At 32.3% G+C, this 57,671-nt stretch carries 52 protein-coding genes and 1 riboswitch (2 of these 53 running past the window's edge); of the genes, 41 read left to right on the top strand and 11 right to left on the bottom strand.

Features of this window, described 5'->3' with window-relative positions; translation table 11 throughout:
• The 10 genes from ACFCYN_RS04160 to ACFCYN_RS04205 form a co-directional block, all read left to right on the top strand.
• Positions 1–1,163, top strand: partial view of a S8 family serine peptidase gene (locus ACFCYN_RS04160; RefSeq protein ID WP_375947720.1) — the 3' end only. 3,010 nt of this gene lie to the left of the window's left edge; 1,163 of the gene's 4,173 nt are visible here — the last part of the coding sequence; its start codon lies off the left edge, out of view; it ends in the stop codon at positions 1,161–1,163.
• A gap of 267 nt (positions 1,164–1,430) precedes the next feature.
• Entirely contained in the window at positions 1,431–2,501 is a 1,071-nt protein-coding gene (locus ACFCYN_RS04165; protein WP_375947722.1) for a GerAB/ArcD/ProY family transporter, read from the top strand.
• Positions 2,498–3,955 (top strand): spore germination protein, encoded by a 1,458-nt coding sequence (locus ACFCYN_RS04170; protein WP_172445952.1) that lies wholly within the window; start codon positions 2,498–2,500, stop codon positions 3,953–3,955. The genes ACFCYN_RS04165 and ACFCYN_RS04170 overlap by 4 nt, the downstream gene beginning before the upstream one ends.
• 8 nt (positions 3,956–3,963) lie before the next feature.
• Positions 3,964–5,079: a Ger(x)C family spore germination protein gene (locus ACFCYN_RS04175; protein ID WP_172445951.1), complete on the top strand. Its 1,116-nt coding sequence runs from the start codon at positions 3,964–3,966 to the stop codon at positions 5,077–5,079.
• A gap of 146 nt (positions 5,080–5,225) precedes the next feature.
• The gene (cobU, locus tag ACFCYN_RS04180; RefSeq protein ID WP_375947833.1) at positions 5,226–5,783 is read left to right on the top strand and encodes a bifunctional adenosylcobinamide kinase/adenosylcobinamide-phosphate guanylyltransferase; all 558 of its coding nucleotides are present in this window, start codon (positions 5,226–5,228) and stop codon (positions 5,781–5,783) included.
• A gap of 10 nt (positions 5,784–5,793) precedes the next feature.
• Positions 5,794–6,534 (top strand): adenosylcobinamide-GDP ribazoletransferase, encoded by a 741-nt coding sequence (gene cobS, locus ACFCYN_RS04185; protein WP_375947725.1) that lies wholly within the window; start codon positions 5,794–5,796, stop codon positions 6,532–6,534.
• Positions 6,531–7,130 carry a histidine phosphatase family protein gene (locus tag ACFCYN_RS04190; RefSeq protein WP_375947727.1) on the top strand — a complete coding sequence of 200 codons (600 nt, stop codon included), beginning with the start codon at positions 6,531–6,533 and terminating at the stop codon, positions 7,128–7,130. Before cobS ends, ACFCYN_RS04190 begins: the two co-directional genes overlap by 4 nt.
• Before the next feature lie 13 nt (positions 7,131–7,143).
• The gene (locus ACFCYN_RS04195; RefSeq protein ID WP_375947728.1) at positions 7,144–7,641 is read left to right on the top strand and encodes an ECF transporter S component; all 498 of its coding nucleotides are present in this window, start codon (positions 7,144–7,146) and stop codon (positions 7,639–7,641) included.
• Entirely contained in the window at positions 7,622–8,392 is a 771-nt protein-coding gene (locus ACFCYN_RS04200) for a hypothetical protein (protein ID WP_375947730.1), read from the top strand. The genes ACFCYN_RS04195 and ACFCYN_RS04200 overlap by 20 nt, the downstream gene beginning before the upstream one ends.
• 18 nt (positions 8,393–8,410) lie before the next feature.
• Positions 8,411–9,499: a DNA alkylation repair protein gene (locus ACFCYN_RS04205; protein WP_375947732.1), complete on the top strand. Its 1,089-nt coding sequence runs from the start codon at positions 8,411–8,413 to the stop codon at positions 9,497–9,499.
• 271 nt (positions 9,500–9,770) lie between these two features.
• On the opposite strand, the gene ACFCYN_RS04210 is transcribed toward ACFCYN_RS04205, so the two are convergent.
• From ACFCYN_RS04210 to ACFCYN_RS04220, 3 genes are all read right to left on the bottom strand, one after another.
• Positions 9,771–10,637 (bottom strand): hypothetical protein, encoded by an 867-nt coding sequence (locus tag ACFCYN_RS04210; RefSeq protein WP_375947733.1) that lies wholly within the window; start codon positions 10,635–10,637, stop codon positions 9,771–9,773.
• A 678-nt stretch (positions 10,638–11,315) separates the two neighbouring features.
• Positions 11,316–12,377 carry a Surface layer protein gene (locus ACFCYN_RS04215; protein WP_375947735.1) on the bottom strand — a complete coding sequence of 354 codons (1,062 nt, stop codon included), beginning with the start codon at positions 12,375–12,377 and terminating at the stop codon, positions 11,316–11,318.
• A gap of 318 nt (positions 12,378–12,695) precedes the next feature.
• On the bottom strand, positions 12,696–13,196 hold the full coding sequence (locus ACFCYN_RS04220) for a HugZ family pyridoxamine 5'-phosphate oxidase (protein WP_172445942.1): 501 nt from the start codon (positions 13,194–13,196) through the stop codon (positions 12,696–12,698).
• A 363-nt stretch (positions 13,197–13,559) separates the two neighbouring features.
• Here ACFCYN_RS04220 and ACFCYN_RS04225 point away from each other — a divergent pair, with 363 nt between their 5' ends.
• From ACFCYN_RS04225 to ACFCYN_RS04240, 4 genes are all read left to right on the top strand, one after another.
• A complete protein-coding gene (locus tag ACFCYN_RS04225) occupies positions 13,560–14,492 on the top strand; it encodes an ABC transporter substrate-binding protein (protein WP_375947738.1) in 933 nt (310 codons plus the stop codon).
• Positions 14,493–14,573: 81 nt separating this feature from the next.
• Positions 14,574–15,641 carry a FecCD family ABC transporter permease gene (locus tag ACFCYN_RS04230; protein ID WP_375947739.1) on the top strand — a complete coding sequence of 356 codons (1,068 nt, stop codon included), beginning with the start codon at positions 14,574–14,576 and terminating at the stop codon, positions 15,639–15,641.
• The gene (locus ACFCYN_RS04235) at positions 15,628–16,440 is read left to right on the top strand and encodes an ABC transporter ATP-binding protein (protein ID WP_375947741.1); all 813 of its coding nucleotides are present in this window, start codon (positions 15,628–15,630) and stop codon (positions 16,438–16,440) included. Before ACFCYN_RS04230 ends, ACFCYN_RS04235 begins: the two co-directional genes overlap by 14 nt.
• Positions 16,441–16,516: 76 nt before the next feature.
• On the top strand, positions 16,517–16,852 hold the full coding sequence (locus ACFCYN_RS04240) for an antibiotic biosynthesis monooxygenase (RefSeq protein WP_172445938.1): 336 nt from the start codon (positions 16,517–16,519) through the stop codon (positions 16,850–16,852).
• A 208-nt stretch (positions 16,853–17,060) separates the two neighbouring features.
• Here ACFCYN_RS04240 and ACFCYN_RS04245 read toward each other — a convergent pair whose 3' ends face one another.
• A complete protein-coding gene (locus tag ACFCYN_RS04245) occupies positions 17,061–18,311 on the bottom strand; it encodes an MFS transporter (RefSeq protein ID WP_172445937.1) in 1,251 nt (416 codons plus the stop codon).
• Positions 18,312–18,864: 553 nt separating this feature from the next.
• Between ACFCYN_RS04245 and ACFCYN_RS04250 the strand changes: the two genes are divergently transcribed.
• The 6 genes from ACFCYN_RS04250 to ACFCYN_RS04275 all read left to right on the top strand — a co-directional run bounded on the left by ACFCYN_RS04250 (position 18,865) and on the right by ACFCYN_RS04275 (position 25,791).
• On the top strand, positions 18,865–19,239 hold the full coding sequence (locus ACFCYN_RS04250) for a hypothetical protein (protein WP_098120197.1): 375 nt from the start codon (positions 18,865–18,867) through the stop codon (positions 19,237–19,239).
• Between the two features lie 262 nt (positions 19,240–19,501).
• Complete coding sequence (locus tag ACFCYN_RS04255; protein WP_098120196.1) at positions 19,502–19,771, top strand: hypothetical protein; 270 nt, start codon at positions 19,502–19,504, stop codon at positions 19,769–19,771.
• A gap of 400 nt (positions 19,772–20,171) precedes the next feature.
• Positions 20,172–20,843, top strand: coding sequence for a response regulator transcription factor (locus tag ACFCYN_RS04260; protein WP_375947744.1), 672 nt, complete (start codon positions 20,172–20,174; stop codon positions 20,841–20,843).
• 8 nt (positions 20,844–20,851) lie between these two features.
• Positions 20,852–22,084: a sensor histidine kinase gene (locus tag ACFCYN_RS04265; protein ID WP_375947746.1), complete on the top strand. Its 1,233-nt coding sequence runs from the start codon at positions 20,852–20,854 to the stop codon at positions 22,082–22,084.
• Positions 22,085–22,511: 427 nt separating this feature from the next.
• On the top strand, positions 22,512–24,002 hold the full coding sequence (glpK, locus tag ACFCYN_RS04270; RefSeq protein WP_375947748.1) for a glycerol kinase GlpK: 1,491 nt from the start codon (positions 22,512–22,514) through the stop codon (positions 24,000–24,002).
• Between the two features lie 142 nt (positions 24,003–24,144).
• Complete coding sequence (locus tag ACFCYN_RS04275; protein WP_375947750.1) at positions 24,145–25,791, top strand: glycerol-3-phosphate dehydrogenase/oxidase; 1,647 nt, start codon at positions 24,145–24,147, stop codon at positions 25,789–25,791.
• 74 nt (positions 25,792–25,865) lie between these two features.
• On the opposite strand, the gene ACFCYN_RS04280 is transcribed toward ACFCYN_RS04275, so the two are convergent.
• A complete protein-coding gene (locus ACFCYN_RS04280) occupies positions 25,866–26,447 on the bottom strand; it encodes a DNA-3-methyladenine glycosylase (protein WP_172445932.1) in 582 nt (193 codons plus the stop codon).
• Positions 26,448–26,668: 221 nt separating this feature from the next.
• Here ACFCYN_RS04280 and ACFCYN_RS04285 point away from each other — a divergent pair, with 221 nt between their 5' ends.
• From ACFCYN_RS04285 to ACFCYN_RS04315, 7 genes are all read left to right on the top strand, one after another.
• Positions 26,669–29,059: an immune inhibitor A domain-containing protein gene (locus ACFCYN_RS04285; protein WP_375947752.1), complete on the top strand. Its 2,391-nt coding sequence runs from the start codon at positions 26,669–26,671 to the stop codon at positions 29,057–29,059.
• A 225-nt stretch (positions 29,060–29,284) separates the two neighbouring features.
• Positions 29,285–30,295: a Bug family tripartite tricarboxylate transporter substrate binding protein gene (locus ACFCYN_RS04290; RefSeq protein WP_172445930.1), complete on the top strand. Its 1,011-nt coding sequence runs from the start codon at positions 29,285–29,287 to the stop codon at positions 30,293–30,295.
• Between the two features lie 66 nt (positions 30,296–30,361).
• Positions 30,362–30,811, top strand: a complete 450-nt coding sequence (locus tag ACFCYN_RS04295; RefSeq protein ID WP_172445929.1) for a tripartite tricarboxylate transporter TctB family protein — start codon at positions 30,362–30,364, stop codon at positions 30,809–30,811.
• 24 nt (positions 30,812–30,835) lie between these two features.
• Positions 30,836–32,362 carry a tripartite tricarboxylate transporter permease gene (locus tag ACFCYN_RS04300; protein WP_375947755.1) on the top strand — a complete coding sequence of 509 codons (1,527 nt, stop codon included), beginning with the start codon at positions 30,836–30,838 and terminating at the stop codon, positions 32,360–32,362.
• 68 nt (positions 32,363–32,430) lie between these two features.
• Positions 32,431–34,065 carry an ATP-binding protein gene (locus ACFCYN_RS04305; RefSeq protein ID WP_172445927.1) on the top strand — a complete coding sequence of 545 codons (1,635 nt, stop codon included), beginning with the start codon at positions 32,431–32,433 and terminating at the stop codon, positions 34,063–34,065.
• Positions 34,031–34,732, top strand: coding sequence for a response regulator (locus ACFCYN_RS04310; RefSeq protein WP_172447701.1), 702 nt, complete (start codon positions 34,031–34,033; stop codon positions 34,730–34,732). The genes ACFCYN_RS04305 and ACFCYN_RS04310 overlap by 35 nt, the downstream gene beginning before the upstream one ends.
• A gap of 222 nt (positions 34,733–34,954) precedes the next feature.
• Positions 34,955–35,473 (top strand): GNAT family N-acetyltransferase, encoded by a 519-nt coding sequence (locus tag ACFCYN_RS04315; protein ID WP_172445926.1) that lies wholly within the window; start codon positions 34,955–34,957, stop codon positions 35,471–35,473.
• Positions 35,474–35,723: 250 nt separating this feature from the next.
• On the opposite strand, the gene ACFCYN_RS04320 is transcribed toward ACFCYN_RS04315, so the two are convergent.
• The gene (locus ACFCYN_RS04320) at positions 35,724–36,683 is read right to left on the bottom strand and encodes an ABC transporter substrate-binding protein (protein ID WP_172445925.1); all 960 of its coding nucleotides are present in this window, start codon (positions 36,681–36,683) and stop codon (positions 35,724–35,726) included.
• 167 nt (positions 36,684–36,850) lie between these two features.
• On the opposite strand from ACFCYN_RS04320, the gene ACFCYN_RS04325 reads away from it, so the two are divergent.
• The 5 genes from ACFCYN_RS04325 to ACFCYN_RS04345 all read left to right on the top strand — a co-directional run bounded on the left by ACFCYN_RS04325 (position 36,851) and on the right by ACFCYN_RS04345 (position 41,291).
• Positions 36,851–37,855: a FecCD family ABC transporter permease gene (locus ACFCYN_RS04325; RefSeq protein ID WP_375947835.1), complete on the top strand. Its 1,005-nt coding sequence runs from the start codon at positions 36,851–36,853 to the stop codon at positions 37,853–37,855.
• Positions 37,852–38,904 (top strand): FecCD family ABC transporter permease, encoded by a 1,053-nt coding sequence (locus tag ACFCYN_RS04330; RefSeq protein WP_172445923.1) that lies wholly within the window; start codon positions 37,852–37,854, stop codon positions 38,902–38,904. Before ACFCYN_RS04325 ends, ACFCYN_RS04330 begins: the two co-directional genes overlap by 4 nt.
• A 4-nt stretch (positions 38,905–38,908) precedes the next feature.
• Positions 38,909–39,709 carry an ABC transporter ATP-binding protein gene (locus tag ACFCYN_RS04335; protein ID WP_172445922.1) on the top strand — a complete coding sequence of 267 codons (801 nt, stop codon included), beginning with the start codon at positions 38,909–38,911 and terminating at the stop codon, positions 39,707–39,709.
• Between the two features lie 69 nt (positions 39,710–39,778).
• The gene (locus ACFCYN_RS04340) at positions 39,779–40,501 is read left to right on the top strand and encodes a phosphate ABC transporter ATP-binding protein (RefSeq protein ID WP_172445921.1); all 723 of its coding nucleotides are present in this window, start codon (positions 39,779–39,781) and stop codon (positions 40,499–40,501) included.
• 13 nt (positions 40,502–40,514) lie between these two features.
• Positions 40,515–41,291 (top strand): ABC transporter permease, encoded by a 777-nt coding sequence (locus tag ACFCYN_RS04345; protein WP_172445920.1) that lies wholly within the window; start codon positions 40,515–40,517, stop codon positions 41,289–41,291.
• 57 nt (positions 41,292–41,348) lie between these two features.
• Here ACFCYN_RS04345 and ACFCYN_RS04350 read toward each other — a convergent pair whose 3' ends face one another.
• From ACFCYN_RS04350 to mprF, 3 genes are all read right to left on the bottom strand, one after another.
• The gene (locus tag ACFCYN_RS04350) at positions 41,349–41,768 is read right to left on the bottom strand and encodes an organic hydroperoxide resistance protein (RefSeq protein ID WP_172445919.1); all 420 of its coding nucleotides are present in this window, start codon (positions 41,766–41,768) and stop codon (positions 41,349–41,351) included.
• A gap of 26 nt (positions 41,769–41,794) precedes the next feature.
• Positions 41,795–42,241 (bottom strand): MarR family winged helix-turn-helix transcriptional regulator, encoded by a 447-nt coding sequence (locus tag ACFCYN_RS04355; protein ID WP_172445918.1) that lies wholly within the window; start codon positions 42,239–42,241, stop codon positions 41,795–41,797.
• A 343-nt stretch (positions 42,242–42,584) separates the two neighbouring features.
• Complete coding sequence (gene mprF, locus ACFCYN_RS04360; RefSeq protein ID WP_375947760.1) at positions 42,585–45,107, bottom strand: bifunctional lysylphosphatidylglycerol flippase/synthetase MprF; 2,523 nt, start codon at positions 45,105–45,107, stop codon at positions 42,585–42,587.
• A gap of 529 nt (positions 45,108–45,636) precedes the next feature.
• Positions 45,637–45,778: riboswitch (cyclic di-AMP (ydaO/yuaA leader) on the top strand.
• An 89-nt stretch (positions 45,779–45,867) separates the two neighbouring features.
• Between mprF and ACFCYN_RS04365 the strand changes: the two genes are divergently transcribed.
• From ACFCYN_RS04365 to ACFCYN_RS04380, 4 genes are all read left to right on the top strand, one after another.
• Entirely contained in the window at positions 45,868–46,041 is a 174-nt protein-coding gene (locus ACFCYN_RS04365) for a hypothetical protein (RefSeq protein ID WP_172445915.1), read from the top strand.
• Between the two features lie 196 nt (positions 46,042–46,237).
• Positions 46,238–46,921: a response regulator transcription factor gene (locus ACFCYN_RS04370; protein WP_375947762.1), complete on the top strand. Its 684-nt coding sequence runs from the start codon at positions 46,238–46,240 to the stop codon at positions 46,919–46,921.
• Positions 46,918–48,249, top strand: a complete 1,332-nt coding sequence (locus ACFCYN_RS04375) for a sensor histidine kinase (RefSeq protein ID WP_375947764.1) — start codon at positions 46,918–46,920, stop codon at positions 48,247–48,249. The genes ACFCYN_RS04370 and ACFCYN_RS04375 overlap by 4 nt, the downstream gene beginning before the upstream one ends.
• Positions 48,250–48,388: 139 nt before the next feature.
• A complete protein-coding gene (locus ACFCYN_RS04380) occupies positions 48,389–51,490 on the top strand; it encodes an efflux RND transporter permease subunit (RefSeq protein WP_375947766.1) in 3,102 nt (1,033 codons plus the stop codon).
• Positions 51,491–51,574: 84 nt separating this feature from the next.
• Here the strand turns inward: ACFCYN_RS04380 and ACFCYN_RS04385 are convergent, their stop codons facing one another.
• Both ACFCYN_RS04385 and ACFCYN_RS04390 read right to left on the bottom strand, forming a co-directional pair.
• Positions 51,575–51,865, bottom strand: a complete 291-nt coding sequence (locus tag ACFCYN_RS04385) for a HesB/YadR/YfhF family protein (RefSeq protein ID WP_172445911.1) — start codon at positions 51,863–51,865, stop codon at positions 51,575–51,577.
• Between the two features lie 144 nt (positions 51,866–52,009).
• Complete coding sequence (locus ACFCYN_RS04390) at positions 52,010–52,708, bottom strand: FTR1 family protein (protein WP_375947768.1); 699 nt, start codon at positions 52,706–52,708, stop codon at positions 52,010–52,012.
• A gap of 139 nt (positions 52,709–52,847) precedes the next feature.
• On the opposite strand from ACFCYN_RS04390, the gene ACFCYN_RS04395 reads away from it, so the two are divergent.
• From ACFCYN_RS04395 to ACFCYN_RS04415, 5 genes are all read left to right on the top strand, one after another.
• A complete protein-coding gene (locus ACFCYN_RS04395; RefSeq protein ID WP_172445909.1) occupies positions 52,848–53,183 on the top strand; it encodes an MGMT family protein in 336 nt (111 codons plus the stop codon).
• Between the two features lie 227 nt (positions 53,184–53,410).
• Complete coding sequence (locus ACFCYN_RS04400; RefSeq protein WP_172445908.1) at positions 53,411–54,028, top strand: DUF4004 family protein; 618 nt, start codon at positions 53,411–53,413, stop codon at positions 54,026–54,028.
• Positions 54,029–54,045: 17 nt separating this feature from the next.
• The gene (locus tag ACFCYN_RS04405; RefSeq protein ID WP_375947837.1) at positions 54,046–54,861 is read left to right on the top strand and encodes a polymer-forming cytoskeletal protein; all 816 of its coding nucleotides are present in this window, start codon (positions 54,046–54,048) and stop codon (positions 54,859–54,861) included.
• Between the two features lie 215 nt (positions 54,862–55,076).
• Positions 55,077–56,753 (top strand): glycoside hydrolase family 13 protein, encoded by a 1,677-nt coding sequence (locus ACFCYN_RS04410; protein WP_375947770.1) that lies wholly within the window; start codon positions 55,077–55,079, stop codon positions 56,751–56,753.
• Positions 56,754–57,417: 664 nt separating this feature from the next.
• On the top strand, positions 57,418–57,671 hold the 5' portion of the coding sequence (locus tag ACFCYN_RS04415) for a C40 family peptidase (RefSeq protein ID WP_172445905.1). Its footprint extends 205 nt past the window's final position; only the first 254 of its 459 coding nucleotides appear in the window; it begins with the start codon at positions 57,418–57,420; its stop codon lies beyond the right edge, outside the window.

Consider the following 57,671-nt stretch of genomic DNA (forward strand, 5'->3'; position numbering starts at 1 on the left):
CGTTACCAATCAATGTAGATAAAAATGGGGACTATAAGGATCAAATATTAGTTGATAGCCAATATCCAGTACTACCTCTAACATTCTATGGTATGGATGCAGCGTTAAATCCAACTGCTCAAATTAGAATCGCTTTCGTAAAAAATACAACTCCGTATTATTACTTAAAAGCGAATAAGCAAAACATTGTACCTGGTGATACTGTAAATTACTCTGTAAAAGCAAATAATATCAGTAATTTAAAAACAACTAAATTAACAATTCAACTGAACAATAGTCAAGGCACAATTGATAATATTAAAGTGAATGATGAAGTTAAAAAATATGGCGACGCACAAGTTACAGTAAAAACATCTCCTACAACTTGGGACTATATTACGCAATACGACTTTACTTTTACTTACTCAGGTTCAGCTAAGCTACCTGAAGATACTCAATTGTTTAATTTTGATATTAAAACACTTGATAAATCATTTACAACAGGTTCTGCAATAAACTTCTCTGGTAATGGTGCATCAACAGTTGATACATCAAATGTAGAAACGAAAAATGTATACACTTATATTGAAGGCTACAATGTTAAACCAACTGTTTCAAAACTAACAGGAACACTTCAAGTAGAAGGTGCAAAAGACCCTGAAACAGGTGAAACAAACTATGCGATTGATCAAAGTAAATTAGGTGCAAAAATTACACTAAATTCTTATGATGGTAAAACAGTATTACAAGCACCAATTACATCAAAACAAGGTGACTATGCGTTTGATGGTGTTAAACTAGACAGCAAACCTTATACTTTATCAGTAGATGTACCAGGTCACTTTACTATGAATCAAAAAATGGATACATTATTTGATAAAATCCGCGGTGATTTAATCGGTAAACAATTACGCTACTTATTAGATGTTGCACCAGCTGGAGATGCAAATAAAGACGATGTAATCGACGTTTTAGACGCATTAGCCGTACAAACATACTGGGGCACAAACAAAGCATCAGCTGACTTTAACTTTGATAAAGTAGTTGATGCAAAAGATATGGATTATGTAATTAAGAATTTCGGATTACAAAATTCAACTGTTCCAAATCCGCCTAAAGCTAAAAAATCATATAAAGGTGCTACATTAGATAGTATCTTAGCAGAATTAGGATTGAATAATTAAGGGCCGGAAAAAAACAGGAAAACAAGAAGTACTGGAAATTCAAAGGCAGCCTTCTCCCGATGATTTTTGGGAGAAGGCTTTTTAATTGAAAAAGTGACTAATAAATCTTCTAGTCTTTTAGTGTCTGTATAAGAAAATCAACATTCCCCCAAACAGATTTCACATCTTCTTTCAACGTCTATTCTTCCAAAACCTTACTCTATACACATAAAGAGATTCAAATCGGGTTAACTTAAAGGAATAAAGGATGTTTAGGGAGACTTTTTCATGAATAAGAAGTTTATTTATTCAGCTCATATTTATATTTTAGTTATTATGTCTACCGGTTTTATGTTACATGTTTTTATTGTTCCAAGTGTTTTGACATCAACTCATCGAGATTCGTGGATTACGGTTGTTGCTAGCATTCTTCCTTTTGTGATTTGGACATTGTTAGTTTTTTATATTTATAAAAAACTGAAGAATGAAGATATTTTATCTTTAATGTTCAAAGTTTTTTATAAACCAATCGCTTACGTTTTATCAGCTATTTTGGTAGCTTATTTTTTATTAGCAGCATTCGTTACTTTTCGATTTACATTTATATGGGCAAATATAAATTATACGCAGGATATTCCAGATTTTATTGTTGTGTTATTAATTGTATTTATTTGCTTTTATGCAGTTTACAAAGGGATTCATACAATCAGTACGGTTGCATTTTTAATTTTACCGCCGGTCGTTTTTTTTGGATTTTTAGTAGGCGTTGGCAATGTTAAAAACAAAGACTATGGATTACTATTTCCTGTATTTGAAAATGGGTATCATGATTTTTTCCATGGGTTTATTTATACTTGTTCTGGATTTTTTGAGTTGATTTTTATATTATTTTTAAATTCATTTTTAAAAGATAAAGTAAAAATAAAATGGCTTATTATAGTAAGTTTTATATTATTAATGTTAATTTTGGGACCATTGACAGGGGCAATAATGGAATTTGGACCTGTTGAAGCAGAGAAAATGAGAAATCCAGTTTATGAGCAATGGAAACTTTTAACGCTAGGACAGAATATTACTAGATTGGATTTTTTATCAATTTATCAATGGTTGTCAGGCGCTTTTATTCGGATTAGTTTAAACTTGTTTATCGCAAATTACATTATCAATTATGGCGGACGAAAGAAATGGAGTTTACCAGTATTATCAATTTCACTATTAGTGGCAGTTATGGTTCCTTGGAATGCGTCGTCTTTTTATAACTTTTTACAGTACTATTACTTTCCAATCAATTTATGTTTTTTAATATGTTTAATGGTAATCTTTTTATTTATCTCAAAATTAAAAGGTGATTCAGCATGACAAAAGAACCGAGAACTCTAAACTTACTAGAATTTATGGAGTCATTTAATCACTCGTCAGATATCGATTTTAGAACGAAATCATATCAAGAAGGTGAAGACTCGCATTTTGTGATCATTATGTTTTGTCCAAACTTAATTGATATGCAATTTAGTAATCAAATTATCAATGACATTTTTAATATAGTCCAAAAAGAAGAGAAATTTAATTTTGAGTTATTAAGAAATATAGTGGAAGTTAAAAGATTGAAGAAAGAATCTAATCTTAAAAAAGAAGTTGAAGAAAATTTATTTTCGGGGGATTTAGTCATATTTAGTTCCTACTTAAATGATGTCTTCTTTATTTCAGTTGCCAATCCTCCTAAACGAAGTCCTGAAGAGTCTAATTTAGAAAATTCTATTCGTGGGCCAAGAGATGGATTCGTTGAAAATATTTCAGATAATATGGCATTAATTCGTCAAAGACTTAAGACATCAACATTAAAAAGTGTCGAGTATACAATCGGTGAACGAAGTCGAACGAAGGTTTTATTAGTTTACATTGAGGATATTATTAATCCTTCAATTCTTTCAGATGTGAAACAACGTCTAAGTTTAATTAAAAAAGATGTGGTATTAAGTAGCTATGAAATTGAGGAAGCTTTATATGATAAACCTTTCTCAATATTTCCTCTTCTAGATAATATAGGTAGGCCAGATTTCATTGTACAGTCATTGAATCAAGGGAGATTTGCGGTAATTGTTGATGGAAATCCTACTTGTCTAATTGGTCCAACAAATTTAAATCAGCTCGTATATTCTCCAGAGGATATACATGCCAGTTTTTATTATGTGAATGTCGTAAGGTACTTAAGAATAATGGCAATCATCACAACGATTTTTCTACCTGGTTTTTATATTGCATTGATAACGTATCATTTAGATCAAGTACCATATCCATTCCTTGCGACAATTGGTATGTCAAGAAATGGGTTGCCATTTTCAGCACCACTAGAGGCGACTTTAATGTTAGGTTTTTTTGAATTATTCAAAGAAGCGGGGATTCGTTTACCAAAAGCAGTAGGACAAACTGTAGCTGTTTTAGGAGGGCTATTTATTGGTGATGCTGCTATACGAGCAGGTTTAACCTCACCATCTATGCTTGTTGTAGTAGCTGTAACTGTTATTTCAGGCTATACATTAATTAATCAGAATATCTCAGGAAATATTGTCATTCTCCGCTTTTTAGTTTTATTTTTATCATCTGGTCTAGGTTTAATTGGATTTTTTACTGGCTTTTTTCTATTAGGAACAATGGTCGTTTCATTAGAAAGCTTCGGTCAACCTTATATATCATTATTATCAGTTCCAAGTAAATCAGACTTTTTAAATGTTGTTATAAAGTTGCCACAAAGATTTAAAGTGAAAAGAAATCAATCACTCCATCCTGTTGATGAAGACCGTCAGAAGGAGTGAGAAATTAGATGAAAAAATTACTAATTATTACGTTGATGGTATTTCAATTATTCGTTTTAACCGGTTGTTGGGGAGAGCGAACGATTATTGATCAAACATTAGTCACAAGTTTTGGAATTGATTTTAAAGACGATCAGTTTGTTGTAACGATTCAAGCTCTTAATTTTTCGAATATCGCTAAACAAGAGAGCGGTGCATTACAAATACCTGCTCCACCGTTAATTGGTCAAGCAAAAGGTAAAAGTATACAGGAGGCGTTTACTAAATTAGAATCAAATTCACCAATTCCTTTATATTACGGACATATAAACAGTGTCATTTTGAGTAAATCAGTCATCGAAAGTAAATTAAAGGAAGTTAATTCATTTATAAGCGGAAGACCATTATTAAGATATACAATGTGGATTTATGGTACGGATCGGGATATCAAAGAAATCCTATTGAGTCAAAGTTTCTTTAATTTACCTTTTTTATATACAGTAGTAACGAATCCTAATGATAAAAGTAGAGGGGACTTAATCGTTTTAAGCATGCAATTCCATCAATATATTTCGAGATACAGCCAACCTGTTGGGACTTTGTTAATTCCTTCATTAGGGATCGAAGATAAGAAATTTGAAGAAAAAAATTTAGATAAAGTAGCTTATATTAATGGTGCTTACGCTGTTTCTCAACAAAAATATAAAGGGCAAGTAAGTGTAAAGGATTTAAAAGCATTAGATTTTATTGAACAAAAAAATTATACCTTACCACTTACACTTGATTCAGGTAATTTAAATTTAGTAGTTAGAAGTTCCAGAGGATCAGTTAAAGTCGTAAAAGGTGGTAAAAAGCCAAAGTATATTATTAAAGTAAAAACAAAAGTAGCGATCGTGCAAAATGAGCATCATCTAAGTAAGAAGAAAATTTCTGCAAAAATTAGTAGGAGAATAAAAAAAGAGATTTTAAAAACAATTAAAAAAGGAGAAGAGCTTCATGCAGACCTGCTCAATATTTCAGAAAAGCCTTATCGGTACGATCGTAAAGAATGGGATATAAAAACGTTAAATGAAATCGATATTAAGTTAATAAAAGATATTAAAGTTGATGTTGATATTTTAGGCAGTAAAGTTTATAAAAGATAAAAATGTAACGAAAAGAGAAGAAGCATAAAAAGAAGGTAATTTTTAAAATTCTACCTTCTTTTTTTTGCTCATTTTTATCGAAAATGAATTATGATAGATAAGAACAAAGTAAGTTTTTTATTGTGGGGGTGAAGAATTTGATTTTTGTGATTGGAGGAGCTCGAAGTGGAAAGAGTTCTTACGCAGAAAGAAGAATAAAAGAATTACAATCAAATCAAAATGATGTTGTTTATATTGCTACAGCTATTCCAACAGATGGAGACATGAATGAAAGAATAAAAAGACATCAAGAAGAACGTTCAAGTGATTGGCATACTGTTGAGCAATATAAACAATTTAACAAGTTAAAAATGGAAGGAAAATTTTTACAAGCGAAGTATGTAATAGTAGATTGCATGACGGTTATGATTACTAATTTAATGTTCGAACGATATACCGATATTGATTTTGAAACGATAAATAATGAACAAATTAACGAGTTAGAATTATTTATAGAAAAAGAAGTGAATGAACTGATTGATGTTTGTAAACAACTTGAAAAGTCATTATTAATTGTATCGAATGAAGTAGGATATGGACTAGTTCCAGCTTATAGGCTTGGCAGGATTTTTAGAGATATTGCTGGGCGAATAAATCAAAAAATTGCATCTAGAGCTGAAGAAGTGATCCTCGTCACAGCTGGTATACCACTAAGAATAAAGTAGGAGTAGCGATATGAATCGATTTAAAATGGTACTCAGTTTTTTTTCAACAATACCAGTTAAAAACTATGAGTTTATAGAAGCTGAACTAGGAAAAGGAATAAGATTGGTTCCTTTAGTAGGAGTATTATTTGGTATTATTCTTGTTAGTTTGGAAAGTGGAATATCGTTCATTTTGGACAAAGATGCGGTAGCTTTTCTTATTTTACTATTATATTTACTTTTAACAGGTGGATTGCATTTTGATGGAGTTGCAGATACATCAGATGGAATATTTAGTCATCGTTCAAAAGAAAGAATACTCGAAATTATGAAAGATAGTCGTATTGGTGCTTTTGGCGTTATTTCTTTAATCATTCTATTTTTAGGAGACTGGTTATTTCTTACGAAGAGTACGGCGTTTGTGATTTTTTTGTTTCCGATTGTAGGAAGATGTATAGCTCTGTTTGTTTGTCGATTAAGTACTTATGCTAGAAATGAAGGATTTGGTAGTCAGTTTATTATAGAAGCAAAAAAAAATAGTTCTGTCATTGTATTAATTTTATATATGTTACTCATTTGTTTAGGCAGTGTCTTACTAAACGAAATGGGGATTATTATGGCAATCTTTGTGACATTTATTTTCGTCGGATTTGTAACGAAGAGGATCAATCAAAAAATTGATGGAATTACTGGGGATGTCATTGGATTTACGATTGAAGTGTCTCAATTATGCTTTTTAATTTTTGCTGTTATTGGTGAGAGATTAATATGAGAATAATTTTAATTAGGCATACAGAGAGCATTGGAAACAAACAGAAGGTTTATGCAGGGAAGACGGATTTTGATCTAACGGAAGCTGGCTTACTTCAAATGAAAAAAGTCGTTTCTCAGTTATCCAAAATGATTGATTCGACGTCAAACTACACTTTGTATTCAAGCCCGCTTCGCAGATGTAAGGCATTAAGTGAAGAGATTGAAATGTTAACAGGTGTATCCCAAAAAATTGATAGCCGAATACATGAAACAAATTTTGGATTATTCGAAGGGAAATCATATGCTGAACTTTTAAAAGAAGTACCTGAAATTGTTGAAAAGTGGAACAAAGATTTAATAAATTTTCAAATTCCGAATGGAGAAAGCCTAAAGCAGTGTGCAGATCGAGTGAATGAATTTGTACGTGAGATGATTGCATTGAATGAAGACATAATCGTTGTTACGCATGGAGGCATTATGAAGCTCCTACTCTTAAATTTCCTCCATTTAGATTTAAGCCAATTTTGGAAGTTTTATACAAGTAATGGATGTATTATTGAAATTGAATATAATGATGACTTTGGATTTTTGAAAAATATTATTCAACTTAATTAAGAGGATGAGGAAATTGAACACAAAAAGAATAGTTTTACTTTCATTGTTTATCGCATTAAGTGCAATTTTGTCTAATATAAAAATTATTTATTCAATTGCATTTGATTCATTGCCGGCTTTTCTTGCTGCAATCTTATTATCTCCAATTGCCGGCGGGGTTGTAGGAGCGCTTGGTCATCTTCTTACAGCACTTACATCTGGTTTTCCATTTACAGTACCAGTGCATTTATTTATTGCAATTCAAATGCTTGTGATCGTTTGGATTTATGGCGTATTATTTAAAAAAATAAACAAATACATTGCGATGATCGTCGCAATTATTTTAAATGGTCCAGTTGCAACAATATTAAGCGGTCTATTAATTGCTTATTTAAATCATTCATTTACATTTAAGACTGTGAGTAGTTTTTTTATCTTGATGGTTCTGCCATTAACTTTAGCATCAGCGGTAAATATTGTATTAGCATATATACTTCAAAAGGTGATGAAACGTGCAAACTTCAAAATTTAGGGATTTAACTTTAATGCAAATAGATTCAAATCGATATTTTACAATAGCATGTGATAGCTGCGGTGGAATAGGGATGAGTGAGCTTGATTACATAAGAGTTGATGAAGAAATAGTTGGTTATTTAACTGCAAAATTATGTTTAGTTGAAACGCTAGCTTTTCGTTCGAAGCCTAAAGTGTTAATTAATACATTATGTGTAGAAATGGACGGTAGAGGGAAACGAATTATAAACGGTATTGAAAAAGCGATAAAAGAATATAATGAAGCAAATTTTTACGAAGATGATTTAAATATAAATATTACTGGAAGTACTGAAGAAAACATACCAACAAAACAAACGGGTTTAGGAATCACTTTAATGGGTGAAATCTATAATCCATTTAATAGAAAAGAAGTAAATTCGGGTGACGTGGTCATATTGATTGGTTATCCAAAAGTAGGACAAGAAGTAGTAGAAGATTTGAATGAAAATAAAAATGAAATCATTAATTTTAATTCATTAAAGCAGTTAACTAGTAACAAAGATGTTTCTGATGTTTTACCAATCGGTTCAAAAGGTGTGCTATTTGAATTAAATCAATTGATGGAAACACATAATAAAGAGATCAAATATTTAAATCAAACTAGCATCCAGTTACATAAATCAGCTGGACCAGCGACATGTGCACTAGCAATTATTAAAAAGGATTCTATTGAAGAATTAAAAAGATTAATCCCACAGCCACTCACTTTATTAGGTGAAATTAAATAATGTTATTGGAGAATAAAGATGGCAGAAGCTTTAAAGGATATATATAACTATAATTTAATATTAAAAATTGCAAATGAGATCAAGAATGTATATAAAGATTTTAATCGCGATACTTTTATCGATAAAATCTTCGATGAAGAGTGGGAAGATAAAACTTTAAAGGAGAGAATGAGACATATTACGATTTGTTTAGGGGAGTTATTACCTAGTAATTATGAAATATCGATTGAGATTTTAAGGAGTATATTAAATAAGTTTCCAACAAATCAACTAAGTAGTATTATTTTTCCTGATTTTGTAGAGGTATACGGTTTAGAAAATTGGGATCAATCGATGGAAGCGCTAGAATTATTTACACAGCACTCAACTTCTGAATTTGCGGTTAGGCCGTTTATCGTTCAAGACCAAGAACGAATGATGGCTCAAATGCTAAAATGGTCTACTCATCATAATGAACATGTAAGAAGACTTGCAAGTGAAGGATGTCGTCCGAAATTACCGTGGGGGATGGTTCTAAAAAGCTTGAAAATAGATCCAACTCCGATTCTTCCAATTTTAGAAAACTTAAAAGAAGACGAGTCATTATATGTTCGTAAAAGCGTAGCGAATAATTTAAATGACATTTCAAAAGACCATCCTAATCTAGTATTAAAGATTGCAAAAGAATGGTATGGAAAAGATCCAAATACAAATTGGATTATTAAGCATGCATGTAGAACTCTTCTTAAAAAGGGGAATATAGAAGCTTTAACGATTTTCGGATTCCAAACGACAAATGCAATCAATATTGAAAATTTCCAATTGCAATCAGACAAAATAGAAATCGGTGAGGACCTAAACTTTTCATTTAAGATTCATAGTGACGAACCGACCCCTACAAAAATTAGAATCGAATTTGCAATTGATTACGTAAAAGCAAAAGGAAACCGCACAAAAAAAATCTTCAAAATATCCGAAAACACAATCGAGAAAAACAAAACATTATCATATAACAAATCTCACTCATTCAAAAACTTATCAACAAGAAAGCACTACCCTGGCCAACACACGATCAGCCTGCTGATTAACGGCGCGGTATGTGGAAGTTGTGACTTTATTGTAGAGTAGAATTGAAAAAGGAACTGTCTCAAGTCGATCTACTTTGAGACAGTTCCCTTTATATTATGGAACAAATTATGTATTTTGTTTATAAAGTTGTGAACTTTGATCATAATTTACCCATTTTTCGTGCATAACAAGAGTGTTTTTGTGCATAAAATTGCTTGAAACCGATTTATGGTAAGTTATGCAATAGTTACCGACGCAATTTCAAGTAAAAGCACAAAAAACCCGCTAGAAATTCGTAATTCCGTGCGGGTTTTCACTATTTGTGTGCCAACTATCTCTTATGCATCATCACATCTTCTGTTAAAGGAGTAAAACCAAGTTTTTCCTGTAGGACTACTTTAGGAATTTGAGACTTAGTTATTGTAACAGTTGTTACTTTTCGATTAATGTTCTCATTATGGATGACTGACATAATATCATAAAAATATGGAATAGCTGCATCTGTATATGCTACAGCTAAAATTTCAGAATACTTGGTGTCAGGACGTATTGTAATTCCGCAATAGGCGATAGTTTGATTTTCCAATTTACATTCAACTGCATAGTCAAATTCTATAGAGTTATAATATTCATTCATCATAGCAACTTGTTCATTAGTAAGAATTTGTTGTTTCATTTTTAAATCTTTCCAAACATTAAATTGAAATTGATCTTTTATTTCGAAAGTAAATCCAGGGATATTTTGTATAGTTTTAATAAGTAGTGGATAATGTGCCCCAACAATTTGTGAACGACTTGTAATATTGAAACCTTTAGATACGAAATAATCTATTTGTTTTGACCATTGACCTCTAAATCGCTGTGCAAGTAATTTTCCGCCATATTCTTCACTTATAGCAAATTGGTAAACTCTTTCAAATAGTTCATCTCGTACAGTATCCTCATACTCTGGTAATACCCATGGATAGCCTAACGATACAAATTCTCCCTTTCCGGAGAAACTCATATATCCTACAAGTTCATCCCCATCAAATGCAAAGCATCTAGATTTCTCATTAAATTCCGACTGATTTTCAAATAGTTTAGGAGACAATGTTGCTTTCCAGGCATACCTTAAAGAATTCGTTATTTTATTCCAAAAATCATACTGTAAATCAAGATCTGAAGGACTCTCATAAAAACGATAAGTTATTGTCATATTACAATCCTTTCTTAAATCATACTAGTTTAATCGTAACAAATTTAAATCAGTAAGGTTAGAAATTTTTATTAAAATGCACTATTTAACATTTATTAGGCGAAAAATAAATATCACATTAATTACAGTATGATTTTATAGTCGTTCTGTTGCCTATAACATTGAATTCAGACTGCAGCAAAACGCACGTAAAGTGAAATGGATTCAATCTATAGATTACTTATTTAATAGATAAGTCATATTTTAACGCTGTGAATAAGGGGGTATCAAAAGAAGAGTAATTTGAATAAATGTCGTAGTGTAAATACGAGTGTTGAAATGTGCAAATAAGAATACAAAAACTGAAAATAAAAGACGAAGTGCAAATAAAAATAGAGAATCTGCAATTAAATTCTCTAGAATCCCAAATTAGATAAGATATTACCTATACGGGTTAGGGTATCCCAGCTTAATTATTGCTAAGAAGTAGATACTCAATAGTGGAAATTAATAAAATTGCTCTATTTCTTTAAAAAAAGTGAAGAAATTTACTAAATATTTGTAAATGATGAACATAAAATCAAATCTAACAAGAAAATCAAGCGAATATCCCCCGACAGATCTCGAAAGTTAAAAAGAGGCCTCCTATAATCAGGTACTCTGACTTTTAGGTCGGCCTTTTAAAATTATCTTTTTCGATTAATTAGATTGTAAAGCACTTACTTCAAATGGATCTGCAGTTGTTTTATCACCTTTATATACGACGGAGTATTCTACACTTTGTACTGTAGAAGTTGCTTTAATTTGATCTACAATAATGAATGCAGTTGATTTGTCAGCACTAAGCGTGATGCTAGTAGGCGTGATTGTTTGCTCGGTACCGCCATTTATACTTACTGATACTTTTAAATCTTTAATTGATAATGTAGAAACACCCATATCAAATTCAAGTGTTAATTTTCCATTTGTCGCATCAATATAATCGAGTTCAGCAGTAGGAGGTTTAATTGCATCAGTATATACTTCTAATAAATCATTATATTCGTTTGTTAGATCTTCTTTAAATGTTGCTGATGTGCGATTTAATATAGGCTTAACAGATTTCAAGATCGTATTCGCTTTTGCTAATTTGCCATATTCCAGTAGATCAGCAGTTTGATCCAACTTTTTAGAAATTGTAACGTCATATCGATACTGTTTATATTTAGAAGATTGATCTTTATACTCATTCAAGAAAATTTTTCTTGTTTTTGCATCATAAACGTGATTATAAAGAGATAATTGCTTCGATGATACATATTTTCCTAGTTTACTATGTGCAACGATCACAGCATCTAAATCTTCATCTAAAACTGCAGTTTGAAGTTCAGATTCAACCTTTACAGAGTTATCTAAAGATGTCGTTGCTTTTAGATAAGGTTCAACACGTTTCGTAATATACATTTTATATGTGTTATTAAGGTCCGTTAAATATTTTTTCTTTGCCTTCTTGGAATATTTATTGATCGTTTGTTTTGAATAATTATATTGTTTTTTTGCTTTGTTATATTCAGCTACAACAGTAGCTTTATTAGCTAATTTACCAGTCTTTTGAACTGGGATGTAATACGAGTTATATGCTTTTTTCATTTGAGCTTTTGATTCGTTAACTATTTTACCAACGTAAACTGTTGCGCCAGTGGAAGTAGGTTTAGTTAATACAACGGAACTTGCAATAATAGCACCAACTGCTGCCATATTAATAATTGATTTAATTTTCATTCGTTAGATCTCCTATCAGAAAATGATAAATAAAATACAAAACTTTGTAAAAATAGGTGAAGGTGTAAAGTTTAATTAATAATGATTATCATTTTCATTAAAATCATATACGCTATTGAGAACTAATGTCAATTATTTTTTTTTATACATTAAGAAAATAGTAATTGGTAGCGGAGAAAAAATAGAAGTGGTTTTCATTTTTAGATAATACTTATAAGTGTAACAACGACTCTGTTTTCTTTAAAAGCTTTAGAGTGTGGAGAAATAAAAACCACTTTCACATAATTAATCGATTTATGGTGAAAGTGGATAGAGTAATTATTTATTTTTATCAACTATAACATGTTCAAATTTATTTCCAGAAAGATCGACGTCGTACGCAGATCCAAATCCAACGACATATCTCCCATGGATAGGAGTAAGTTCAAATAATGACATATCAGCTAGTCCTCGAAGTAGTTTTATCATTGATGCTCCATGAATTTCCTCGAACTTGGAAAAAATTTCTTCTTTATGATCATTCCCAATGTTTTCAGACGTGCATTGAAAACGAACACGTTCTCTTGCAAATAGATTAGGTGATTTAGAGTCATCGGCAATCATCATGATATGAATCAATTCATTCTCCTCAATAAATTTATAGTGCTCTGTAATACCACTTATAAAAATATATAGTTTTCCCTCATGCTTAACAAAAGGTGCGTAACTAATAAAAGGATTGCCATTTTGATCTAGCGTACTAATGGAAAAAGTTTTTGATTCGTTAACAAATTCGATATATTTCTGTTTGATTGTTTCAATCGATGGTTGTTTTTGCATAGAAAGCCTCCAGAAAGATGTTTTTAGCTTCTAAAATTATATGTAGATTATAAGCTATTCTAGATGATAACAATTATCATTATCAATTGCAATATGAAATTCCATATTATTCTGTAATTAAATAGTTTTTTTCTTAGTGTAGAGAATTTGCGACGGGAACATAAGGGGAGGGGAATGGTGGAAACCTTTTTTATAATTTTTCTTCATGACAGAGATGGAGCGGAATAAATTGATTCCAAATTAGAAAAAGATTAAAAAAATTGAAAAATCTAATTGACAATTATTCTCAGTGTAAATTATTATCAATTCGAAGGGTGTAATTGATAATGATAATCATTAATAACTAAACATGAGGAGTTATCTATGAAAAAGTTTTTATTAAGCATGTTATCGGTTTTAGTAACTTTTAGCTTACTAGCATTTAATACTTCGGTTTCTGAAGCAGCAACAAAAAAAATCACTGTAAAGGATTTTGCAAATAGAACAGTGACATTTAAGAAAGCTCCAACACGAGTAGCGATATTAAGTGCTGGTGATCTAAGCACAGTTAAAGCATTAGGTTCTAAAATTGTCGGCCGTCCAACGACAGTTACACCAGTTGATTCTAACTTGAAAAAAATTACTCAAATTGGAACAGTTTATTCACCAAACTATGAAAAAATTGTTAGTGTAAAACCTGACGTTGTTATTGCGACTACTGCATTTAAAGCAAATATTAAAAAAGTAGAAAAGCTTGGAGTAAAGGTTGTTATCACTTCTGGAGCATCAGTTAATGATATTAAAAAAAGTATTACTTTACTTGGGAAAGTGTTAAACAAAGGGAAAAAAGCAAAAGTATTAACAGGTAAAATTGATAGCCGTATAAAAAAATTTAGTAAAAGTAAAACAAATGTTAGAGCTGTTATTTTGTTTGGCTCAGGTTCAAATTCTTTAGTTGCTCTTCCAAGTTCATTCTCAGGAGATGTATTAAAGAAAACAGGTGGAGTAAATATAGCTTCAAGTTTCTCACAAGTTAAAGATTTCCCAGGTTATGCAAACTTAAGTACAGAGAGAATTGTTAAAAGTAATCCAGATGTTATTTTTATGATTACTCATACAGACCAAAAGAAAACAAAGGCAGCTATGGTTAAGCTAATGTCTTCAAGTTCATGGAAAAATTTAAAAGCAGTTAAAAAGAAAAATGTTATTTTCTTACCAAGTGACTTATTTGCAGCTAGTCCAGGTGTGAAAATTACGAATGCTTTAGATTATATGAACAAAGAGTTATTAAAAGTTAAAGCTAAGAAAAACAAATAATTAAATCGATTAATAGGTGATATGAATTCTATTATCATATCACCTTATATTTTTTCTATTTATGAAATACGGGGGAACTATATGATGGAGAGGCAATCTAATGTAGTTGAAACACAGAGTGAGCCAATAGCAATTAAAGAAAATAGGGTACATCCGTTTACAAAGAGACGAGTAACAACACTAATCTTTTTATTAATTTCGATTGTACTGGTTGTACTTTATTCAACAATTACCGGAAGCGTTAAGCTTAGTCTACATGAAGTTTGGGAAGGTTTATTTAATTCAAAGGATGAAATGCTTCATACAATTGTTTGGGAGTTAAGATTACCACGAATCATTGTCGGATTAGTAGTTGGGATGTGTTTGGCAGTTTCAGGTACAATCATGCAAGGTGTGATGAAAAACCCGCTTGCAGATCCTGGAATAATCGGTGTATCTTCAGGAGCTGCATTAATGGCAGTCATTATTATGATTGTTCTCCCTCAATTCATCATGTTATTACCAATCGCTGCTTTTTCAGGTGGTTTTGTAACAGCCATGTTGATATACAGTTTAGCGTGGCAAAAAGGGTCATCTCCTTCAAGAATTATATTAGTAGGAGTAGCTGTAAATTCTGTAATTGGAGCTGCGATGAGCGCATTAATGTTATTATTTAGCGACCGAGTTCAAGCAGTTTTGCCATGGATGGCTGGAGGGATTTCAGGAGCATCTTGGGACCAAGCAAAGGTCGTTTCAATTTATGCGGTACCTGCTTTAGTCTTATCGCTTTTTGCAATTAAACATATTAAGATTCTTAACTTAGGTGATGAAGTAGCAAAAATCCTTGGTCATAATGTAGAGCGTAGCAGATTCTTTTTAATCGTAATTAGTACATTTTTAGCCGGTGTTGCGGTAAGTGTGTCTGGATTAATCGGCTTTATAGGACTTGTTATTCCACATATTTTGAGAATGATTGTTGGAAATGACTATCGATATGTTTTACCATTATCAGCATTAGGTGGGGGAGTATTTCTAGTACTTGCAGACACAATTGCACGAAGCTGGTTTGACCCAATTGAATTGCCTGTAGGTGTATTACTTTCTTTCTTAGGTGGACCGTTCTTCCTATACATTTTAAATAAAGGAGGAAAAACTCGTGCTTTTAACTAAGGATATTTCTTTTGCACATTCCGAAACATTTTCACTAAAAGATATTAATGTGGAAGTTACTAAAGGAGAAATTGTTAGTCTAATTGGACCAAATGGCTCAGGTAAGTCGACAATGCTAAGAATTATTTCAAATCTCTTAAAGCCTAATGAGGGTGCTGTATTATTAGATGGAAATGAAATAAAGAATCTAAGTAGGCAGGCAATCGCAAAAAAATTAACGATGCTTCCACAAATTCAAAACAGTGAACTTGATCTAACAATTAGAGAACTTGTTTCCTTTGGCAGAAATCCACATAAAGGCTGGTTTCAAAAGTTAGATGATGAAGACGAAAAAATCATCGATTGGGCGCTAGAAGTTACCAACTTACAGTCATTTGAGTTTCGATTTTTACAATCACTCTCTGGTGGAGAAAGACAAAGAGCCTGGATTGCAATGGCAATAGCACAACGCCCAAGTGTACTTTTATTAGATGAACCAACAACTTTTTTAGATATTGCTCATCAATTGGAAGTTATGGAATTAGTTCAAATGCTAAATGATCGATTTGGTATGACAGTTATAATGGTTCTTCATGATATTAACCAAGCTGCTAGTTATAGCGATCGGTTAATAGTAATGAAAAATGGGCAAATCAAATACGATGGAAATTCGGAAAGTGTTATTTGTAAACAAATGTTTCATGACATATTTGAAATAGATGTAGAAATATACAGTAACGGTAACCGACCGTTTTTTACACCAAAAAGAAATATAAGTAAAACGAATGAATATGAGAAAGTACGTTTTGTAAAAAGCTAAGCGAAAAAAGAAATTATCTTTTGGTGTGTGGAAGTCAACTTGCACCGCGTTCAGATGAAAATAGGAGGTATTTAAAATGATTATGACTACGAATACAATTAAAGTTGTAAAAGGTCATGCTGACGAAGTAATTGAACGATTTAGAGTTTCTAAAGGGATACATAAATTTCCAGGTTTTGTTAGAATGCAAGTTTTAAAAACAATGGATGTAAAGGAATATGATGAAATTAGAGTATGTACAACATGGGAGTCAATGGAGAACTTTCATAACTGGGTAAATTCTGATTCATTCCGTGGAGCTCATGCAAAACGCACTGAGCAACAGGCTTCTAAAGAGAATAGCATTATGTTAGGCTCACAGCTGACTTGCTATGAAATTCAAGTTGAGCATTTACCAGAAGAATATAATTAATCAGAGTCCAAAACGGGCTCTTTTTTTTGTGCATTATTTTGAATAGTATCTTGTTGAATTCTAAATAAAGACTTTCTAATCCAATACATAATTATAAACCTAAAGGTAACGATAGGAATATTATTGGACATGAATAGAAAGGACAGGAAAACAAAGTTAAAATTATGATTTTAACTTTGTTTTCCTTGGTCCTTCTTACCTGAACGTCTTAAAATGAGATTTTATCACGCTTGTAATCTAATTGATTTGAATGAGACATTTTATATGCCATTACACCAAATAAAACTCCAGATAAGCCTCTGAAGATCGTTGACATGATCATTGCAGTATTCATACTGAATGATTCAAGCAAAAATACGCCGACTTGTGGGGCGATAAAGGCTATAATTGATAGTAAGAAATTATAATTAGCAATATAAGAAGTGCGATGTTCTTCTTCTGTTGATTCTAATAAGCTATTAAATAAAATTAAAACAGTTCCAGATACAAAAAAGCCTGATGTAAAGTTTACAAAAAATAAGTAAATATAATTAGTAGATAAAATATTTAAAATAGGTGCAGAAGCCATTCCTATTGAAATCCAAATTAATAATTGAGTATTACTATATCGATTCGCCATCTTTGCCCACCAACGGAAGCTGACGATTTGAGAAAGTTGGTTGCTTACAGTAAATAAACTAATCCAAAAAGCAGTAGCATGGGCATATCTTATTTGATAAATCGAAAATAAAGACCAAGCCATTTGCCATGCGAAGTTAAAAAAAAGTGCACAAACTAAAAAGGTTATATACGGTTTATATTGAAAAAGATGTTTTGAAAATGGAGAGTAATGAGTAGAAGTTTCAATTGTTTGCTTCTCCTCTTTATGCTTCAAAATATAGTAGAACTCAATCATTCCAAATATAAATGCAAATAAAAAAAGTAATTGATAAGGGATAGCGCTTTTGGAACTTATCGATTTCATACAAAATCCAGCTACAAGTGTTACAACCATTCCTGTAAAGGTAAGAATCCTATTACGATTACCAAAAAAAGTGTTCCGACGATCTGCTGGAATTAAGTCTCCAATAAAAGCTTGCCAGCTTAAATTTAAAAAGGTTCCAGGGAAATTCATTAGTGCGATTAATATAACGAAAAACCATGAGATATGATCTGATTTAATAAATGGTAGAAAAACCATTATTAATAGAAAGAATCGAGTGAAAAAAATTGAATAAGCCGTGAATTTTCTTTTTTCCTCTAACTTGTTCACCATAAAAGCAGCGGGTAGCATTGCGGCCATACCGACAATTGAAGGTAAGGAAGAAATTAAACCTACTTGATAATTTGTAGCACCTAAAATTGCGATTGCAAACAAAATAAAGTAATTGTTTGATAAGCTTATGGCAATTGTAGAAGCGGCACCATTTTTAATACTCTGGTATTCATTGTGTAGTACGTCTTGTTTACTGTAAATCAACTTACTTTCCTTCTTCCTTTTTTTGATATTTCTTAATTTAGTACAAAATGAAAATAAAACAATCGATTTCAAATTTTTGAATAATTCATTAGAACAATAGCATATTTATACGGTGAATTCTATGTTTTGGTTTCAAGTTTTTATGTAAAAAAATGGGTATATTTTAAAAGGGAATTTCCAAAAATTAGCTATTAATTTCAGAGTTTTAAAATTGCATTTTATATTAATTTTTAATAAACTAGAATAATCTGTCTGATTGTAATAAAAGTCTAATTTAAACATATTAAATATTGGAAAGAACATTTTTTAATGGTTAAGCCATACTAAAGTTAGAATTGACGTAAAAATAATCTCAATTATTTCATCGTCAATTTTTTATTTAACTTTAGTTTTTAATTGGCGAGCGATGACGAGTACTCTGCGTAGTAACCGGTTCTAGAAATTAAAGTAATAGTGCAACTACGCCTACGGCCCTCACATCGCCCTAAGACTGGCCAATTGGCAAATTTTCTTTATTTACATATGAACAATATACGGCAAGGAGAAGTGACATATGTTTTCACCAGTTTACAAAGTAAATGATGATGGAGAAATTTACTTAAGTACAAAAGGTTTTTCAGTAACTTACGACCAATTTAAAGAGGATGAACAAGGCAACGCATACGTTATCGTAAAAAGCGCTGAAGAACCTCTGATTAGAGTAAAACTACTTCTACATAATATTGGTAATGCGAAAACACCAGAATTAGAAGTAAAAAACAAATCAGGATTAGGTCAGGTGGAAATAAGATTACTTCGAGTAAAAATTAAAAAGTTTAAAAATGGATGGGGAGCAAAAATCGCTTTATCGAATGGTGAGGTGACGATTAAGGGAGATATTCCTAAACATGTCAAAATTCAAGTAGTTCGAAAGGTAAAATTAGCCTAAGCATTTGTTCTACTATTTTTTAAATTCATATGAAAAAACTATATTTTAATTTATTTTTTTGGACTAATTTATAAAATTTTTGGTGTCTATTAGCAATCTAGCTAGTAGGCACCTTTTTTATATTGACTTTCCATTCTAGAAAGAACATATATTTGAGTTTATTTGCAAAGGATAGATTCGAAATATTAGTAATTTTATTAAGAAAAAATTAAGGATTCTATTGCATAATTCTCTTATTCAATTCTAAGGAGTGGGGATCAATATGGAAAATTTAGAATCAAATTTAGTAGAAAAAAATCAAAAAGCCAATTTGAAAAATAATCGTTCATTTTCTCCTAAAGTTATTTCAATTTTACTAATAGTAAATTTGGTAATTGGTGTTTTTACTTTAATCGGAGTTGGTTATTTAAGTTATAAAAATAATAGCCGTACTGAAATGATGAGAGGTTTCCGAAATGGAGGAGGCTTTCAACAAAATGGTGGCGGAGGCTATTTTAATCAACAACCACCAGCATCTGGTAGCAGCAATTAATAAGAATTTATACAAAAAAAGAGTGAAAATTTTTTGCTATTTTGGAAAAACTTCATGATAAGGACTAAACAATCTTTCAGATTACATATGATAACGAAATTTTGATTGGTTTAATATACCATGTAAGTAGAAATCGTGAAATCGCTAAAAAATGTATGCAGCATTTATATCAGTCATTAGATTTATGAATATATTAGAGCTAAAATCGATTCTTAAATAAAATAAAGTTTTAAATAGTTAATAGAATAAATCGTACTAAGTACATTTGGTGATATGATAGAAGTTGACTGGACAAATCCCCAAATGAGAACAATTCAAGATTTGCGATTTTGAATAATTTAAAGGGAGCGTTGCCATTGTTTAAGGACGCTTCTTTTTTAGTCTAATGGAGGTAAAGTTTTTGAGAATTTTAGCTGTAGAAGATCATAAAGAAGTTTTAAATTCAATCGTTGAATTATTATCAAATGATTTTAAAGTAGATAAGGCATTAGAAGGAGAAGAAGGCTTCTTCATGGCTATGCAAAACATATATGATGTTATTGTATTAGATGTAATGTTACCAGAAAAAAATGGATTTGAAATCGTAAAGGATTTGAGAAAAGAAGGGATTCATACACCAGTACTATTTTTGACAGCAAAAGATTCACTAGAGGATCGTGTTGAGGGATTGAACTTAGGTGCTGATGATTATTTAGTCAAGCCATTTCAAGGACCGGAGTTACTAGCGAGAATTTATGCACTACTTAGAAGAAGTGGTAAACTAACAATTGATAGTTCATTAAAATATCAAGGTATTATTTTAAAAGGAAAAGAACATCCAGTCGAAGTAAATAATGAAACAATCCATTTAACAATTAAACAATATGAGCTTTTAGAATACTTCATTCAAAATCAAGGGAAAATTTTAATGAAAGAACAAATTTTTGATCGAGTTTGGGGATTTGATTCGGATACAACGGTTGCCATTGTCGAAGTATATGTTCACCAACTTCGAAAAAAACTAGAGCCTTTTAATTACGGTAGTATAATAAAAACTGTCAGAGGAATCGGATATATTATGAAAGATGACTAGGTGAAGAAATGTTTAAGAAAACTAAAATTCGATTAACGATTATAAATTCGGTAGTATTTATTTTACTAATTGGAATCCTTTCTTTAATTATTTATTCATACACAAATAATCGTTTGTATAAAGAGGTTGATCAATCACTTTTATGGAATATTAATCGGATTCAAAATAGTGATAATCCAAATCGTTTACCAATTTCTAATCGGGATCCCCGTGTATTAATGATTATGTGGGATGAAAATAAAAAAGTAGTAAATCCGATGCCAGGTATCAATGTAATAGAGTTACAAGATGAATTAAAATATCCTAAAATAATAAACGAAATATACAATGTTAAAATTGGTGATATGAATTATCGTACGATTTCAATTCAAGGTGAGACAAATCGCGGGAAAATTACACTACAAATATTACGGAATATAGATTCGGAAAAGGATTTAGTAGATACATTGCTCATCATATTAATTGTTGGCTGGGTATTAGGAAGTGCATTGGCAGTTGTAGCCGGATATATTTTGGCTGGACGTGCACTTGTACCGATTACAAATGCTTGGCAGAAGCAACAGGAATTCGTTTCTGACGCTTCCCATGAAATACGGACACCTTTAACAGTCATTCAGTCACGTTTGGAATTATTACTTAGAGAACCTAGTGCTACAATTGAGGAAAAAGCACAAGATTTTTCAATCATGTTAAAAGAAAATAGGCGACTATCTAAACTAGTTGCAAGTTTATTAACTTTAGCTAGATCGGACTCGGGACAAATACAACTAAATAAAAAAGTATTTTCTTTAAACGAATTGTTAGAAGAAGTAACTTCCCATTTCACTGAGATTATATCATTTCAAAATAAAGAACTATTGTTGAGGATTAAAGGAACGTATTTTCATTTTGGTGATCAGGAAAGACTTCATCAGTTACTTGTAATTTTAATCGATAATGCAATGAAGTTTACAAATGAGAATGACACGATTGAAATTAGCTGTGAACAAGTGAAAAATCATTTTCTAATAAAAGTTATAGATAGTGGCGTTGGAATAAACGAGGAAAATCTTCCTCGAATATTTGATCGGTTCTTCCAAGAAGACGCATCTCGTACATCTAAAAATGGAATTGGACTAGGATTATCAATCGCAAAATGGATTGTTGAAGAGCACGGTGGGAAAATTAAAGTTCAAAGTAAAAAAGATGAAGGAACTAGCTTTGAAATTACATTGCCAGTCCATTCATCTTTAAAAGGTTAATCATTTTGTTTCTTAATCTAAGAATATTACCCATTATTTAGGATGTTTCCGACATTATTTCCTAAGAAATAACGATAAACTACAAATTATTAGAAGAACATTAAACTTCTCGTAATAAGACAAAAAAGCGACCTATATTTTTGATGGGTCGTTTTTTATTTTGCAAAGCAGTACGAGGTTTTTTTGTTAATAATGCCGAATAATTGTTATAGAGATAAGAATAAGTTTTCTTATCTCTTGATTTTAAATGGCCGAAATTCTACTCTAAAAAACGGGGGAAATAAAGTTGAGCTGTAAAATAGAAGTTAAATAAGAAACTCCGAAATTTTTTTCGATACCTTTTATCCTGTTCTTCTTTTACCTGCCCTTAAATAGTCGCATTTTTAATGTGCACATACATAAAATAATAGCAAGGAGGTCATTTGAGATGGAAAAATACATTTTGTCACTTGACCAAGGGACGACTAGTTCGAGAGCAATATTGTTTAATAAAGAAGGTAAAATTGTACATATAGCTCAAAAAGAGTTTACTCAATATTTTCCAAAGCCGGGTTGGGTAGAGCATAATGCGAATGAAATTTGGGGATCGGTTCTTGCTGTAATCGCAACTTGTCTTGCGGAAGCGAATATTAGTCATGATCAAATTAGTGGGATTGGAATTACAAACCAACGTGAAACGACAGTCGTTTGGGATAAACATACTGGGATCCCAATTTATCATGCGATCGTTTGGCAATCAAGACAAACGGCTGAAATATGCGAGGAACTGAAACAAGGTGGTTTTGATTCAATAGTCCGTGAAAAAACAGGGCTTCTTATTGATGCTTATTTTTCCGGTACTAAAGTAAAATGGATTCTTGATCATGTAGAAGGTGCTAGAAAAAAGGCTGAGGCAGGCGATTTACTATTTGGCACAATTGATACATGGTTAGTTTGGAAGCTTTCTGGTGGCAAAGCGCATGTAACAGATTATTCAAATGCATCTAGAACGATGATGTATAATATTTATGAATTAAAGTGGGATCAAGACTTATTGAATATGTTAAATATTCCAGAAAACATGCTTCCGATTGTTCGTCCGTCTTCAGAAATCTATGCGAATACGGTTAGTTATCATTTCTTTGGAAGTGAGATTCCAATTGCGGGAATAGCTGGTGATCAGCAAGCAGCATTATTTGGTCAGGCATGTTTTGAAAAAGGTATGGCTAAAAACACATATGGTACTGGTTGTTTTATGCTAATGAATACAGGAAATCATGCAGTTAAGTCAAATCATGGACTACTGACAACAATTGCATGGGGGATAGATGGAAAAGTTGAATATGCACTTGAAGGCAGTATATTTGTTGCTGGCTCTGCTATTCAATGGCTACGTGATGGTTTAAGAATTATTAAAAATGCTGCTGATAGTGAGAAATATGCTACTAGAGTAACTTCATCTGATGGAGTTTATGTTGTGCCTGCATTTGTAGGATTAGGTACACCATATTGGGATAGTGAAGTACGCGGAGCAGTATTTGGTTTGACAAGGGGAACATCTAAGGAACATTTTATTCGTGCTACATTAGAAGCGCTCGCATATCAAACAAAAGACGTATTAACAGCAATGGAGGCAGATGCCAACATTTCATTAAAAACATTGCGAGTAGATGGTGGAGCAGTTAAAAATAATTTCTTAATGCAATTTCAAAGTGATTTATTAAATGTACCAGTTCAACGTCCGATTATAAATGAAACCACTGCATTAGGTGCGGCTTATTTAGCTGGATTAGCAGTAGGATTTTGGAAAAACCAAGAGGAAATTGCTGGACAATGGCAAATGGATCGTTGCTTCGAGCAAGCGATGTCAAATGATTTAAGCTATGAGTTATATTCGGGCTGGAAAAAAGCAGTGAATGCAGCACTTGCATTTAAGTAAATAGAACATTCAATTGTTTACTAAAATTTTAGGACCATTCTACATGGAATTGTAATTGTAGTGGTCCTTTTTAATTTTAAGAGAATTTCTTTTACCGTGTCTTTAATATCAACTAGAAAATTTGTTGAAGTGAGGTAGTACAATGAATGAACAATTTTCGAGTTTAAAAAGAAAAAAGATCATGGAAAGATTAGCTGAAAAGGTGTTCGATGTATTAATAATTGGTGGCGGAATAACAGGTTGTGGGATCGCGCTGGATGCATCTACAAGAGGAATGACTACTGCATTAGTTGATATGCAGGATTTTGCATCTGGTACATCAAGTCGTTCTACTAAGCTTGTACATGGTGGTTTGCGATATTTAAAACAATATGAATTTAAAATGGTGGCAGATGTAGGCAAAGAGCGAGCAATTGTTTATGAAAATGGCCCCCATGTCACGACACCTGAATGGATGTTACTTCCGATATACAAAGGTGGTACTTTTGGAAAGTTTAGTACGTCTCTAGGGCTAAGGTTATATGATTACTTAGCTGCTGTAAAAAAAAGTGAACGAAGGAAGATATTAAATCAAAAAGAAACAATTGATAAGGAACCATTAGTTAAAAGAGAGGGACTTAAAGGTGGTGGATATTATGTCGAGTACCGCACAGATGATGCTCGCCTAACAATCGAAGTAATAAAAAAGGCAGTTGAACATGGGACACAGGCAATCAATTACGTTAAGGTTACAGATTTTATTTATGAAAATACTAAAATAGTAGGTGTACATGTAATTGATTTAATCACAAAAGTACCTTTTACAATTCGAGCAAATAAGATCATTAACGCAACAGGACCATGGGTTGATCAGTTAAGGGAAATGGAACGCTTAGAAAGTGATAAAAATCTGAGATTAACTAAAGGGGTACATCTAGTGATTGATCATCAGAAGTTCCCTTTAAATCAGTCTGTTTATTTTGATACGCTAGATGGTCGAATGATATTTGCAATTCCAAGAGATGGAAAGACCTACGTCGGTACGACTGATACATTTTATGATCAAGATACTGCTAATCCATATGTAAGTAATGAAGATAGAGAGTATATTTTAAATTGCATTAAGTATATGTTTCCGACAATCAAATTGGAAGATACCGATGTTGAATCGAGCTGGGCTGGTATTCGTCCTTTAATTTTTGAAAAAGGGAAGGATCCTTCTGAAATATCAAGGAAGGATGAGATCTGGGTATCTTCTTCAGGATTGATTACGATTGCAGGAGGGAAATTAACAGGATATCGTAAAATGGCCGAGACGATTGTAGATAAACTATTAAAAGAAAATAAAAATAAATTTAAAGAGTGCCAAACTAAAAATTTACCAATTTCGGGTGGAGATGTTGGTGGTTCAAAAGGAATTAATTACTTTACAAAGCGATTCTCGTCTGCAGGAATCGCGATTGGCTTAAGTGAATCGGAGTATAAATTATTAAGTAGGAAATATGGATCTAATATTGAGCAGTTATTGAATATTTCATTTAGTAACTTGAAGAATCAAACAAGTTTACCATTACCGCTATTTTTACAGTTGGAATATGGAATTCAGAACGAAATGGTTGTAAAACCAGTGGACTTTTTTATTAGAAGAACTGGATTTTTATATTTTCAAATTGATTTAGTTAATAAATATAAGGAAGAGGTCCTTCGTTATATGACAAGTAGATTAGGTTGGAGCAACTATCAAATCATAGAATATCGTCTGGAATTGGAAGAGCACATAAAAAATGCAGTTACAGCTCATAATGAATGATGTTCAAAGCAATTTTAAAATGAAACCCAGACTGATTGGAAGCAAACATTTGCGATCAGTCTGGGTTTTTTTGATTATCTTGAAACAAATTTATTATTCGTAATCCAAAATCTCCACGGATAATCCTTTGCTTCTCCAGTATTATCGATCCCAATTCTAGGACCGCTACTAATATGCTCTGGCTTAATCCCCTCCGTAATATAAACCGGCGGTAACCAAAAAGGCTTCCCATAAGACTCCATCGTAATATTTAATGCTTTCGTAAGCTTTCCTGGTCCATTCGTTAAATTAGTAATCGGCTGATTTTTCCGATTTTCGATCATTTTTTCAATCCCGTCCAAAGGCTCTAGTGCCCTAATTAATACAGCATTAGGTATACCAACTTCCCCGCAAACAACATTTATTAAAGTATGGGTATGCATTTGATAAGTATAGATGAAACCTGGCTCATGGAACATAATTTCAGTTCGTTTCGTGCGTCTGTTTTGAAAACTATGTGCAGCTCGATCATCCGGTCCCATATAGGCTTCGGTCTCTACAATTACTCCAGATATTTCCATTTCATCAGCACTATGAACTAAGATGCATCCTAAAAGATCCTTGGCTAATTGTAAAGTAGGTTTTAAAAAGAAATCTTTTTTTAATGTCGAATTCATAAGAAACTCCTCAAAAAATGTTGGTTGAAAAGAGAAAATGCATTATTTTGTCGAGATAATAAGTTGTATTACCTATTCTGTTTGTTAAAAAAATTTTAAAAATAGATTAAATAGATTAATTGTAACATTAGAAATTATTCATTATTACTCATTGTACAATACCCCTTAAGCCTGTACTATTTATTTGTTATTAGAAGATTCGAAAAAAGGGGTGTAGAATTATGGCAAAACCATCATATTGGAAAGTCTTATCAAGTGTTTCACTTGTTACAGCTTTAAGTATGTCGATTCTTACAGCTGGAGTTACTACAAAAGCAGCAATTCCAACTGAAAGTGAAAGTAAGCAATTAGTAGAAAGTCCTAGTCTAGATTTAAACATTGTTGATGAAGACAGATTAGCACAAGCATTAACAGACAGAGGTGTTATTAAAAAATCTGATAGTGCAAAAACAGTTAAAGCAAAGGTACAAGCTTATCTTGATAAAAAGCAAGGTGAAAATGTAAAAGTAAGCGCTTCTGTACATAATTCTTTAATTGCTGAAAAGCAAAGAAAAACAATCGAAAGACAAAAACAACAGCTAGCAAAACAATTAAATAATACGAATGAGAAAGCTGCTAAAGGTAAAGCCGATGGTTTTGTTCAAGTAGATCCAGCTAAACAAGGCAAATACAATGGTGGAACTCGTGAAGATAATGTATTAGTTATATTAGCTGAATTTGCAGATTTTAAACATAATAATGTTGATAAGCAAGATGGATATATGTATGCATCTGATTTTAACAAGAAACACTATGAAAATATGTTATTTGGAGACAAAGACTTCAAATTATATGATGGCTCTAAAGTTAAAACGTTTAAGCAATTTTATGAAGAGCAATCAGGTGGAAGCTACACTGTAAAAGGTACAGTTACAGATTGGTTAACTGTTCCTGGAAATGCGGATGACTACGGTGCTGATAGTGAAACAGGTACTGATAATGGAGGATCATTAGGACCTCGTGATTTTATTAAAGATGCAGTAAAAGCTGCTGTTAAATCAGGTGTTAATTTAGCTGATTTTGATAAGTTAGATCCATATGACATAGACGGAGATGGCAATATTAATGAGCCAGATGGTTTAGTCGATCACTTAATGGTAATTCATGCTGGAACTGGTGAAGAAGCTGGAGGCGGTAAATTAGGTGACGATGCAATTTGGTCACACCGTTGGACATTAGGACAACCAACTGAATTTGATGGAACTAATGCAGCTGTTCCTTACTGGCACGGTAAGATGGCAGCATATGACTATACAGTTGAGCCAGAAGATGGTGCAACAGGCGTATTTGCTCACGAGTTTGGTCATGATTTAGGCCTACCAGATGAGTATGACACTAATTACTCAGGTAGTGGTGAACCAATTGCTTCTTGGTCAATTATGAGTGGTGGTAGTTGGAACGGGAATATTGCTGGTACAACACCATCAAGTTTCTCTCCACAAAATAAAGAATTCTTCCAAAAAACGATGGGTGGAAACTGGGCTAATATTACAGAAGTAGATTACAAGGAAATTGATCGTTTAGGTATGCAAACTGTTATCGATCAAAGTGTAACAAAATCAGGTAATCCTGGTGTTGTAAAAGTAAACTTACCGAAAAAAGAAGTGAAAAGTAAGATTCAGCCTTTATACGGTAAAAACTATTATCATAGTTTAAAAGGTGATAATTTAGACACAACTATGACTTCACCTGTTATCGATTTAACTGCGGCTACAAGTGCAAACTTCTCATTTAAAGCAAACTATGAAATTGAAAATAATTTTGACTATTTAGATGTGAATGTATTAGATTTAACTGGCAAAGTTATTGGTACTTTAGATACATTTGGTGATGAAAAAACGAACGCTCAATTTGACACAACAAATGGTCAATGGGTTGATAAATCGTATGATTTAAGTGCATTTAAAGGGCAAAAAGTTCAACTTCAATTTGAATACACTACGGATGGTGGATTATCTCCAGCTGGTTTTGGATTTGATGAAGCAAAAGTAACAGTAAATGGAAATACAGTATTATCTGATGGTGCTGAAGGTACTCCATTATTCACATTAGACGGTGGTGCAAGAGTATCTACCGGTACTGACTTATATAACCACTCTTATTACTTAGAGTGGAGAAACTATGCTGGTGCTGATAAATCACTAGAATACGCTCGTGGAGTGAAATATAATACTGGTTTAGTAGTTTGGTATGGTGATGATAGCTATACAGATAACTGGACAGGAGATCATCCTGGTGAAGGTTTCTTAGGGGTAGTTGACGCACATCCTAACGCAATCGTAGGAACTCTAAATGGTAAACCTTCTGTAGATCAAAGTACACGTTACCAAGTTGCAGATGCTGCTTTTAGTTATGATAAGTCACCTGCATTCTATATTAACTCACCATCTCGAGGAATCTTTGATTATCAAGGTTTAGCTGGTGTAACTACGTTTGACGATTCTAAAAAATATGCAGATCCAACAGGTCTAATTCCTGATGCTAGTAGAATAGTTCCAAACTATGGATTAAAATTCCAAGTAGTTGGTGAAGCAAAAGATAATTCTGCTGGTGCAGTTTGGATTCGTAAATAATAAAATTGATAGAATACGAGTTTGATATTTTCAAACTCGTATTTTTTTTGTAACAAGAAGTACTCGAAGTAGCTCGTCAGTCGACGAGTTTTTTTGCGTGGTTTTTATGAACAAAATGATTTTAATGGACTTTACGTCTTTAACGTTCATAAAAACTTTTTTCAGAATTATTAAATTATAATACGAGTATTAGAAAGCGTTTACAAAGAAGGGGAGGAAGTATAAATGAAAGTTAAAAAAACTAGTTTGTTGATAATGACGTCTTTGGTCGCAGTAAGTCTTGTAGCTTGTAAAGGGAGTAATGTAACTTCAGGAAGTTCTTATCCGAATAAGGCAATATCGGTTGTAGCACCATCTGGAGCAGGAGGTGGGTGGGATTTGACAGCTAGATCCTTCACTAAAGTATTAAGTGAAACAAAGCTCGTTAAGGAACCAATGACAGTAGAAAATAAGCCAGGTGGTGGCGGAACAGTATTTATGGCTGAGTATGCTACACAAGATAAAGCAAATAATGAAAAATTATTTGTAAACTCACCACCAATTATTATTAACAATTTGAAAAAAGATGGAAATAGCCCTTTTGGCTATAAAAATAGTACACCTTTAGCAGAGCTAACAAAAGATTATGGAGCAATCGTTGTAAAGGCTGATTCAAAGTATAAAGACTTAAAGTCGCTTTTAGATGATATAAAGAAGAATCCTAAAAATATTACGCTAGCTGGGGGATCTGCACCAGGTTCAATGGATCATTTAGTTGGAATTTTACCGGCTTATAAATATGGTATTGATCCTACAAAAATTAAGTATGTGTCATATGATGGTGGATCAGAAGCAATAACAGCATTATTAGGGAATAACGCCGATGTTATTTCAACTGATGTCTCTAGCACACTTGAATTTGTAAAATCAGGCAAGGTTAAAGTTTTGGCAGTCACATCACCTGAACGTTTACAAGGAGATGTATTATCTGAGTTCCCAACAGCTAAAGAGCAAGGAATTGATGCTGAGTTTATTATTTGGCGTGGGGTTTTTGGACCTGAAAAAATGTCTAAAGAAGCATATGCGTACTGGGAAAAAACAATTTCAAAATTAGTAGAAACTGATGAATGGAAAGAAGAAGTAGAAAAGCAAGGCTGGCAGCCAGAATATAAAAATGGTGATGAATTTAAATCGTTCTTAACTGAACAAGAAACACAAGTTCATGATTTATTAAAAGCTTTAGGAATGAGTAAGTAATAATTGAACTAAAAAAGGGGGATTGCACTCCCTCTTTTCACTACTAAAAATAAAGAGGTGAGATACATGAGTAAAAAATTTGATCGATTAGCGGCTATCATTTTTCTTATTACAGGTATTACTTTTATTTTAGAAAGCCGCAATATTGCAACCACTGCTTATGGGAGTGTAGTAGGACCGAATGTTTTTCCATTTATTCTTGGCTGTGCACTTTCTCTATTAAGCTGTCGGTTATTTTACGAAACATTTTCATACAAAGAAAAAGAAAAGGATGCAGTTCAATATAATTATAAACAGTTTTTTATTATCTTAGTTTCAGCTATTCTTTATGCACTTTTACTTGAAAAAATTGGCTTTATAATCAGCTCATTCTTATTTCTTATTGTTTCGATTCAAACATTGGAGCGTGGAAACTGGGTCAAATCAATCTCAATTTCATTAGGTTACTCAGTCATCATTTACGTTATTTTTGTTGAAGTTTTAAAAGGTACTTTACCTGGCTGGTCAATGTTTTAGGAGAAAAGAAGGGAGAGTTATCAATTGAGTACTTTTCAATATTTAATGCAGGGATTTGAAACTGCATTTACATGGTATAACTTATTGTTCGCTTTTGCCGGAGTATTAATTGGTACGGCAGTAGGGGTTTTACCTGGTATTGGTCCAATGAGTGGTGTTGCACTATTAATACCTGTAACTGCTTCTGTAACTGGGTTTTTAGGACCTGAACAAGCAGCGGGGAGTGCAATTATTTTATTAGCCGGTGTATACTATGGTGCTATGTATGGTGGTTCTACTACATCCATTTTATTAAACACACCAGGAGAATCTTCTTCGGTAGTAACAACTTTAGATGGCTATCAAATGGCGAAAAAAGGTAGAGCAGGAAGTGCTTTATCAATTGCTGCAATTGGTTCGTTTGTAGCAGGGATTTTTACACTTATTGCACTAATTGTATTAGCAAAACCATTATCGGCATTAGCAATTAAGTTTGGTCCAACTGAATACTTTTCTTTAATGCTTCTTGGATTATGCGCTGTTAGTGGACTAGCTGGAAAATCGGTAACTAAAGCATTAATTATGACAATCTTTGGATTACTACTCGCTACGATCGGAATTGATTCTGTGTCAGGTGTCTCTCGATTTACATATGACATTCCTTGGCTTTATCAAGGATTAGAATTTTTAACAGTAGCGGTAGGATTATTTGCTTTAGGAGAAGTATTTAAAACGATTATTGAAAATGAAATTGAAGATGGTGAGATGGCCAAAATTAATAATTTATTACCATCTAAAGCAGAATTAAAGGAAAGTGTGGCTCCAATTGCTAGGGGCTCAGTATTAGGATTTTTCGTTGGTTTATTACCTGGAGCAGGTGCCATTTTAGCTTCGTTCTTTGCCTATATATTAGAAAAGAAAGTTAGTAAAACGCCTGAAAAGTTTGGTACAGGTACAATTGCAGGGGTTGCATCTCCTGAATCTGCAAATAATGCAGCATCTGGAGGAGCGATAATTCCTTTATTAACTTTAGGAATTCCGAGTTCAGGAACAACTGCAATCTTAATGGGTGCATTAATGATGTATAACATACAACCGGGACCACTATTATTCGATGAGCATCCTGACGTAGCATGGGGATTAATTGCAAGCATGTTTATCGGAAACGTAATGCTTATCATTTTAAACATGCCTTTAGTAAAAATATTTGCAAAGATTATTCAAACGCCGAAGAAGTATTTATTGCCACTAATAGTAGCCATTTCAATATTTGGTGTTTATGCAGTACAAGTATCCGTAAATGATTTACTACTATTAATTGCATGTGGAATTTTTGGATATTTCCTATCAAAAAATGATTTTCCAATCGCACCATTAGTATTAGGAATCGTTTTAGGACCAATGATTGAAAATAATTTAAGAAGAGCATTAACAGTATCAAATGGTGATTATAGTATTTTCTTTAGACATCCTATTTCATTAGTATTTTTAATAATTGGAGCACTTTGGATCTTAGTTCCAATTTTGATGAAATTGAAAGGAAAAGAAGTAGTCATAAATGTAGAAGCTTAAAAATTCTAACAAAACTCCTTTAACAAAAGGAGTTTTTTGATTATTATAAAAACATAAGGGGAATTTTTATGCGTTTACATTATAAGTTAATCATCTTTATATCAGTTCTTATTCTAATAATAAGTAGTGTTTTTGAAATAGTATCTCAAGAAATGTTTCTAAAGAACCTTAAACATGAAAAAGGATTAAAGGCTCTAGCTATCTCTCAAACTGTGGCGAATATGCCTGAAATACGTGAAGCATTTTCAAACGAAAATCCTTCTGACACTATTCAGCCAATCGTTGAAAATATCCGAAAAAAAGTTGGAGCTGAATTTATCGTAGTTGGGAATAAAAACGAAGTACGTTATTCACATCCAAATCAAGCATTAATTGGAAAGAAAATGGTTGGGGGAGACAATGATAAAGTATTTAAAGGACAGGAGATCGTATCAGAATCCACTGGTACACTAGGCCCTTCCTTAAGAGGGAAAACTCCTATTTTTGATGATAACGACAAAGTGATTGGAGTTGTTTCTGTAGGCTATTTAATAAAGGATATTGATCATGAGGCAAAAGTCTTTAGTAAAAAACTATTAAAAAATAGTATTGTCATATTAATACTTGGAATCGGAGCAGCTTTTTTTATTTCGTTTAATATTAAAAAATCAATCTTTGGTTTGGAACCGAAAGAAATCGGAAGGATGTACAAAGAAAAACACGCCATATTAGAATCAATTCATGAAGGAATCATCGCTATTGATGAATATGGAGAGATTACTGTAGTAAATGAAAATGCCCATAAAGTACTTTCTATTCCAAATAATATTAAGCTTAGAGGATTAAAAATAGAAGAAGTATTGCATAATTCTCATTTAAAGAAAGTAGTTGAAACTGGCGAGCCAATTTATGATTTAGAGTTTTTAATTAATGAAAAAATGGTGATTATTAATTGTATACCGATAATTGGAGTCGATTCTAAAATTGTTGGAGCGGTAACGACTTTTAGGGAAAAATCGGAATTGAATAAATTACTAAATGAATTATCACAAATAAAAGCATATTCAGAAGGACTTCGAGCACAGGCACATGAATATTCGAATAAATTACATACAATCTTGGGGTTAATACAACTTGAATCCTATCAAGAAGCGATTGAATTAATTTCAAAGGAATCTAATATAACTCAAAATATCATCCATTTTATTATGGAAGAAATTTCGGATCCAGTCGTTGCGGGACTCCTACTAGGGAAAATAAGTTTAGCTAATGAGCTAAAAGTAGATTTTAACATTGACTATAATAGTAGTTTTGTTAATGTCCCGAAGGAAGTAAATCGGGAAGACTTAATCACAATTATCGGAAATCTATTAAATAACGCATTTGATGCAGTATTAGAAACGAATAAGTCTGAAAAGATTGTTTCACTGTTTCTTACTGATTTAGGTGATGACTTAGTGATTGAAATTGAAGATAATGCAAATGGAATCCCTGAAGAATTAATTGATGAGATTTTTGAATACGGTGTTACGTCTAAGGATCAATCTCATAATTCAGGGATTGGACTTCACCTTGTTCAAAGGCTACTCCATAAATTAAACGGACAAATTACTTTTCATTCAAACGAACATGGGGGAACTACATTTATTGTTGCAATTCCGAAACGCCAAAAGGAGAGTAACGGATATGATGAAAAAGAATTTAATAGAAGTGTTAATTGTTGAAGATGATAGTAGGATTGCAGAAATCCATCAGCGATTTATTGATAGAATTGAAGGGTTTAAGGTTATTGGTATTGCTACAAATTATCAAGAAGCAGTTGATTTAGTTGAAATTTTAAATCCTCAACTAGTTTTGCTAGATGTGTATTTTCCGGATATGAATGGCTTAGATTTTTTACAATGGATGAAGAAACATTCGATTATGGCAGATGTCATCATGATCACTGCATCGAAAGAAATCGATTCAGTTAATAAAGCTTTGCATTATGGCGTATTTGATTTTATTATAAAGCCAGTCATTTTTGATCGTTTTAAAAAGTCGCTAATTCGCTATGTAAACTATTCTAATAAAGTGAAAAGCTTACAATCAAAAAGTGCATATATTACGCAGGATGAAATCGATGGATTAATAGGAAAGAATAATACAATAATTGAAGAGCAAAGTCTATACCCTAAAGGAATAGATAAACTCACTTTAGATAAGGTGTTACTCGCGATAAGAGAAGTTCGAAACGGAATGACTGCTGAGAATATCGGGCTAGAAATTGGCGTTAGTCGCACAACTGCGCGAAGATATTTAGAATATTTAGTTTCGGAAGGTAAAGTTTCAGCAGATTTAGCGTATGGAACGATTGGAAGACCAGAAAGAGTTTATTTGGTCAAAAGCTAAGTAAAGTTCCTCAATGACTATGACAAACCTAACAATTCTGTAACAGAAAGAGCACTATTTTATAATAAGAGAAGTATATAAACGCTTGATATACAAGCGTTTTTGTATGTTTTTTACAAGTCTATGACATTGCTAGTCTACAAGAGTATGGCTAGTGTAAGCGTTGAAAATTTTCCGTTTGTTCTATAAACTATACTTTGCAATAACTACGGAGGTTTAGAAATGAAGATACGTTTATTAACAAAAGAAGATGCAGAAATCTATCTTAATATTCGTTTAGAAGGTTTAAAAGAGAATCCTGAAGTTTTTAGTACTACTATGGATGAAATACTTGATCAAGATGACCCAATTGAATACAAAGCAGAAATATTAGATAAAAATTATACGATCGGTGCATTTACGGACAAAGGTGAATTAATTGGAGTAGCCACTTTAAGAACGTTTGAAAAAGTTAAAGCAGAGCATAAAGGAAAAATAGAATCTGTCTATGTTTCTTCTAGAGCTCGAAAAATGGGTGCAGGCTATCTTTTAATTGAAGAGGCAATCCATTTAGCGAAAAGTCTGGGACTTGAACAACTTACATTAAATATCATAGAAGGAAACGAAACAGTAAAAAAACTGTATGAAAAACTAGGATTCAAAACATTTGCTAAAACACCTAATAGTTTGAAGTTGGACAATGAATATTGGGACCAAGAGCATATGATACTTATGTTAGAGACGGAAAGTGTAGGAAGTTAGAGATACTGAATTAAAATCAGTAAAACTGAAATTAAAATGGACAAAACTGCAATTAAATTTCTTAGAATCCCAAATTAGGTAGGATAATCCCTATACCGGTTAGGGTTCTTCTAAACAGACATATTTCAACAATATTTCTCGAAATTTAAGTCGAAGGCAGAGGCAGCGAATTAAATTTAAGTTATTTCTTCTCCCTGAACTAAAAAAGGATCACCTTAATCAAATTAAGGTAATCCTTTTTTAGTTTTAATTATTTAGTAAAAGTTTTTTCAATGTCATCTAACATTAAGTAAGCAGCTTTGATTCCACCTGCAGTGTTCCAAATAACATCACTTACTTTAATAACATGTCCATTTTTATAAGCATTTAACTTTTTGAATAATGGATCTTCTGTAAATTGTTTTTCAAGAGCAGTACCAGATTCTTTTCCGTTATCATATGTGAAGTAGAATATGTAATCTCCGTCCATTGCTGGAATTCTTTCTTTTGTAACACCCTGCTCAGCAAAATCAGGTGCATTTTGTTCTTCTGGACGTTGGAAGCCTAATTGTTTAAGAATTACACCTGAGAAAGTATCTTGGTGATAGATTCGAACATCAGCACCCATGAAACGTACCATTGAAATTTTTTGATTTAATTTATCGCCTAATTTAGCTTTTAGGTCATCTACACGTTTTGTATAATCAGCTAATACTGTGTTTCCTTGTTCTTCTTTATTTAAAACTTTTGCGTAAAATTTGAAATTCTCTTGCCAGTCTCCACGTAGTGTTTCAGCGAATACTGTTGGTGCAATTGCACTTAATTGCTCATATACTTTTTCTTGACGCATTTTATTACCAATAATTAAGTCTGGTTTTAAATCAGCGATTTTCTCAAGGTTAACTTCACTTTCTAAACCTACAACTTGAACGCCATCCATGTCTTTAGCAATATGATCATACCAAGGGTTTCCTGTCCAAGATTGAACAGCACCTACTGGTTTAACTCCTAAAGCAAGTAAAGCTTCTGTTCCTTCGTTAGTTAAAATAACAACGCGTTTTGGATTTGCTGGAACTTTAGTTGTTCCCATAGCGTGTTGAATCGTAATTGTATTTGAATCTTTGCTCTCATTACCAGAAGTTTCATCTGATTTTTTAGTGCCACAAGCACCTAATACCATAATTGCTGCAATAAATAGTGCAATTAATGAAGAAAATTTTAGTTTTCTCATTTCTTTACTCTCCCTTTATATTGATAATGATTATCATTTCTCTCGACAACATGTATTATAGATTAAGATTTTATTAGAAGTCAACAAGAAATTGATTATCATTCTCATTGACTTGATAATTCATATCATTTAGACTAAAAAAAGAGAATAGAATATTAGGAGAAATAATAATGCTTATTCACCCAAGATCAAGAATTATCGTATTTATCGCTTGTGTTTTATTATTAGTCATTTGTTTTTTTTCTAGTATTTTACTAGGATACACAAATACTAGTTTTTCAAGCCTAGTTCATTCATTTACACAATTTAATGGATCTAATGAACATTTAGTTATTCAAAATGTTCGTATTCCAAGAGCAATCATTGCATCGATAGTAGGTGCAAGCTTAGCGATTGCTGGTTTATTCATGCAAGTTTTAACAAAGAATCCTTTAGCATCGCCGAGCGTTTTAGGGATAAATGCTGGTGCTTCAATGTTGATCGTTCTTAGTATTACATTTTTTCATTTACAGTCACCTAATGCTACTATTTGGCTAGCATTTTTAGGTGCTACAATATCAGCAGTATTCGTATTTGGATTAAGTTCTTTAGGAAAAGATGGTGCGACTCCAATAAAGATTACTTTAGCTGGGGTTTCAATTGCCGCTATGTTTAGCTCGATTACCCAAGGCTTACTAGTAACAAATGAAGTAGCATTAGAGCAAGTCCTTTTTTGGTTAGCAGGCTCAGTTCAAGGTCGTTCACTCGATTCTTTACATATGGTGTTACCTTATATTGTGATCGCTTGGGTTATTTCACTTGCAATTGGTGGGAAAATTAACACATTCATGCTTGGAGACGATGTATCGAAAGCTTTAGGTCAAAATACGGCTCTCTTAAAAGTTACATTAGTAGTATTAGTTATTATACTAGCAGGTGGTGCTGTCAGTATTTCAGGACCAATAGGTTTGGTCGGAATAATTGTTCCACAAATAGTTAGAATGTTCGTTAAAAATGATTACCGATGGATGATTCCATTTTGCGGTATTTTCGGGGCAATTTTATTACTATTAGCAGACGTAGCTTCTCGTTATATATTAATGCCAGAAGAGACTCCAGTTGGAATTATGACCGCAGTAATCGGTGCACCATTTTTTATTTATTTAGCAAGAAAAGGCGGTACAGTAAAATGAACATGCTCAAAATACGAAACAAGTATTTTTCATTACTATTTAATAAACATTCAATTTTCGTTTTAACGATTGCACTTATTTTACTGATCAGTTCATTTGTAGTGAGTTTAACGTTAGGAGACCGATACATCTCAATTCCAAAAGTATTATCTGTTATTTTTGGTGAAGGTGAAAAAATAGATGAATTATTCATTCAAGCGTTTCGAATGCCTCGAATAATCATTGCCATTTTTGCTGGAATATCTTTAGCAATTGCAGGAGCTATTCTTCAAGGCTTAGTAAGAAATCCACTTGCTTCTCCGGATATTTTAGGGATTACAGGAGGGGCAGGAGCTGCCGTTGTTTTATTTTTAGCGATTTTTAGTAATGACCGTACGAATCAATTAACAGTAAGCATAAAATGGTTACCTTTAGCAGCGTTTATTGGTGCCATTATCAGTTTACTATTTGTCTATGGTTTTGCTTATAAGAATGGAGAGTTAAGGCCATTAAGATTAGTTTTGGTTGGCGTTGGATTTTCTGCATTAGCTCAAGCAACAACTTCATTCTTTATGATCATCGGACCAATTTTTAGAGCGACTGAAGCAAATATGTGGTTAACAGGGAGCGTATACGGAGCAAACTGGGAACAAGTTAAAATCATATCAGTCTGGACTTTCATTTTTATTGTGCTAGCTTTATTGTTTATTAGACATATAAATACACAACAACTTGGAGACGATGTTTCAACAAGTTTAGGAGTTCAAGTAGAGAAGAATCGTTTAATTTTATTATTTATTAGTACAGCATTAGTAGCAGGTGCAGTTGCATTTGCAGGAGCAATCGCATTTGTTGGATTAATTGCGCCGCATATTGCTCGCAAATTAGTTGGTGCTTCTTACGGTGTATTAATTCCTTTATCTGGAATCATTGGGGCAATTATGGTATTAGCGGCTGATACAATCGGAAGAACAGCGTTTAGTCCGATTCAAATCCCTGCTGGTGTTTTTACGGCCGTAATTGGCGCACCATATTTTATCTATTTATTATTTAAGACTGGAAAAAGGTGATAAGATGTCAACGAGCGCAATAGAAACAGAAAAATTAACGTTATCGTATGATGATCGTACAATTATAAATGAATTAAACTTTCAAGTTCCAAAAGGGAAGATTACGGTTTTAATTGGAGCAAATGGTTGTGGAAAATCAACTTTACTTCGATCCCTTGCAAGATTACTACAACCAAAAAGTGGAACGATTTTACTTGATGGAAAAGAAATAAGTAAAAGGCCTACAAAGGAAATTGCTCGAAATCTTTCTATCCTACCACAAAGTCCCATTGCACCTGAAGGTTTAACAGTATTTCAATTAGTGAAACAAGGGAGATACCCGTATCAAACTTGGTTAAAACAGTGGTCTAAAGAAGATGAAGAAAAAGTAAATAATGCTTTAAAAATAACAAATATGTACGATTTGAAAGATCAATTAGTAGATTCGCTATCTGGAGGGCAACGCCAACGTGCTTGGATTGCGATGACTTTGGCTCAAGACACAGATACAATTCTATTGGATGAACCAACAACATATTTAGATTTAACACATCAAATTGAGATTTTAGACTTACTTTATGAATTAAATGAAAAAGAGCAACGTACAATTGTTATGGTACTACATGATATTAATTTAGCATGTCGTTATGCACATAATGTAGTTGCGATTTCAGGTGGAGAAGTTTATGCAGAAGGGGACCCAGAGAAAATCATAAACCAAGATTTAATTTGCGATGTTTTTTGTATGAACTGTGATATTGTAAAGGACCCATTGTTTGGAACACCACTTTGCATCCCACACGGCCGCGGAAGAAAAATAATCTAATTATTTACTAAAAAGGTGTCCTATTAAGGGCACCTTAGTTTTTAAGGCTTAGTAAGAGGTGAGGTTAAAATGACATTATTAATCAACGAAGTATGCGTAGACATTAACGGTAGTTCAATCCTTAAAAATATCAGTTTTGTGGCTAAAAAAGGCGAAATCTTTTGTTTAATAGGAACTTCAGGAGCTGGAAAATCGACTTTACTTCGTGCACTAAATCGACTACAAACGATTAGTAAAGGTGAAATCCATATAGATGGGCAATCAATTCATAAAATGACGCCTCAAAATCTACGAAAAAGTGCGGTCATGATCTTACAAACTCCATCTCTATTTGAAGGAACCGTAGAGGATAATATTTTGTATGGGCTAAAATTAAATGGTAACTATAGTAAGAATGATTCCGTTTTAGTTGCGAAGACTTTATTAGAAAAAGTTGGACTAGAAGCTGATTTATTTAATCGAAATTCTTTATCCCTATCGATTGGGCAACAGCAAAGAGTATCAATCGCAAGAGCACTAGCAATGAAACCAAATATATTATTATGTGATGAAATTACTTCGGCTTTAGATCCACAATCTACCCTACATATTCAGGATCTTCTAGTAAACTTAAAAGTAGAGGAAAATATGTCCATTATTCTTGTCACCCATAATATGGATTTAGTTCAACAAATTGCAGATCGAGTAGGGTTATTAATTGATGGTAAATTAGTAGAAGTAAGTACAGTTAATGAGTTTTTTAACAATCCAAGCACTGAATTAGGGAAGAATTTCCTTTCTACAATTGCTTAAAGAGGGTGGAATGATGGAAGGCAATTTGCATATAACAGGTGTATCGCTAACATTTCTATTAATTATTATTGCGATTGCATTATCATATTATCAAAAACTTGGCGTTGAAAAAGATATTGGTGTTTCTTCTGTTAGGACAGTAATTCAATTAATGATAATGGGTTATGTACTTGAATACATCCTTAAAATTGAACATTTTTTCATTGTCATCATTATTTTATTTTGTATGATTTTATTTGGTGCTCATACTTCAAGTAAACGGTCGCATCATATTGAAGGAGCATTTTTTATTTCATTTATTAGTATTTTTCTAGGCGTTATGATTTCTTTAGGAATTGTACTGGTAGCAAATAAAATTTCGTTAAAAGCTCAATATGTTATTCCAATTTCAAGTATGATTATTAGTACATCAATGAACGCAAATAGTTTAGCACTAACTAGACTTAGAGCTGAAATTCAAGCGAATAAAAATCAAATTGAAGCTGCACTATGCTTAGGTGCAACAACTAAGCAAGCATCAAATCATGTCATAAAAAATTCAATTAAAGCAGCATTAATTCCATCAATTGATCGTGCTAAAACAGTTGGAATCGTTACATTGCCAGGTTCAATGACTGGTATGATTTTTGCAGGCATTAGTCCCTTATATGCAATTAAATATCAATTATTAATTGAATGCATCTTAATCGGAGCAATTGCAATAAGCGTATTTTCCTCAACACTTCTATCTTATCGAAAGTTCTTTACAAAAGACGACTCATTAAAATACGAAACGATACTAGAGGGGTAGAAGAAGGGAATAGGTTAATTTTTTGCCTATTCCCTTTTTTACCTTTAACATTAACTCTTATCCAATAACTCTCAATTGAACGTCCATGTTTCCTCTAGTCGCTTTAGAGTATGGACATACACCGTGTGCTGCCTTTACTAGTTCTACTGCTACTTCTGTTGGTACTCCTTGCACTTTTACATCAAGTTGAGCAGCTAATTTAAACCCTCCGTCAGCGGGATCTTTACCAATTGTTATGTTTGCGGTTACAGATGTAGCTTCTAATTTAATACTTTTCTGACGAGCTACTAAGTTTAAGGCACTATCGAAGCAAGCTGAATAACCAGCTGCGAAAAGTTGTTCAGGATTTGTTGCACCACCAGGACCACCTAATTCTACTGGTGGTTTAAGCGCTAAATTAATAAAATCATCTGATGAAATTACTCTTCCGTCACGTCCACCCGTTGCAGTTGCTGTAGCAGTATATAATTTTTCCATTTTAAATTTCTCCTTTATATAACTTATTAATTTTCATTTGCAGATTGAACTTTCTGTAATAATGCCTTTATTTGACTTAATATTGTCAAAAATTCCTCTTGAGTAGTGTCACTTTCATTAAAAAACTTCTCTGGAATACAATAAGCTTTTTCTTTTAATGCTTTTCCATCTTCAGTTAATGTAATAAATACTTTTCTCTCATCGCTTGAATCACGTTTGCGATAAATTAATCCGGCAGATTCCATGCGCTTTAGCATTGGTGTAAGTGTACCTGAATCAAGAAAAAGAGTTCCACCAAGCTCTTTTACAGTTTGTTGGTCTTTTTCCCAAAGAGAAAGTAGTGCCAGGTATTGTGGGTAAGTAATGCCAATTTCATCTAATATTGGGCGATATAATTTCGTAATTTCTCGAGAGCAAGCATAAATCGAAAAGCATAATTGATTTTCAAGCAAAAGCTGGTTTTCTTTATTCATATGTCAACATCCTTATATATTAGTTGTGCACAATTTAATATGACACAATCATAGTTGATAGGAAATAATTTTGCAAGCGATAATGATTATTATTTTTTACCAATTTTTATATTTTGATTAGAAATTTAAAATTATGAAAATGATTAATGATTTTTTTTTGTATGCTTCTTTAATTAGAAGAAGTTGATTGGAACGAAAGGAGGCTCAGGTCTCGCCCCATGGAAAGCGAGAATCCTGTAGTGGAAATTAACATCATATCGCTTTTTTTACATTGAAAAATTGATAAATTTTTTCGGACTAAAAAAGTCAGTTAATGTGATAAGTACATTAACTGACTTCTAATTTACGGCTTTCTAGTTTTAGAAATTAATGAAGTAATTTGTAACATAGTAATCGGTAAAGAAGTTTTTTTATGATATGCCAAAAACTTCGGTGTCCAAGAATCTACGTATTTTTCTTTAAAGCTTCTTAAACCTTGAAAATGATACAAGAACTGTCCATATTCATAAATCTGTGCTGCAATTTTTTCACTAGTAAATGAATATTTAGAAAGTCCAACATTTGCTAAAGGTGTCATGCCGATATTAAAGTAGTGAAAATCTTTCAATCTAAATGATTCAATTAAATTAATAAACATATAATCCATAATTCCCTTTGGTGCATCTATTTTATGGCGCATTAAATCAATCGAAATTGTATGGTCATTATAGTTAGGCATAATAGACGCGAAAGCAATTAACTTATTTTCATTATTTTTAATAACAGCTACAGGTGCAAGTTTGATATAATCTTCATCAAAATAGCCAAGTGAAAAACCTTTTTCTTTTCTACCTTTTAGCCACTCAGTAGATAAATTCTGTAAATCTGAAAAGAACTCATTTGAGAACGGAGGTTCAATCATTTCAAAACTATATTCTTCACGTTCAAACTTATTGTAAAGGGCGCGAATACCTTTATTACGTTTTCCAGATAAAGAGAACGCTGAAATATCCGTAAACCCTTCTTCACCAAGTTTAAAGAAATCAAATCCATTTTCATGTAAGTACGCTAAAGAATTTGAGTTAACTTGATAGAAGACGAGAGTATATCCAAATTGATCAGCATAATTTAATAATTCTTCAATTGCAGGATAGATACGGGACTTTTCCCCAATTGGGTCGCCTAAAATAACTAGTTTGTCTGCATATGGTTGGAAAATAAATAATACTGTTTCATCCTGAGCCCAAAATACATATTTATCATGTAAAAAAACTAAATGGGAAAGTTCAGTTCCACCATATGTATTTAAATGGTCTCTTATTTTTTCTTCTTCATTTTTTGTGCCTATAAAATTAAATTCTTTTCTTTTAACTTTGAAAAAAGCGATATAAAAAAATAGAAAAGCAGCTACAAAGCCAAGCACTGCACTTATTACGATATCCCTCGAATTGACAAGGATATAAGGCAAATATTTGGCAGGGATTCGCACATTTGTATGTGGAAGATTAATATAAGCAATTAGTAAATAGCTACCTAAAAAGAAAAACAATATAAAATTATCAACGATCAGCTTTCCCCAAGTTAAAACAAAGCTTTCTCTATAAAATTGTTTCTTTGAAGCAAATAATATAAATGCTACTGCTAGTACAAAAAGTGCTTCTTCATAATCTAATCCTTTTGAATAAGTTGTAATTGCTCCAACAATTAGCATGAATAAAGTAATATACCACGCTCTTTTCACTTTATAATCAATTCCTCGCGAAAGCCCTAATAATGTAAAGCCTGTTGTGACAGAAATTAAATGTGAAAGATTAATAATTGTTGAAGGTAAAATTAAATTTAAAAGACTAATTCTTAAAAGCATGCTTGGTACTGCTGCGGAAACTAAGAGAATTACCCCAGACAAGAAAATTAAAATTGTTAAAATCTTATGGCCCAAATATGTTGATATTTGGTTTGGAATATTATTAAATGATTGATTGATTTTGTTCCATAAGAGTTTGAGTGCTAAAACAATACCACAAGCAAATGGGAAGAAGAAATAACTGAAACGATAGATTAATAAAACTAGTAGTGTTGTTTCTTTATCAATCCCAAAATATGTGAACCCTAATAGAAAAATAAAATCAAATGAACCTAATCCGCCAGGGATCATACTTAACAGTGCTGCTACAGAGGCCACTAAAAAAACGGGCAAAACTTCAATAATCGAAATATCAATATTTAAAAATAAACAAATAAAGTAAATAAATAAAAATATAAAGGACCATTCACATAAGGAAATGGTAACCAATGAGATCATATATTTTGCGGAAAAGTTTTCCGAGAAAAAATTTCGCTTCATATAAACAACTAAAAACATTAACGGGAAATAACAAATGGCAATGACGATTGCGACATATAAGTACTTATATTCATTTAAAAATGATAAATCAAAGATCCCTGTAAATAAAACTAAACTCAATATCGATAATCCAGAAAGTAAGAAGATTGTTACACTACTCACCGCTTTAACAATTTCTGGTCCAGTGCGCTCTTGTCGATAAAAAAGAGTACGAATAGTAGTACCTGCCACACCACCGAGTCCAATCAAGTTAGAGGAAGTGTTTGCTAGCCAAGCTACCATTAAAATTTTACGAAAACTGAAATCTAATTTTAATAGTCTAACAAGGACGAAATCATATAAAAACATTGGAGAAACAGCAATAATACCTAATGCAAAAATTAGAAAATATTGTATTAATGTAAGAGACTCCATATAGTTAAAGAACATTTGAAAGTCGAAATTTAAAAGTACGTTTTTTCCAACAAAGATGAATGTAACTAGTAATATTGAAATGAAAAATAGTTTAAACAAACCTACTTTACTAATCCGAATCTTATTCATAAGACACTCCTGAAGTTATAAAATTAACAAAATAAATAATAATACTTAGCTTTAGTATTCCATATTATTCCACTATATAACAAGAAGAATATGAACAAGAAGTAGAAAATTTAATAACTTATTATTATGAAGAAAAAAAGTTAATTAGATTTTAACTTTAAGATTGGTTTTAGTGACCTAATTTCTGAAATGGAAGTACATTGATTGCACTATATGTACTCGCATTTCATAGGGGCGAGATGAGTGTTAAGGATTATCGTATTTCTCATCGGGAGACCTTAAATGTGGCAACTAGGAGATAGAGGGAAAAATCAAAAAAAATTTTAAAAATCCTCCTGAGTTGTTCCAATTGAGATGGATTTTTCCATTTTTTGAACATATTTCGCTTACCTTTACCCTTTATCAAAGCTTTAGAGTTTCAAAATGTAACAAAATAGTATACAATTTAGTAGTTGAATTGTAATTTAAGTAATATAAATAAATAAATGACCGTTGATCGCTGAGTTCTGTTGAAGACCTTCCTTACTATTTTATCGGAATGTTTTTTCAACATTGAAGCGGGGGAACCGATTTTTGTGCAATTGCACTTTGGGGTGAATCCTTTTTAGGTAGGGCTACTTTTTAGGTCCGAATCCGACAGCTAACCTCGTAGGCGTGTAAGGAGAAGGTTTCCACGTGGATTTTTAGGCACTGGAGATTCTTCCAGTGTCTTTTTGCATCCATTTTTTGAAAAAACAATTTATAAAACGGGGGAAATGACGTGTTAGATATGTATACGTTTGGCGGAATTCTTATTATAACAATGTTAACAGCAGTTTATTTTACTCGTAAAGATTCTGGTAATAGTGAGTATAGTAAGAAAAGAGCTAATAGGATTAGAATAGCAAGGGAACGAAAAGCTGGTAAAGTAGTAGGGAATACCGAGTTTAAATAATTAATTTGATACATATAACCTTCTATAGGAGGGTGGTCAATCAGACCACTCTCTTTTTTCGCATAAAAAAACAAAGTAGACCAATCGGTGAGTTTTCTTACTCATTTTAAGTTTTGGTTTCATAATTCATATTTAGTTCATAATGAATTTATATAATAGGAATATAATTAATTGTAAATGTAAGAAGGTGGCTTTTTTGAATCATGTAAAAGTTTTAGTTGTTGATGATGACGCAAATATTCGAGAGTTGATCTCTATTTTTTTAAATGCTGAAGGTTACTCAGTAATTGAGGCTGAAAACGGAGAAGAAGCATTAATGCTTTTAGAAAAAAACAGTATTCAAATCGCAGTAGTTGATGTGATGATGCCTGAAATAGATGGATATGAACTTACAAAAGAAATTAAAAAGTATTATGATATTCCGATTTTAATGGTTACTGCTAAAGGTGAATCACAGGATAAACTTAAAGGCTTTGATCTTGGGGTAGATGATTATGTAGTGAAGCCGTTTGATCCGTTAGAAATTGTTGCTCGTGTTAAAGCTCTTTTAAGAAGGTTTCAATTAATTTCTGATAAAAATATCCTTTTAGGAAATTTAGCGATTAATCAAATAAAATATGAAATTGCTGTTCATGAGCAATCGATTACACTCCCTTTAAAGGAATTCGAGTTACTGTTTAAGCTTGCTAGTCAATCTGGAAGAATTTTTACGAGAAACGACTTAATTGAACAAATTTGGGGCCTTGATTATGAGGGGGATGAGCGTACAGTTGATGTACATATTAAAAGAGTAAGAGAACGTCTTAGAGAGTTAAAGGCTACTGTTGAAATCGTTACAATCAGAGGATTAGGTTACAAGTTAGAGGAAAATAATACATGAAAAGTATGTATACAAGACTCGTCTTGATTTTCATATCAGTCATTTTACTGAGTTTAGTTATAACTTTTTTTATTGCATCAAAATACTTTATTAAACATGTTGAAACAGAAGTGCAAAGAGATTTAAAAGACGTTGGAGAAAATTTTATTGCCGTATACTTAACGCATGATGATCAATACGAAGTTAATTCTACTTTGAACATTCTTAGTAAAAATTACTATATAACGATGTATAATGAGTCCGGTAAAATTATTTTGAAAAATACAACACCTAAAAAGAAAAATATAAAAAAGAAACAAGTAATTAAAACACTGAACAACAATAATGTCCAATTAAGAAATAATTCTAATCTTGTAGGTCTGCCTTTTGAAAAAGATGGGCATAAATACGCTTTATTTATTCAACCGAATATTGATCGAGGGTTCTTTAAAATGAGGAGAGTACTTTTTTTTAGTTTACTCACGACTTTAATAATCGGATCACTCACTTTTTTATTCGTTGCAAAATTATTAGTAAAACCTGTAAAAGAGCTAATTCGTGCTACAAAGGAATTAGCAAAGGGAAATTATGATGTTCAAGTAACTATTAAACGTAAAGATGAAATTGGTTTGCTTGCTTCAAACTTTAATTTAATGACGAATAAATTAAATAAGCTAGAAGAGATGAGAAGTGAATTTGTTTCAAATGTATCTCATGAAATTCAATCTCCTTTAACATCTATTAAAGGATTTGCAAAGGTACTAAGAAACAAAGAGTTAATTGAAGAAAAACAAGATCATTATTTATCTATCATAGAGGCAGAAAGTGAACGACTTTCAATTATGAGTGAACGACTTTTAAAATTAGCTTCTTTAGATTCTGAACAACACCCATTCCAGCCTATGACATATAAATTAGACGAACAAATTCGAAAAATTATATTGGCACTAGAGCCTCATTGGGAAAGTAAAAAGCTTCAATTAGTGTTGAATTTGCCGGAGACAGAAATTTTAGCTGATCGCTTACTGCTTGAACAAGTATGGATTAATTTACTACAAAACGCGATTAAGTTTTCGAATATAGCTGGTTACATTAAGGTTGATATAATGACTTTTGAACGAGATATTCAAGTTACCATTAGCGATAATGGATTAGGCATTAGTAAGGAAGATGTAGAGCGGATATTTGAACGCTTTTATCAGGCAGATCGTTCTAGAAATAAAAAAGGAACTGGGCTTGGTCTTTCGATTGTCCAAAAAATAGTAGAAATGCATCATGGCAAAATTGAAGTTGAAAGTGCTGCTGGTATAGGGACTAGCTTTATGATCAAGCTACCTAAATCCATTTAACTTTATACCATTTTTTTCAATTTAAGGTAAATTTAAAAGTTCATAATATGTTCCTAATTGTTCATATTCTGTTCATATAGTTTTGATAAAATAATCAAGTATTAGAAATGTAACTAATGGAAGGAGAAATAAATACAATATGTTTGCAGGCTTAACGAAATTAAGTTTAAAGAATACGATCTCAGTGATTATATTAAGTGTTCTTGTTTTAGTTGGCGGAATTTATTCAGCCCAAAAAATACAAATTGAAACATTTCCAGATGTTTCATTCCCAGCAGTTGCAGTTCAGGTAGTATATCCTGGGGCATCATCTGAGGATATAGAGTCAGAGGTCACAAAGCCAATCGAATCTGGTTTAATGAAGCTTGAGAACTATGATCAGTTAACTAGTACTTCGAGTGAAAATATGGCTTCAATCTTTTTAATTTATCCTTTTGGAACGGATATGGATAAAATTGAAAAAGACGTAGATAACGTAATCAACAAAACGAAATTACCTGACAAAGCTGAAGCAACAGTTCAACGAATTGCGATGGACTCTGCTCCAATTTATCAAGTAGCGATTGCAAATAATGGTCAAGCTAAAAATTTACAGCAATCAATAGAAAATGATTTACTTCCTCAAATTAAAAAAATCACTGGTGTTAGTGATGTAAGTCTTCAAGGAACAAAAGAAGAAGAAATTCAAATCGTTGTAGATAACAAAAAGGCAGAAGAAAAAGGAATCTCTTTAGATACAATTAAAACAGCAATTCAAGGCCTTGATTACGCAGTACCACTAGGTTCTGTTGAAAATAATGGTAAAACTGTATCTGTTCGAATGAAAGGTACGTTAAACTCAATCGATCAAATCAAAAAAACAGTTTTATCTAGTTCTGCTAGCCAAAGTGCACAAATGGGAGCTACGGCCGGTAGTGCACAATTAGGTAGAGGTGCAGGACAAGCTCAAAACTTAGTGCCAAAAAATGTAACAGTTGCTGATATTGCAGATGTAAAAGTGGTTTCAGTTCAAGATCAAATTTCAAGATATAACAGAAAAGAAAGTTATATTTTATCAGTTTCTCAAACACAAGATTCAAATACAGCAGACGTTGCAACAGCTGTTAAGAAAGAAATTAAATCATTTAAGAAGGATAATAGTGTAGAAACACATGTAATTATGGATAACGGTAAAGAAATTGAAAAATCCGTTAGTTCTTTAATTAAAGAAGGTCTACTTGGAGCTTTATTTACAGTCGTTGTTATTCTGTTATTCTTAAGAAATATTAGAGCGACTTTAATTTCAATTTTATCTTTACCAATCTCAATCTTTGCAACGATCTCAGTATTAAACTCATTAGGCTATACTTTAAATATCATGACTTTAGGTGGTCTAGTTGTTGCAATTGGACGTATCGTTGATGATAGTATCGTTGTAATTGAAAATATATACAGATGGAAGCAACAAAAAGCTAATCAATTTAAGAAAAAAGAATTGGCTCTATTTGCAACAAAAGAAGTTATCGGAGCAATTGCCTCTTCTACATTTGCAACAGTAGTAGTATTTTTACCGTTAGCATTTGTAAGTGGAATTATTGGAGAATTCTTTAGACCGTTTGCGATTTCAGTAGTAGTTTCAATTTTAACTTCTTTAATCGTTGCGATTATTCTAATTCCAACTTTAGGAGCAAAATTCTTATCTAAACCATTAAAAGAGCATAGTAATGATACACGTTTTATGAGAAGATACGAAAAAATACTTCGTTCTGCATTAAAACGTAAATGGATTGTTCTTTTATTATCAATCGTTTTATTAGCAGGTTCATTATCGATGATTCCTTTATTAGGATTCTCATTCTTACCTGGAAGTGTAAATAAAACACTTCAAGTTACAGCTACTCTTCCATCAAATAGTACAGTTGCACAATCTAATTTAGTTGCAAAAGAAATCGAAAAATACTTTGCTGATTCTGACTTAATTGATAGTGTACAAGCTACTGTCGGTGGTAAACGTGATTTTATGATGAATATGGATGGCGGTAAAAATAAAGCGGTCTTCCAAGTTAATCTAAAAAATGGAAAGAATATGGATAAAGAACTTTCAAAAATCACAAAAGAAGTTCCTTCAATTGTCGATGCGAAAGTTAAAGGTACAACAATTGTAGCAAAAGAGCTTTCTCAAAATGGTCCTCCAACAGGAAACAATATTGATGTAAATCTATACTCTGCTAACTTTACTGAGTTAAAAGATGCAGCATCAAAAATTGAGAAAGAATTAAATAATGATGATCGTTTAAAAAATGTTACGAATAATTTAAAAGATGTACAACCAAAATTAGAAATAACATTAAACGATAAAGCACGTGATGAAAATATTTCAATGTTCCAAGTAATGGGAGCAATTAACGAAAAAATTAACGACGTTGAAATCGGCGATTATGATTTAAACGGTGAAACAAATAAACTAACTGTTGGTTATAAAGATAAAGCAAGTACAAAAGAAGACCTTGAAAACATCAAAATTATGACTGCTACAGGTCCAAAAGAAATAAAAGACTATGTAACAATTTCTCAAAAGGATGCACCGGTTTCAATCAACCATGATGATGGAAAAATGTATGCATCAGTAAGTGCTGAAGTAAAAGGTAAAGACACTGCAGCAATTACAAAAGACGTAACAAAACAATTAAAGAAAATTGATCTACCTAATAGTGTCGATATGAAAATTGGCGGCGGGCTAGATATGATTACAGATGGATTCAGCAGCCTTGGTATTGCAATGGTAGTTGCTGTTGGATTAGTATTCCTAATCATGAGCATGACATTTGGTGGCTTAAGAACACCGTTTGTCATTTTATCGTCATTAATCTTCGTACCAGTAGGAGCTTTCTTAGCACTTTATATCGGAAAGCAAACACTATCAATGAGTGCAATGATCGGATTATTAATGTTGATTGGTATCGTTGTAACAAATGCAGTTGTATTATTAGACCGTGTTGAACACAACCGTAAAAAAGGATTAGAAGTAACTGACGCATTAATCGAAGCTTCAAAAACAAGATTACGCCCAATCCTAATGACAGCATTAGCAACAATCCTTGCATTAGTTCCAATGGCACTTTCAAATTCAACATCTGGTTTAATTTCGAAAGGCCTAGCAGTAACTGTAATCGGTGGTTTAACAACTTCAACATTCTTAACATTAATCATCATTCCAGTTATCTACAAATTAGTAAGTAAAAAGAAAAAAATAGAAGAATAAACAAAAAGAGTGTCTCACATAAATTGTGAGGCACTCTTTTCAATTGAAACAAAAAATGGGATAGGTGTTACCTAAGCTCATTTTTTATTTAGGTTCATAACTAAAGTGTAATTCTTTTTGATCGTCTATAATTACATTCAAATTATAGTCTTTGAAATACCATAAATCAGTTTCATTAATAAAATAAACAACATTATTAATCGTAATAGATTCTCCAATATTAACAGGCTGTTCTATTGTTACGCCTAAAGAATAACCTTTATGTATTGTACTATTTCCACCATATCTTGCGAAAAAACGAACTGTATCTCCTTCTTTCACATTCATCTCATCTTGGAACCATTTTATTGCGTCATCAGTAATTGTAATTTTCATTTCAACCGTCCTTTCAATATCTTATAAAAGTATTATAGTATGAATGTGAAAAACTATACAGAAAAGTGATGAAGGAAAGGATATTATATGAAAAAGAAAACCCACGAGGTAATAGAGTATTCCGTGGGTATTCCTCATGCTATTCTACTTTTTGAAGTATGCTAGTAAGTTGTTTTTAAATAAAACAAATAGTGAAATGACGACGAATCCATAATATGCGAATTTTTCGATGAGTGGTGTAGTATCGACAAAGGAGAAAAGTCCTTCAGTGAATACTTTCCCTCCAAAGAAAATTAAAAGAATACCTAGTAGAGTAAAGATGATTTTTATATTTAAATTAACCGTTGTTTTGATAAAGATATACGCAATTAAAACAGCCGCGATAATACCTAGTAAAATAGAAATCATTCCTGCAAATGCAATTGTTTGTGCGTTTGATAAAACAAACAATACAAGCTCTAAGCCTTCACGGATCACAAACACGCTAGCCATTAAAAATAATGAAAAGTTATTATCTTTTATTTTAAATTCTGATTTCATTTTTTCTGATATATTAATACTACTTTGATTACTTAACCAATAGATAAAATAGAAGATTAACATTGCTGCAATTAATTGAATTACACCTTCAATATTATGCTCAACATTTGGCTTCAAATCACCGAATGCTGTAAATAAGAAATATCCGGCAAAAATACTAATGATCACACCTAAAATCGTCCCGTAAACTACTGACTTAATTAAATGCTGCTTTTTACTCTGAATTAAAGCAATGAGTAAAAATCCAATTACTAAGGATACTTCTAGACCTTCTCGCAAGGCTATAAAAAAATTAGCATTCAAATTACTACCATCCCCTTCATATATTTAAACCTGCTAACTAGATTATTCTTAATTAGTAGAATCGGACACAGTTTTCATAAAATATAAGTGTCAGTAATTATGGTAAAATTAATATAAAATAAAGCAATCAGGTGAAACTATGGAATCTTTTACAAGTAGAGCAATTGAGATTATTAAAAATATCCCAGCAGGTAAAGTAATGACTTATGGTCAAGTTGCCAAATTAGCCGGAAGTCCAAGAGGCGCTAGACAAATTGTGAGAATCTTACATTCAATGACGCAAAAATATCAATTGCCATGGCATAGGGTATTGAATTCGAAAGGGAAAATTGGAATTCAAGATGAAGTTGGAGCACTAAAGCAAAAGGAGCTCTTACAAAACGAAGGGGTTAAATTTATAGATGAGAAAACAATTGATTTAAATGTTTATCAAGTGGCTCTTGTTCTTGAAAAGGAAGATGTCGACTTAATTTAGTAGAAGCAACAAATATAATTTAATATCGTAAAAATTGAAATGAAGTACTACTCAAAATTCACAGATTAATGGATTTTGGGTATTTTTTTTATCAAAAAGACTATAATTAGAACATTGTTACGCATAATATTGTTGTAAAAAGAGAAAAGTTAGTGTCAATTGTGTTTTGTGTGAATACTTTACAATAAAACATTGTTTTGTTATACTCGTGTCAGGAGGAATGTCATATGAGTGAAGAATTAATTTCAAAAAAAGATTTACTACAACTTACAGGCATATCGTACGGACAGCTTTATAGATGGAAAAGAAAAAACATCATTCCTGAAGAGTGGTTTATGAAAAAATCAAGCTTTACTGGACAGGAAACGTTTTTTCCGAAGAAGCAAATTTTGGATCGGATTGAAAAAATAAAAGAGTTGAAGGATGATCAATCATTAGATGATATTGCGAGAGTGTTTTCAATCAATGAAGAAATCGTTTCTGATCGCGGGCATGCTACTTTATCTTTGGAGCAAGTCCCTCAGCAAGTCCTACAAATATATCAAACACTTTTTCCAAATAATAAGTTAGAGCATTTAGGTACGGTTCAACTAAGTTCGTTACTTTGCGTGAACGACTGGCTTTCCAAAGGAACTTTAACGATTGATGAAGCAACACAATTTTTAAATTTAGTAGAAACACATAAAAAAGAAATTAAGTTAGATGAAGCGATTGTAATTTATATTCGAAAATTTGGCATGGGCAATTGGATAATTGGTAATCGACATGAAACATTTGTTGATCAAAAGGACTCGATCATAATCAATGTTGCTCTTTCAAGCTATTTAAATAAATCGGTTAAATAAATAATGGAGGAGAGATTATAGTGAGCGTGCAATCAAGGCAAGATGCGGTTATAAATGGTTCAGGAACAATCGGTACTGGTAAATATGATGACGTTAGGATTAGTGGAAGCGGACGAATACTTGGAGATATTTTTTGTCATGAAGTGAAAGTAAGTGGTTCAGCTAAATTCAATGGAAAAGTTGAAACTGAATATTTTAATTGTAGCGGAAGCGCTAAATGTTTAAGTGACGTTGATGCGAAAAAAATCAGTGTCAGTGGCTCGGCTTCGATTGATGGTAAAGTTTCAGGTGGAGATGTCAATGTTAGTGGAAGCTTCAAAACAAAAGGTGACTTAAACGTTAAAAGTATTAATGTATCAGGTTCAATGAAAACGACAGGTATAGTAAAGGCAGAAGTAATTACTGTAAAAGGATCGCTTTCAACGGAAAAAGGATCTGAATGTGAAGTATTTACAGCTAAAGGTCACTTATCAATGAATGGCTTATTAAATGCTGAAAACGTAAAAATTACACATGGTGGATTTGGCTATTTACCTCACAATGGATTTAGCTATATTCCTGAAATTGGTGGAGAAACAATTGAAATTAGTCGATTCGATGATAACAATATATTTTCACGACTTTTTTCTAAACTTTTTAATAATCGGTTGAATTTTAAAGCAGACGTGATTGAGGGTAGTGCTGTAAAGATTGATTATACGACAGCGAGTGTCGTAAGAGGCGATGCTGTAACGATTGGACCAAAATGTGTAATTGAACTTGTTGAATATACAGAAGATGTGCAAATACATCCTTCTGCAAAAGTAAACGATGTAAAAAAATTAGAACAATAAATATAAGTAGACGAAAAGCGGCTTGGGTAATTTCTAGCCGCTTTTTTCTATTATGTGCAAGCTGGCGTCGATTTCAGTTATTGAACTATAACTAGTAGAATGTTAAGATATTATTGTGCAAACGATTGCAATGAAATTAGTAATCATCTTTTTTAAGGTATTTATTATTGTGACTAATATTGAAAACGCTTTTATGTATTTGGAGGAGAGAGATTATGACGAATCAAAGTTGGTGGAAGGAAGCGGTTGCCTACCAAATTTATCCACGTAGTTTCATGGATTCAAACAATGATGGAATCGGTGACTTAAGAGGGGTAATTTCAAAATTAGATTATTTAAAAGAATTAGGAATAGATGTTATATGGATTTGTCCATTTTATAAATCACCAAATGATGATAATGGTTATGATATCTCAGACTATCAGGACATTATGGATGAATTCGGAACAATGGCTGATTTTGATGAGCTATTAGAAGGCGTTCATCAAAGAGGAATGAAGCTCATTTTAGATTTAGTCGTCAATCACACAAGTGATGAGCATCCTTGGTTCTTGGAATCTAAAAAGTCTAAGGATAATCCTTACAGAGACTACTATATCTGGAGAGAAGGAAATAAATCAGATCAAGAGCCTAATAACTGGGAAAGTATTTTTGGTGGATCTGCATGGGAGTTCGATGAAAATACAGATGAATACTTCCTACATTTATTTTCAAAAAAGCAACCTGATTTAAATTGGGAAAACAAAGAAGTAAGACAAAAAATATATGACATGATTAACTGGTGGTTAGATAAAGGAATAGACGGTTTCCGTGTGGATGCAATAAGTCATATTAAGAAAAGACCAGGTTTTCCCGATATGCCAAATGCTAAGAAAGAAAAATATGTCGCAAGCTTCGATATGCATATGAACCAAGAAGGAATTCACAAATATTTAGACGAATTAAAGCGTGAAACCTTTGATAAATATGACATAATGACAGTTGGTGAAGCAAACGGTGTAACGACGAAAGATGCTCACCTATGGGTTGGAGAAAAAGAAGGTAAGTTCAATATGATTTTCCAATTCGAAAGCTTAGACCTTTGGAAGAAAACTGACGATTCTGAAACGTCAATTGCTGACTTAAAAGAAGTGCTTACAAAATGGCAAACTGGGCTAGAAGGTTTCGGATGGAATGCGTTATTTATAGAAAACCATGATATACCAAGAGCAGTAAGCACATTAGGAAATGATGACGAGGCTTATTGGAAAAATTCCGCTAAAGCAATTGGATTAATGTATTTCTTTATGCAAGGAACACCATTCATTTACCAAGGGCAAGAAATCGGAATGACAAATGTACATTACACATCAATCAACGACTATAATGATGTAAGTGCAAAAAATATGTACAATTCAATGATTGAAAATGGTTCAACAGAACAAGCTGTTTTAGACATCCTATGGAAAACGGGCCGTGATAACTCCCGTACACCTATGCAATGGAATAGCGAAGAAAACGCCGGATTTACAACTGGTAAACCTTGGCTTAAAACGAATGAGAACTTTAAAGAGATTAATGTTGAAACTCAACTAAAAGATGCTGACTCAATTTTATCATTCTATAAAAAGATGATTACATTACGTAAGCAAAATAAGACATTAGTTCATGCGCCATACGAATACCTAGATGTAAAAAACGAACCTATTTATGCTTACACTCGTAATGGAGAAAATGAAACATTCTTAGTAATCTCTAACTTATCATCAGAAAAACAAAGATTTGTATTACCAAAAGAACTTACGAACAAGACTACCGAATTATGTTTATCGAATATCAATCAAGCAAATCAGAAATTAGTTGAAAAAATGGAATTTAAACCTTTTGAAGCAAGAGTTTATCGATTAGTATAATTCTAATGCTGAAATAGAGTAGACTTAAAAAACTGTCATATGACAGTTTTTTTTTATGGCTGAAAAATGAGATTGCTAATTAATATTGCATGGTAAAAGAGCTCGAATAAAAAAGTAATCAGAGGGAGTGCAAATAAAAAGGCTGAAACTGAAATTAAAATCAGGGGAAGTGCAAATGAAAAAGGTGAAACTGTAATTAAAATCAGTATAACTGCAAATAAGGGCAAGAATCATAAAGAAATAGAATGAAATCATCAAAAAATAGAAGGGGAAACAATAAAAACTAAAGAAGCTCCATTAAATCTATAAATTCCCACACTGAAATACGCATTCAAAGAAGGGTCAGATCACCTTAGCAACAAATATCCTCGTTATATCAACAAAAATCCTCGTTATATCAACAAAAACCCTCGTTATATCAACAAAGTTCACAACTATATCAATAAAGTTCACTTAGTGTTCGCATTCCCCACATGCATAGTGCTACACTTCATCACTCTGAAAAATGACTGTCGAATGGCAGTTGTTTTTTGTTGCACTCTTTGGCAAAAAACTACATTGTTTTATAGTATTACAAACACTTCGACAATTTGTAACAATCCTGTAATGGCTTTCAATATCGTATTTTGCTAGACTTACATTATCAATGAAGGGGGAGAAAGTGATGAAAAAGCAATTAATGATAGCTTTCGTATGCTTACTGAGCATGGTATTTTTTACGACTAAATCACAAGCAGCATCTACATATAACCCGTACTCAAAGAAAAATCAGGTAACGGTAATCGCTAAAAAGTATACTGGAGTACCTTATCGTTTTGGTGGTACAAGTACTAAAGGTTTTGACTGTTCAGGTTACGTAGGGTATGTGTTTAACAAAGTAGGGACTAAATTACCTCGTACTGCTTCGTCAATGTATAC

It is taken from the genome of Gottfriedia sp. NPDC056225 (genome assembly GCF_042267765.1).
Classification (GTDB): Bacteria; Bacillota; Bacilli; order Bacillales; family Bacillaceae_G; genus Gottfriedia.

Excerpts from the sequence above, each read along its gene's own strand:
- ACFCYN_RS04315 (WP_172445926.1), top strand. The coding sequence starts at position 34,955 with ATGAAGATACGTTTATTAACAAAAGAAGATGCAGAAATCTATCTTAAT.
- ACFCYN_RS04410 (WP_375947770.1), top strand. The coding sequence starts at position 55,077 with ATGACGAATCAAAGTTGGTGGAAGGAAGCGGTTGCCTACCAAATTTAT.
- ACFCYN_RS04330 (WP_172445923.1), top strand. The coding sequence starts at position 37,852 with ATGAACATGCTCAAAATACGAAACAAGTATTTTTCATTACTATTTAAT.
- ACFCYN_RS04385 (WP_172445911.1), bottom strand. The coding sequence starts at position 51,865 with ATGAAAATTACAATTACTGATGACGCAATAAAATGGTTCCAAGATGAG.
- ACFCYN_RS04165 (WP_375947722.1), top strand. The coding sequence starts at position 1,431 with ATGAATAAGAAGTTTATTTATTCAGCTCATATTTATATTTTAGTTATT.
- ACFCYN_RS04395 (WP_172445909.1), top strand. The coding sequence starts at position 52,848 with ATGGAATCTTTTACAAGTAGAGCAATTGAGATTATTAAAAATATCCCA.
- mprF (WP_375947760.1), bottom strand. The coding sequence starts at position 45,107 with ATGAATAAGATTCGGATTAGTAAAGTAGGTTTGTTTAAACTATTTTTC.
- ACFCYN_RS04400 (WP_172445908.1), top strand. The coding sequence starts at position 53,411 with ATGAGTGAAGAATTAATTTCAAAAAAAGATTTACTACAACTTACAGGC.
- glpK (WP_375947748.1), top strand. The coding sequence starts at position 22,512 with ATGGAAAAATACATTTTGTCACTTGACCAAGGGACGACTAGTTCGAGA.
- ACFCYN_RS04175 (WP_172445951.1), top strand. The coding sequence starts at position 3,964 with ATGAAAAAATTACTAATTATTACGTTGATGGTATTTCAATTATTCGTT.
- ACFCYN_RS04230 (WP_375947739.1), top strand. The coding sequence starts at position 14,574 with ATGATGGAGAGGCAATCTAATGTAGTTGAAACACAGAGTGAGCCAATA.
- cobS (WP_375947725.1), top strand. The coding sequence starts at position 5,794 with ATGAATCGATTTAAAATGGTACTCAGTTTTTTTTCAACAATACCAGTT.
- ACFCYN_RS04355 (WP_172445918.1), bottom strand. The coding sequence starts at position 42,241 with ATGAATAAAGAAAACCAGCTTTTGCTTGAAAATCAATTATGCTTTTCG.
- ACFCYN_RS04265 (WP_375947746.1), top strand. The coding sequence starts at position 20,852 with ATGTTTAAGAAAACTAAAATTCGATTAACGATTATAAATTCGGTAGTA.
- ACFCYN_RS04295 (WP_172445929.1), top strand. The coding sequence starts at position 30,362 with ATGAGTAAAAAATTTGATCGATTAGCGGCTATCATTTTTCTTATTACA.
- ACFCYN_RS04350 (WP_172445919.1), bottom strand. The coding sequence starts at position 41,768 with ATGGAAAAATTATATACTGCTACAGCAACTGCAACGGGTGGACGTGAC.
- ACFCYN_RS04305 (WP_172445927.1), top strand. The coding sequence starts at position 32,431 with ATGCGTTTACATTATAAGTTAATCATCTTTATATCAGTTCTTATTCTA.
- ACFCYN_RS04375 (WP_375947764.1), top strand. The coding sequence starts at position 46,918 with ATGAAAAGTATGTATACAAGACTCGTCTTGATTTTCATATCAGTCATT.
- ACFCYN_RS04335 (WP_172445922.1), top strand. The coding sequence starts at position 38,909 with ATGTCAACGAGCGCAATAGAAACAGAAAAATTAACGTTATCGTATGAT.
- ACFCYN_RS04275 (WP_375947750.1), top strand. The coding sequence starts at position 24,145 with ATGAATGAACAATTTTCGAGTTTAAAAAGAAAAAAGATCATGGAAAGA.
- ACFCYN_RS04240 (WP_172445938.1), top strand. The coding sequence starts at position 16,517 with ATGATTATGACTACGAATACAATTAAAGTTGTAAAAGGTCATGCTGAC.
- ACFCYN_RS04255 (WP_098120196.1), top strand. The coding sequence starts at position 19,502 with ATGGAAAATTTAGAATCAAATTTAGTAGAAAAAAATCAAAAAGCCAAT.
- ACFCYN_RS04190 (WP_375947727.1), top strand. The coding sequence starts at position 6,531 with ATGAGAATAATTTTAATTAGGCATACAGAGAGCATTGGAAACAAACAG.
- ACFCYN_RS04345 (WP_172445920.1), top strand. The coding sequence starts at position 40,515 with ATGGAAGGCAATTTGCATATAACAGGTGTATCGCTAACATTTCTATTA.
- ACFCYN_RS04215 (WP_375947735.1), bottom strand. The coding sequence starts at position 12,377 with ATGAAAATTAAATCAATTATTAATATGGCAGCAGTTGGTGCTATTATT.
- ACFCYN_RS04285 (WP_375947752.1), top strand. The coding sequence starts at position 26,669 with ATGGCAAAACCATCATATTGGAAAGTCTTATCAAGTGTTTCACTTGTT.
- ACFCYN_RS04320 (WP_172445925.1), bottom strand. The coding sequence starts at position 36,683 with ATGAGAAAACTAAAATTTTCTTCATTAATTGCACTATTTATTGCAGCA.
- ACFCYN_RS04225 (WP_375947738.1), top strand. The coding sequence starts at position 13,560 with ATGAAAAAGTTTTTATTAAGCATGTTATCGGTTTTAGTAACTTTTAGC.
- ACFCYN_RS04310 (WP_172447701.1), top strand. The coding sequence starts at position 34,031 with ATGAAAAAGAATTTAATAGAAGTGTTAATTGTTGAAGATGATAGTAGG.
- ACFCYN_RS04220 (WP_172445942.1), bottom strand. The coding sequence starts at position 13,196 with ATGCAAAAACAACCATCGATTGAAACAATCAAACAGAAATATATCGAA.
- ACFCYN_RS04340 (WP_172445921.1), top strand. The coding sequence starts at position 39,779 with ATGACATTATTAATCAACGAAGTATGCGTAGACATTAACGGTAGTTCA.
- ACFCYN_RS04205 (WP_375947732.1), top strand. The coding sequence starts at position 8,411 with ATGGCAGAAGCTTTAAAGGATATATATAACTATAATTTAATATTAAAA.
- ACFCYN_RS04250 (WP_098120197.1), top strand. The coding sequence starts at position 18,865 with ATGTTTTCACCAGTTTACAAAGTAAATGATGATGGAGAAATTTACTTA.
- ACFCYN_RS04210 (WP_375947733.1), bottom strand. The coding sequence starts at position 10,637 with ATGACAATAACTTATCGTTTTTATGAGAGTCCTTCAGATCTTGATTTA.
- ACFCYN_RS04380 (WP_375947766.1), top strand. The coding sequence starts at position 48,389 with ATGTTTGCAGGCTTAACGAAATTAAGTTTAAAGAATACGATCTCAGTG.
- ACFCYN_RS04280 (WP_172445932.1), bottom strand. The coding sequence starts at position 26,447 with ATGAATTCGACATTAAAAAAAGATTTCTTTTTAAAACCTACTTTACAA.
- ACFCYN_RS04290 (WP_172445930.1), top strand. The coding sequence starts at position 29,285 with ATGAAAGTTAAAAAAACTAGTTTGTTGATAATGACGTCTTTGGTCGCA.
- ACFCYN_RS04170 (WP_172445952.1), top strand. The coding sequence starts at position 2,498 with ATGACAAAAGAACCGAGAACTCTAAACTTACTAGAATTTATGGAGTCA.